Origin of the sequence: Pseudarthrobacter raffinosi (assembly GCF_023913835.1) — a bacterium.
Lineage (GTDB): Bacteria > Actinomycetota > Actinomycetes > Actinomycetales > Micrococcaceae > Arthrobacter > Arthrobacter raffinosi.
The window spans coordinates 1-47,388 of the sequence record NZ_JAMXBG010000029.1; the positions used below are offsets into that span (position 1 = coordinate 1).

45 protein-coding genes and 1 tRNA gene are annotated in these 47,388 nt (G+C 64.7%); 15 read left to right on the forward strand and 31 right to left on the reverse strand.

Features of this window, described 5'->3' with window-relative positions:
• Positions 1-211: 211 nt before the first annotated feature.
• Together NG697_RS19665 and glpX are read right to left on the reverse strand one after the other, a co-directional pair.
• The gene (locus tag NG697_RS19665) at positions 212-649 is read right to left on the reverse strand and encodes a putative endonuclease domain-containing protein (RefSeq protein ID WP_252614986.1); all 438 of its coding nucleotides are present in this window, start codon (positions 647-649) and stop codon (positions 212-214) included.
• A gap of 474 nt (positions 650-1,123) precedes the next feature.
• Entirely contained in the window at positions 1,124-2,146 is a 1,023-nt protein-coding gene (glpX, locus tag NG697_RS19670) for a class II fructose-bisphosphatase (RefSeq protein ID WP_252566698.1), read from the reverse strand.
• Between the two features lie 192 nt (positions 2,147-2,338).
• Here glpX and NG697_RS19675 point away from each other — a divergent pair, with 192 nt between their 5' ends.
• From NG697_RS19675 to NG697_RS19690, 4 genes are all read left to right on the forward strand, one after another.
• Positions 2,339-3,046, forward strand: a complete 708-nt coding sequence (locus NG697_RS19675; protein ID WP_252614987.1) for a DUF4245 domain-containing protein — start codon at positions 2,339-2,341, stop codon at positions 3,044-3,046.
• 9 nt (positions 3,047-3,055) lie between these two features.
• Positions 3,056-3,670 (forward strand): carbonic anhydrase, encoded by a 615-nt coding sequence (locus tag NG697_RS19680; RefSeq protein ID WP_104060993.1) that lies wholly within the window; start codon positions 3,056-3,058, stop codon positions 3,668-3,670.
• Positions 3,671-3,746: 76 nt separating this feature from the next.
• On the forward strand, positions 3,747-5,168 hold the full coding sequence (locus tag NG697_RS19685) for a class II fumarate hydratase (protein ID WP_252602357.1): 1,422 nt from the start codon (positions 3,747-3,749) through the stop codon (positions 5,166-5,168).
• A gap of 228 nt (positions 5,169-5,396) precedes the next feature.
• The gene (locus NG697_RS19690) at positions 5,397-6,056 is read left to right on the forward strand and encodes a TetR/AcrR family transcriptional regulator (RefSeq protein WP_252614988.1); all 660 of its coding nucleotides are present in this window, start codon (positions 5,397-5,399) and stop codon (positions 6,054-6,056) included.
• 112 nt (positions 6,057-6,168) lie between these two features.
• Here NG697_RS19690 and NG697_RS19695 read toward each other — a convergent pair whose 3' ends face one another.
• The gene (locus tag NG697_RS19695; RefSeq protein ID WP_252614989.1) at positions 6,169-6,726 is read right to left on the reverse strand and encodes a prepilin peptidase; all 558 of its coding nucleotides are present in this window, start codon (positions 6,724-6,726) and stop codon (positions 6,169-6,171) included.
• A 59-nt stretch (positions 6,727-6,785) separates the two neighbouring features.
• On the opposite strand from NG697_RS19695, the gene NG697_RS19700 reads away from it, so the two are divergent.
• Together NG697_RS19700 and NG697_RS19705 are read left to right on the forward strand one after the other, a co-directional pair.
• Positions 6,786-7,580, forward strand: a complete 795-nt coding sequence (locus tag NG697_RS19700; RefSeq protein WP_252614990.1) for a hypothetical protein — start codon at positions 6,786-6,788, stop codon at positions 7,578-7,580.
• Between the two features lie 72 nt (positions 7,581-7,652).
• The gene (locus NG697_RS19705) at positions 7,653-8,300 is read left to right on the forward strand and encodes a GNAT family N-acetyltransferase (protein WP_252607811.1); all 648 of its coding nucleotides are present in this window, start codon (positions 7,653-7,655) and stop codon (positions 8,298-8,300) included.
• A 317-nt stretch (positions 8,301-8,617) separates the two neighbouring features.
• Here the strand turns inward: NG697_RS19705 and phoH2 are convergent, their stop codons facing one another.
• Positions 8,618-10,048: an RNA 5'-3' helicase PhoH2 gene (gene phoH2, locus NG697_RS19710; protein ID WP_252614991.1), complete on the reverse strand. Its 1,431-nt coding sequence runs from the start codon at positions 10,046-10,048 to the stop codon at positions 8,618-8,620.
• Between the two features lie 240 nt (positions 10,049-10,288).
• Positions 10,289-11,050 carry an isoprenyl transferase gene (locus NG697_RS19715; RefSeq protein WP_252602442.1) on the reverse strand — a complete coding sequence of 254 codons (762 nt, stop codon included), beginning with the start codon at positions 11,048-11,050 and terminating at the stop codon, positions 10,289-10,291.
• Between the two features lie 154 nt (positions 11,051-11,204).
• Here NG697_RS19715 and trhA point away from each other — a divergent pair, with 154 nt between their 5' ends.
• Positions 11,205-11,927, forward strand: a complete 723-nt coding sequence (gene trhA, locus NG697_RS19720; protein ID WP_240484314.1) for a PAQR family membrane homeostasis protein TrhA — start codon at positions 11,205-11,207, stop codon at positions 11,925-11,927.
• A 39-nt stretch (positions 11,928-11,966) separates the two neighbouring features.
• On the opposite strand, the gene NG697_RS19725 is transcribed toward trhA, so the two are convergent.
• Positions 11,967-12,326, reverse strand: a complete 360-nt coding sequence (locus NG697_RS19725) for a hypothetical protein (protein ID WP_252602369.1) — start codon at positions 12,324-12,326, stop codon at positions 11,967-11,969.
• A gap of 114 nt (positions 12,327-12,440) precedes the next feature.
• Positions 12,441-13,346 carry a mycothiol conjugate amidase Mca gene (mca, locus tag NG697_RS19730; RefSeq protein WP_252602371.1) on the reverse strand — a complete coding sequence of 302 codons (906 nt, stop codon included), beginning with the start codon at positions 13,344-13,346 and terminating at the stop codon, positions 12,441-12,443.
• 143 nt (positions 13,347-13,489) lie between these two features.
• On the opposite strand from mca, the gene NG697_RS19735 reads away from it, so the two are divergent.
• Both NG697_RS19735 and greA read left to right on the forward strand, forming a co-directional pair.
• Positions 13,490-13,948, forward strand: coding sequence for a DUF4307 domain-containing protein (locus NG697_RS19735; protein WP_252602373.1), 459 nt, complete (start codon positions 13,490-13,492; stop codon positions 13,946-13,948).
• 152 nt (positions 13,949-14,100) lie between these two features.
• On the forward strand, positions 14,101-14,595 hold the full coding sequence (gene greA, locus NG697_RS19740) for a transcription elongation factor GreA (RefSeq protein ID WP_056343498.1): 495 nt from the start codon (positions 14,101-14,103) through the stop codon (positions 14,593-14,595).
• A gap of 53 nt (positions 14,596-14,648) precedes the next feature.
• Here the strand turns inward: greA and NG697_RS19745 are convergent, their stop codons facing one another.
• The 4 genes from NG697_RS19745 to NG697_RS19760 are packed head-to-tail and all read right to left on the reverse strand — an operon-like array spanning position 14,649 to position 18,876.
• Complete coding sequence (locus tag NG697_RS19745; RefSeq protein WP_252614992.1) at positions 14,649-15,266, reverse strand: rhomboid family intramembrane serine protease; 618 nt, start codon at positions 15,264-15,266, stop codon at positions 14,649-14,651.
• A gap of 8 nt (positions 15,267-15,274) precedes the next feature.
• Complete coding sequence (ilvA, locus tag NG697_RS19750) at positions 15,275-16,513, reverse strand: threonine ammonia-lyase (protein ID WP_104060985.1); 1,239 nt, start codon at positions 16,511-16,513, stop codon at positions 15,275-15,277.
• 49 nt (positions 16,514-16,562) lie between these two features.
• On the reverse strand, positions 16,563-17,876 hold the full coding sequence (locus NG697_RS19755; RefSeq protein WP_252614993.1) for an AI-2E family transporter: 1,314 nt from the start codon (positions 17,874-17,876) through the stop codon (positions 16,563-16,565).
• Positions 17,877-17,916: 40 nt separating this feature from the next.
• Entirely contained in the window at positions 17,917-18,876 is a 960-nt protein-coding gene (locus NG697_RS19760) for an aldose 1-epimerase family protein (RefSeq protein WP_252607808.1), read from the reverse strand.
• Between the two features lie 150 nt (positions 18,877-19,026).
• Here NG697_RS19760 and galT point away from each other — a divergent pair, with 150 nt between their 5' ends.
• Together galT and galK are read left to right on the forward strand one after the other, a co-directional pair.
• Complete coding sequence (gene galT, locus NG697_RS19765) at positions 19,027-20,199, forward strand: galactose-1-phosphate uridylyltransferase (protein WP_252602384.1); 1,173 nt, start codon at positions 19,027-19,029, stop codon at positions 20,197-20,199.
• Between the two features lie 68 nt (positions 20,200-20,267).
• Positions 20,268-21,431, forward strand: coding sequence for a galactokinase (galK, locus tag NG697_RS19770; RefSeq protein ID WP_252615000.1), 1,164 nt, complete (start codon positions 20,268-20,270; stop codon positions 21,429-21,431).
• A 101-nt stretch (positions 21,432-21,532) separates the two neighbouring features.
• Here the strand turns inward: galK and NG697_RS19775 are convergent, their stop codons facing one another.
• The gene (locus NG697_RS19775; protein WP_252602387.1) at positions 21,533-22,432 is read right to left on the reverse strand and encodes a Bax inhibitor-1/YccA family protein; all 900 of its coding nucleotides are present in this window, start codon (positions 22,430-22,432) and stop codon (positions 21,533-21,535) included.
• Positions 22,433-22,933: 501 nt separating this feature from the next.
• Between NG697_RS19775 and NG697_RS19780 the strand changes: the two genes are divergently transcribed.
• The 4 genes from NG697_RS19780 to NG697_RS19795 are packed head-to-tail and all read left to right on the forward strand — an operon-like array spanning position 22,934 to position 26,996.
• Positions 22,934-24,217, forward strand: a complete 1,284-nt coding sequence (locus tag NG697_RS19780; protein WP_374209956.1) for a branched-chain amino acid ABC transporter permease — start codon at positions 22,934-22,936, stop codon at positions 24,215-24,217.
• Positions 24,218-24,226: 9 nt separating this feature from the next.
• A complete protein-coding gene (locus tag NG697_RS19785) occupies positions 24,227-25,195 on the forward strand; it encodes a branched-chain amino acid ABC transporter permease (protein WP_056343518.1) in 969 nt (322 codons plus the stop codon).
• Positions 25,192-26,229 carry an ABC transporter ATP-binding protein gene (locus tag NG697_RS19790; RefSeq protein WP_252614995.1) on the forward strand — a complete coding sequence of 346 codons (1,038 nt, stop codon included), beginning with the start codon at positions 25,192-25,194 and terminating at the stop codon, positions 26,227-26,229. Before NG697_RS19785 ends, NG697_RS19790 begins: the two co-directional genes overlap by 4 nt.
• The gene (locus NG697_RS19795) at positions 26,226-26,996 is read left to right on the forward strand and encodes an ABC transporter ATP-binding protein (protein ID WP_252607804.1); all 771 of its coding nucleotides are present in this window, start codon (positions 26,226-26,228) and stop codon (positions 26,994-26,996) included. Before NG697_RS19790 ends, NG697_RS19795 begins: the two co-directional genes overlap by 4 nt.
• Positions 26,997-27,175: 179 nt before the next feature.
• On the opposite strand, the gene NG697_RS19800 is transcribed toward NG697_RS19795, so the two are convergent.
• The 19 genes from NG697_RS19800 to NG697_RS19890 form a co-directional block, all read right to left on the reverse strand.
• Positions 27,176-28,522 carry an ABC transporter substrate-binding protein gene (locus NG697_RS19800; protein WP_252602399.1) on the reverse strand — a complete coding sequence of 449 codons (1,347 nt, stop codon included), beginning with the start codon at positions 28,520-28,522 and terminating at the stop codon, positions 27,176-27,178.
• A 225-nt stretch (positions 28,523-28,747) separates the two neighbouring features.
• Positions 28,748-28,821, reverse strand: a tRNA-Leu gene (locus NG697_RS19805).
• Between the two features lie 20 nt (positions 28,822-28,841).
• Positions 28,842-29,786 carry an N-acetyltransferase gene (locus tag NG697_RS19810; RefSeq protein WP_252607802.1) on the reverse strand — a complete coding sequence of 315 codons (945 nt, stop codon included), beginning with the start codon at positions 29,784-29,786 and terminating at the stop codon, positions 28,842-28,844.
• Positions 29,787-29,893: 107 nt separating this feature from the next.
• Entirely contained in the window at positions 29,894-31,393 is a 1,500-nt protein-coding gene (locus NG697_RS19815) for an NAD(P)/FAD-dependent oxidoreductase (protein WP_252614996.1), read from the reverse strand.
• Positions 31,394-31,431: 38 nt separating this feature from the next.
• The gene (locus tag NG697_RS19820) at positions 31,432-32,808 is read right to left on the reverse strand and encodes a S8 family serine peptidase (protein ID WP_252602407.1); all 1,377 of its coding nucleotides are present in this window, start codon (positions 32,806-32,808) and stop codon (positions 31,432-31,434) included.
• A gap of 35 nt (positions 32,809-32,843) precedes the next feature.
• Positions 32,844-33,791 carry a Ppx/GppA phosphatase family protein gene (locus NG697_RS19825; protein WP_252614997.1) on the reverse strand — a complete coding sequence of 316 codons (948 nt, stop codon included), beginning with the start codon at positions 33,789-33,791 and terminating at the stop codon, positions 32,844-32,846.
• Complete coding sequence (locus NG697_RS19830) at positions 33,788-34,459, reverse strand: DUF501 domain-containing protein (protein WP_252614998.1); 672 nt, start codon at positions 34,457-34,459, stop codon at positions 33,788-33,790. The genes NG697_RS19825 and NG697_RS19830 overlap by 4 nt, the downstream gene beginning before the upstream one ends.
• 28 nt (positions 34,460-34,487) lie before the next feature.
• Complete coding sequence (locus NG697_RS19835) at positions 34,488-35,153, reverse strand: FtsB family cell division protein (protein WP_252614999.1); 666 nt, start codon at positions 35,151-35,153, stop codon at positions 34,488-34,490.
• A 134-nt stretch (positions 35,154-35,287) separates the two neighbouring features.
• The gene (gene eno / locus NG697_RS19840; RefSeq protein WP_056343550.1) at positions 35,288-36,568 is read right to left on the reverse strand and encodes a phosphopyruvate hydratase; all 1,281 of its coding nucleotides are present in this window, start codon (positions 36,566-36,568) and stop codon (positions 35,288-35,290) included.
• A gap of 131 nt (positions 36,569-36,699) precedes the next feature.
• The gene (locus NG697_RS19845) at positions 36,700-37,278 is read right to left on the reverse strand and encodes a MazG nucleotide pyrophosphohydrolase domain-containing protein (protein ID WP_252602444.1); all 579 of its coding nucleotides are present in this window, start codon (positions 37,276-37,278) and stop codon (positions 36,700-36,702) included.
• A gap of 61 nt (positions 37,279-37,339) precedes the next feature.
• A complete protein-coding gene (locus NG697_RS19850) occupies positions 37,340-38,491 on the reverse strand; it encodes an adenosine deaminase (RefSeq protein WP_252602415.1) in 1,152 nt (383 codons plus the stop codon).
• A 39-nt stretch (positions 38,492-38,530) separates the two neighbouring features.
• The gene (locus NG697_RS19855) at positions 38,531-39,259 is read right to left on the reverse strand and encodes a DedA family protein (RefSeq protein ID WP_252602417.1); all 729 of its coding nucleotides are present in this window, start codon (positions 39,257-39,259) and stop codon (positions 38,531-38,533) included.
• Between the two features lie 105 nt (positions 39,260-39,364).
• Positions 39,365-39,994 (reverse strand): DedA family protein, encoded by a 630-nt coding sequence (locus tag NG697_RS19860; protein ID WP_252607798.1) that lies wholly within the window; start codon positions 39,992-39,994, stop codon positions 39,365-39,367.
• Between the two features lie 5 nt (positions 39,995-39,999).
• Positions 40,000-41,313 carry a thymidine phosphorylase gene (locus NG697_RS19865; RefSeq protein WP_252607797.1) on the reverse strand — a complete coding sequence of 438 codons (1,314 nt, stop codon included), beginning with the start codon at positions 41,311-41,313 and terminating at the stop codon, positions 40,000-40,002.
• A complete protein-coding gene (locus NG697_RS19870; RefSeq protein WP_374209955.1) occupies positions 41,310-41,735 on the reverse strand; it encodes a cytidine deaminase in 426 nt (141 codons plus the stop codon). The genes NG697_RS19865 and NG697_RS19870 overlap by 4 nt, the downstream gene beginning before the upstream one ends.
• The gene (locus NG697_RS19875) at positions 41,732-43,057 is read right to left on the reverse strand and encodes an ABC transporter permease (protein WP_252602428.1); all 1,326 of its coding nucleotides are present in this window, start codon (positions 43,055-43,057) and stop codon (positions 41,732-41,734) included. Before NG697_RS19875 ends, NG697_RS19870 begins: the two co-directional genes overlap by 4 nt.
• A complete protein-coding gene (locus NG697_RS19880; protein ID WP_252607795.1) occupies positions 43,054-44,421 on the reverse strand; it encodes an ABC transporter permease in 1,368 nt (455 codons plus the stop codon). The genes NG697_RS19875 and NG697_RS19880 overlap by 4 nt, the downstream gene beginning before the upstream one ends.
• Positions 44,414-46,051 (reverse strand): ABC transporter ATP-binding protein, encoded by a 1,638-nt coding sequence (locus tag NG697_RS19885; RefSeq protein WP_252602434.1) that lies wholly within the window; start codon positions 46,049-46,051, stop codon positions 44,414-44,416. Before NG697_RS19885 ends, NG697_RS19880 begins: the two co-directional genes overlap by 8 nt.
• A 174-nt stretch (positions 46,052-46,225) precedes the next feature.
• A complete protein-coding gene (locus tag NG697_RS19890) occupies positions 46,226-47,275 on the reverse strand; it encodes a BMP family lipoprotein (protein ID WP_252607794.1) in 1,050 nt (349 codons plus the stop codon).
• Positions 47,276-47,388: the final 113 nt, after the last annotated feature.

The following is a 47,388-nucleotide window of genomic DNA, read 5'->3' on the forward strand; positions in this document are numbered from 1 at the left end:
CGACCCCGGCCCACCCTCAACCTCGAAACCCCAGCCAACCGGCTGAACCAGCTGCTACAAGCGGCATAACCACCCAGCGTTGCTTCCACCAGTTGACTTTGCCCGCTGTTTGGGGTCATCAACTGCCAGTCGTTCCCACCCGGTGCGGGCCGACGAACCGCTCAGGACCGCCCGCACTTTTTTGACGACGAAGGGCCGATCCCCTTCCAGATCACTCTTCTGGACACGGATTTCTCGCCAGCCCATCTTCAGTCAGGCCCTGCCGCTTGATATCGCGGCGGTACTGGTCAGGATCACGGTGGTGGGCGCCGTCATATTGCAGTGCGATCCGATACTCCGGGTAGGCAGCATCCGGCCAGACCACAGGGTGACCCAGCCCGTTGCGGAGCACAGCATTCAATGTCGGTTCGGGAAGTCCGGCCTGTACCAGTGCCAGCCGCATCAAGCTTTCGGGTGCCGAGTCCGCCCCCACCCTGATCAGATCCAAGGCTAACCTCGCCGTTTTCACCCCGCGCATTCCCGGATACTGACCCGCAATGTGCCTCAGGTCGGCAACAGTTGCCAGCGGCTTCCGTGGCATCGGGAAGTCATCTCCATGGCTGACGACAATGGAGTCACCGGCCGCGACAAGATCGTTGAGGTCCAGCATGGTGGCCAGGTACGAGCCGGTGACGTGAGCCGAACGCCGTCGAACGATATGACCTCGCCGGGTTTGAACGACAACTGGTGACCCACAACGTTCCTGCGGCGCGGCTTGCAGCCGTCTGCAGGACGGGCTATGTGGATCCTCCAGTCCTGCTCCAGCCAAGCCGGGAGGCATACTCCGCAAATTCGCGCGCTGGTGGAGTGCGTCAGGACGCAACTGGGGTCAAGGCGGCCTCAGCTGTCTCCGAGTGAGGCCCAGGACCTCTACATCGGCAACAAGAAATGATCCGTGCGGGAGCTGAGGAGGCATGGGCGTCCGGGTCATGCTCCATTGTGGACCGATTCCGGCCTGCGGTTTGCGTTATCCACAGGCTGGGTTACCTGCTGAAACGCGAACTGGCAGCTGATGACGCCAAATCAGAGGAATTTGGGGTCATTAGCTGCCAGTTCGCGCAGGGTACGCGGCGTGAAGAACCTGCTAGTTCTTGCGGGCGTAGCCTTCCCACTTGCTGGCCTGGTGCTCACCATCAACGAAGCGGATGGTGCCGGACTTTGAACGCATCACGATGGACTGCGTCAGGACCTTGTCCTTGGAGTAGCGAACGCCCCGGAGGAGGTCGCCGTCGGTGATGCCGGTGGCCGCGAAGTAGCAGTTGTCGCTGGACACGAGGTCGTTGGTGGACAGCACGCGGTCCAGGTCGTGGCCAGCGTCGATGGCCTTCTGCTTCTCGTCGTCGCTCGTGGGCCACAGGCGGCCCTGGATGACGCCGCCGAGTGACTTGATGGCGCAGGCAGCAACGATGCCTTCCGGCGTGCCGCCGATACCCATGAGGGCGTCGACGCCGGTGCCGGAGCGGGCTGCGGCGATTGCCCCGGCGACGTCACCGTCCATGATGAACTTGGTGCGCGCACCGGCTTCGCGGATCTCTTCGACCAGGGGGCGATGGCGGTCGCGGTCAAGGATCATGACGTTGAGCTGGTTGACCTTCACGCCCTTTGCCTTGGCGATCAGGTGCAGGTTCTGCTTGACCGGCAGGCGGAGGTCCACCATGTCGGCGGCTTCCGGCCCCGTGACGAGCTTTTCCATGTAGAACACCGCGGACGGATCGAACATGGAGCCGCGCTCAGCCACGGCGAGGACTGCCAGGGCGTTGTTGATGCCGAGGGCGGCCAGGCGGGTGCCGTCGATCGGGTCCACGGCAACGTCGCACTCAGGACCGGTGCCGTCGCCAACGTGTTCGCCGTTGAACAGCATGGGGGCTTCGTCTTTTTCGCCTTCGCCGATGACCACAACGCCGTTGAAGTGGACCGTGTGAAGGAAGGAGCGCATGGCGTCAACGGCCGCGCCGTCCGCCTTGTTCTTGTCGCCGAAACCAACCCAGTGGCCGCCGGCGATGGCCGCGGCCTCGGTGACGCGGACAAGCTCAAGGGCGAGGTTGCGGTCTGGCTCGTCGATGCCCACGGCCAGGGAGGGGGAAATCGTAGAGTACTGCTGGGTCATAGGCGCTGGTGACACGTGAACCTCTTCTTCGAGTGGCGATCATTGGACCCGCGCGGCCGGATTCAGCCGGTGCGGTGATTCCTCTGGTACTGATCATAGTCGTGGCGGCGCCGTCGGGGCGTGGCATGACGCAGTCCAGCAACATGGGCCCGGAGTCCCCCGCCCTCCCCCGACTGTGAGTTGCGCGTAAACATGGGCGACTATAGAGGGGTGAGTGAAAAGCAGGAAAAGACCAGCCCCGGGCCCGACCCCTCCGAATCCGGAGCAAACGGCGACGGCGCAGGCACTGCCGAAACAGCCCCCGTCCGCCCAGTAATCCCGGCCGCCGCGGCGAAGCGCGCCAATGCCTCCGTGATCGGCATGATCGTTGCCCTGGTGGTGAGCATCGCCGCCTTCCTGCCCATCATCCTGATGAACCCCCTCCCCAAGAGCGACGGATTCCGCCCGAACATCGACGTCGGCGCAGTGGCCCGGAACGCCACGGATGTGGCGGGATTCACACCCGTAACACCGGACACCGGCAAGTCGTTCACGTCCAACTACGCCCGATGGGAGTCGGGCAGCGGCAGCGGCGTTCCCACTTGGGAAGTTGGCTACCTGACACCGAACGAGTCCTTCATCGGCCTGGTCCAGACCCGCCAGTCCAACCCCACCTGGCTCGTCCAGCAGACCAAGAGCGCTCCCGTGACGGGAACGCGTGCGGCGGGCGGACAGGACTGGGAGCTGCGTGACACCGGCAAAGGCGAGAAGAGCATGGTGCTGACTTACCGCGGAACCACCGTTGTCCTGACGGGAAGCGCTCAGCTGGACGAATTCGCCGAACTCGCCACCGCCGTCGTACAGTCCATGGACGCCAACCCGGCCGTCACAGTTTCACCGTCAGCCAGCACCGCCCCGTAAAGTAAGCCCGTGGCTACCTACCTGACCCCTGCCCTTGCCTGGCGCCGCATGCGCGAAGGCAACGAACGCTTTGTTGCCGGCGAATCGTCGCACCCGAACCAGGACGCGTCCCGCCGGTCGTCGCTGGTGGAAAACCAGCACCCGTTTGCCGTGATCTTCGGCTGCTCGGACTCCCGGCTCGCCGCGGAGATTATCTTCGACCTCGGCCTGGGGGACGCCTTTGTGGTGCGCACCGCCGGCCAGGTGATTGACGACGCCGTCCTGGGCTCCCTCGAGTACAGCATCAGTGTGCTGGGGGTGCCGCTGATCGTGGTGCTGGGACATGACAGCTGCGGCGCCGTCAGTGCCACCAAGTCCGCAGTGGACACCGGCAACATGCCGGTGGGCTTTATGCGGGACCTGGTGGAACGCATCACGCCTTCTGTCTTGACGTCCATGCGGAACGGCGAGCACGAGATCAACGACATGGTGGTGGAGCACGTGAAGCAGACGTCCAAGCGCCTGGTGGACAGCTCCCGTGTGATTTCGGCCGCAATCGAGGACGGCCGCGCCGCGGTGATCGGCCTCTCGTACAGCCTCGCCGAGGGCCACGCCAACGTGGTTTCCGGGATCGGCGAGGTCTAGGCCCAGCCCGAATCAGTGCCCGTAGCATGCGGTTCACGGTTTTAGTCCGGGCCCCCGATCGCCCTAAGCTAGCCCCATGACTTCCACTGAAGAATTCCGCATTGAACACGACACGATGGGCGAAGTCCGCGTCCCCGTGAACGCCCTGTACCGTGCACAGACGCAGCGTGCAGTTGAAAACTTCCCCATCTCCGGCAAGACCCTGGAACGCGCGCACATCGAGGCGCTGGCCCGGGTCAAGAAGGCTGCCGCGCAGGCCAACGCAGAACTTGGGGTGCTCGACGGCGAGCTGGCCAAGGCGATCGCTGCGGCTGCCGATGAGGTAGCTGCCGGCAAGTACGACGGCGACTTCCCCATCGACGTCTTCCAGACCGGTTCCGGCACGTCCTCGAACATGAACATGAACGAGGTCCTCGCCGAGCTGGCCACGCGTGCCCTCAAAGCCGCCGGGAGTGACAAAGTTGTCCACCCGAACGACCACGTCAACGCCTCACAGTCCTCCAACGACGTCTTCCCCACCTCGGTCCACGTCGCCGCCACCTCGGCCCTGATCAACGACCTCATCCCGGCGTTCGTCTACCTGGCCGAGTCGCTGGAACGCAAGGCCGTGGAGTTCAAGGACGTCGTCAAGTCCGGCCGCACCCACCTCATGGACGCCACCCCGGTGACGCTCGGCCAGGAGTTCGGCGGCTACGCAGCCCAGGTCCGCTACGGCATCGAGCGCATCAACGCCGCCCTCCCCCGTGTTGCCGAAGTTCCGCTCGGCGGCACCGCGGTGGGCACCGGCATCAACACCCCTGCCGGCTTCCCGGAACGTGTCATCGAACTGCTCGCCACGGACACCGGCCTGCCGCTGACCGAGGCCCGCGACCACTTCGAGGCCCAGGCCAACCGCGACGGCCTCATCGAAGGCTCAAGCCAGCTGCGCAACATCGCGATCTCCTTCATGAAGATCAACAATGACCTCCGCTGGATGGGCTCCGGCCCCAACACCGGCCTCGGCGAAATCGCCATCCCGGACCTGCAGCCGGGCTCCTCGATCATGCCGGGCAAGGTCAACCCGGTCATCTGCGAGGCATCCATCATGGTCTGCGCCCAGGTCATCGGCAACGACACCGCCATCGCCTGGTCCGGCACCAACGGCGCCTTCGAGCTCAATGTCGGCATCCCCGTGATGGCCGCCAACCTGCTCGAGTCGATCCGCCTGCTGGCCAACACCAGCCGCGTCATGGCGGACAAGATGATCGACGGCATCACCGCCAACGTGGAGCGCGCCCGCTTCCTGGCCGAGGCCTCCCCCTCGATCGTGACTCCGCTGAACAAGTACATCGGCTACGAGAACGCTGCCAAAATCGCCAAGAAGGCAGTGGCCGAGGGCCTCACCATCCGTGAGACCGTCGTCGCCATGGGCTTCCTGGAGCGCGGCGAGGTCACCGAAGAGCAGCTGGACACCGCGCTGGACGTTATGTCCATGACGCGCCCGCCGCACAAGGCATAGGTCCCCACCGCCTCCCTTGCTTCGCTCCGCTCAGCCAGGGAACCCTCCCCGCTACCTCCCCAATCTCGCAAGCTCGATAGGGGCCCCTCGGTAGCGTGGGCCCAGACGGCGGTGGCCCCTTTACGAACGACGGCGGCCGGCACCTTCCCCACGGAAGGCGCCGGCCGCCGTCGTGCGTGGCGCTTGCCTTTTTTGCACTCTTAGTGGTTTAGTGCAAAACTTTACTTTGTGGAAAATAGTGCAAACATCGACGGCGGCCTCCGGGAACGCAAGCGCCAGCAGACGCGCCAGGCTGTCACTGCCGCCGCGCGCTCGTTGACCGCGGCCAAAGGGCTCATCGGCTTCACGGTCGAGGAAGTCTGCGAAGAGGCGGGCATCTCCCGCCGGACGTTCTTCAACTACTTCCCCACCAAGGAAGACGCCATCCTCGGCCATCACGACGACGAGCACCCCGGCGAACTCATGGCCGGCTTCCTGGCCGGCGGCGGCGAACCGGGAACCATCTCCGAATCCCTCCTGGCCGACCTCATCCAGCTCACCCTGGACATCTGGGCGGCGAAAGTGGACTCCGAGTCCGCCACCAATGTCCGCCAGCTCATCGCCGCGATCAAAAAAGAGCCGCAGCTGGTGGCAAAGATCGTCGGCATCAGCGCCGAACGCGAGGCCGCATCCCGCCAGCTCATCGCCCAACGTGAAGGCGTCCCCGCCGATCACCCGGTAGTGGTCATGGCCGTCACCGCGATCACCGCCGTAGCCCATCACGCGCACGGAACATACTTCTCGGCGTCGAACACCCGCAGTTTCCCGGAGCTGCTCCTCGAAGACGCCCGGGCCCTCAAGACCCTGTTCGCGCAGAACCTCCCCACCACCTCCAAAGGATCATCATGACCACCACCGTCGGTCCCAAAGCGGCAGCCGGCCCGCTGCTGCTGACCCAGAAACGCATCTGGATCATCTTCTCGGCGCGCCTGCGGACCGGGGCCGCAAGTGTCCTCTCGCGCTAAGCGGGCAGGAGCATGGCGGCAGTGGCGCCGGCGAGCATAAACGGGCCGAACGGGATGGAAGACTTCAAGGTGCCGCGGCGGGCCGCCAGCAGGGCCATGGACCAGAGGCCTCCCAGCAGGAAAGCTGCGAAGGTCCCGGCAAAAACGTGCCCCCAGCCGAGATAGCCAAGGTACATCCCCAGGACGCCGGCCAGCTTCACGTCGCCAAAGCCCATGCCGGGCGGGTAAACCATCCGCAGGACAAAATAGAAGGCCCACAGAACCGCTCCCCCCGCCAGGATGCGCAGCGCCGGGATCCCCAGGAGCTCGGCGGCACCGTCGGGTGACCCCACGAGCGCGGCAGGACCGGCGATCACGTGCACCAAGGCCGCCGCGAGCAACAGGACCCCCGCCACACCGTAGGACGGGAGGACAATCCGGTTGGGCAGCAGATGGTGGCGCACGTCAATCACCGTCAGCCGGGCCGCCATAACAATAAAGTAGGCACATGCGGCCAGCACCAGCCAGAACGCCAGCGGGGTGGCATCCCACAGTCCATCGAGTCGTCGGATCACCCCTCGGATGCTACTGGATTCGCGCGCCGCACCGCAGAGCCCACGCGTAAACTGTGGATATGTCGACATGGGACACCAGGCGCCGGCCGGATCCGGAGGGCATCGCCGACGCTGCGGACCTGAGCACCATGTTCCGGAACCTTTGCCGTTCTTCCCCCTGGAAGTGGCAGTCCCTGCGCTTTGAATACTGGGATGAACCGTTCACCGACGTACCGGACCCGTCCGCTCCCCTGGTCCGCGCCTGGCTGCGCCGGCCCGGGGCGCTGCGCCTGGAAACCGCCGACCGGCTTGTCCTCCACAGCACCACCGGCATCAACGATTCCAAGGACGGGTTGTACGTCAGCGCCACCCGGAAGTCCTGGCTGCTGCCGCCCCACCTGGTGGCGCCCGTTTACGACGACGGCGGCCTGGTCAGGCGCCGGCCGGAGGCAGCATACGGCGAGCCGGGCTTCGGGAACGGCCGCTTCTCGGCTGCCCTTGATCCCGTGGAACTCGCCGGGAGCGCCCCTGTCCCCATCGAGTTCCCGGGCACCAACGCCGTGGACGTCGACGCCGTGCGCCGGGTCGAACACGAGGGCCGGCCGGCGCTGGAGGCAACCGTGACGCCTACCGCGTCCTACCGGCCCGCGGATCCTGCCGCTCCGCTCTGCCTACCCGGCAGCAACCGGGTGCGGATCGACGTGGAAACCGGCGTCTGCGTGGCCAGCCAGTCACTCGAAGCGGCAACCCCGGATTATGGGCATTGGATCCGGATCCTCGCGGTGGACGAATACATGCTGGACGACCTGTTCGTGGCGGAGTCCATGAACCTTACGGACGTCCGCCGTCACATCGCATGGGACATCCGCACCTGAGCGCGGGTCCTGCTCCCGCCATCACCGGCGTTTGACAGACTCCCGTGGCCCGTCCTGGGCTAGGCTTCCCTGATGACCGCGCTGACTTCCATCTGGCCCCTCGTCGGCCTCGAGTTGACCACACCCCGACTGGTGCTGCGTCCCATCGCCGACGCCGACATTCCCGCCGCAGTTGCAGCGGCCGCCAGCGGAGTCCACGAACCCGGCCGGAGCCCCTTCAGCACTCCGTGGACGGAACTGCCGGCGGAGTCCTTAGGGCACAACATGGCGCAGTGGTACTGGCGTTGCCGCGGCCAGGCCACACCCGAGGACTGGACCCTGCTCCTTGGCATCTGGTACCAGGACGAATTCATCGGCTGCCAGGACATCGGTGCCAAGGACTTTGCCACCCTCAAGACCGTCAGCACCGGCTCCTGGCTCAAGCAGTCCCTCCACGGCCAAGGGCTCGGCACGGAGATGCGGGCCGCCGTCGCGCTTTACGCGTTCGACTGGCTCGGCGCCGAAGTGGCCGAATCCGAAGCCGCCGCCTGGAACGCCGCCTCCCTGGGCGTGTCCCGCTCCCTCGGCTACGAACTCAACGGCACCAACAGGCAATCCTGGGGCGGCAAGGCCGTCGAAGTCCAAAAAGTGCGCCTCACGCCCGCAACCTTCAAACGCCCCGACTGGACCCTCCAAGTGAAGGGCCACGAAGCGGCAGCCAAGTTCCTCGGCGTCGGCTGAGGGTGGTTGGGTCCGCCAGGTAGAGGTCCTTCGCCGTCGCTTAGACACGACGCATAGGGGCTCCGCCGGTCGCTAAGCGACCTCTGGGCCCGATGCGCCGCGATGCGCTCCTACGCGAAGAACCCCCACCTGACGTGTGCGCCGGTCACCGCCGTTCAAGGAGGGCCGCGGGCCTTCTCGTAGGAGCGCATCGCCGACCAAAGCGGCGCGAAGGTCGCCCAGCGACCGTAGCAAAGCGGCGGGAGGTGTCTAAGCGACGGAGAAGGGCCGTGGCCCGACGAACGGAACCACGGCCCCTCACCTAACGGAACGCAGGTCTAGACTTCGGCGCCTTCGAGGAGCTCTGTTACCAGGGCTGCGATCGGTGACCTTTCGGAACGGGTCAAGGTGATGTGGCCGAAGAGGGGGTGTCCTTTCAGGGTTTCGACGACGGCGGCGATACCGTCGTGCCGACCGACGCGCAGGTTGTCACGCTGGGCGACGTCGTGGGTGAGGACGATCTTGGAGTTCTGGCCGATGCGGCTCATCACGGTGAGGAGGACGTTCTTCTCGAGCGACTGGGCCTCGTCGACGATCACGAAGGCGTCGTGAAGGGAACGGCCGCGGATGTGGGTCAGCGGCATGACCTCGAGCATGCCTCGGTCCATAACTTCCTCCACGACTTCCTGGCTGACCAGGGCGCCGAGCGTATCAAAGACCGCCTGGGCCCAGGGGTTCATCTTTTCCGACTCGGAGCCGGGCAGGTAGCCAAGTTCCTGTCCACCCACGGCGTAGAGCGGACGGAAGACGATCACCTTGCGGTGCTCGCGGCGTTCCAGCACGGCTTCCAGACCGGCACACAGGGCCAGCGCGGATTTGCCGGTGCCGGCCCGTCCGCCAACCGAAACGATTCCGACGGCGGGGTCCATCAGCATGTCGATTGCGAGCCGCTGTTCCGCCGATCGTCCGTGGAGCCCGAATACGTCCCGGTCCCCCTTGACCAGCCGCACCTGCTTGTCAGCGCCCACCCGGCCCAGGGCTGAGCCCCGGTTGGAGAGGATCACCAGCCCGGTGTTGACCGGCATTTCCGCGGCCGCGGGAATGAAGACCGGCTCGTGGCCGTACAGGGTGGAAATTTCTTCCTCGCTGGCTTCCACCTCCGCGACGCCGGTCCAGCCCGTATCCTTCACGAGCTCGTTGCGGTATTCGTCGGCAGTAAGTCCCATGGCGGAGGCCTTGACCCGCATGGGGAGATCCTTCGACACCACGGTGACGTTCCGGCCTTCATTGGCCAGGTTCTTGGCCACAGCCAGGATGCGGCTGTCGTTGTCTCCGCTGCGGAAACCCAAGGGGAGCACGTCGGCGGAAATGTGGTTCAGCTCCACCAGGAGGGTGCCGCCCTCGTTTCCGATGGGGATGGGTTTGCTCAAGCCACCGTGTTTCACCCGGAGATCATCGAGCAGCCGGAGCGCCTTGCGGGCAAAATAGCCCAGTTCGGGGTCGTGCCGTTTCCCCTCAAGTTCCGTGATGACAACAATCGGAACAATGACTTCGTGCTCGGCGAAGCGCAGCAGCGCCCGTGGATCCGAGAGCAGGACGGAGGTGTCAATGACGAACGTGCTAATGGTGGCGTCCCTTCCGGAGACAGCAAAACCGGCCGCAGATGTTTCGTCTGCTGCACCGGTTTGTGAGGTGGCTCGCGTGGCGCGAGAGGTAGCTTTCTGTCCCTGGTCAAAAACGGCTTCGGGCAGTTGTTCAGAATTAGCCACATCGACTCCAGCCCCGGGCACGCCCGGAATTGTTATTGGTGAGGCGGCTCGGCCTGGAGGCCGGGTCCGGCCTCCCATACAACCGGTGCGAAATTCGCTCCATGTACTGGCCTCCCCGATCAGCCGGCGTATTTGCCTGCTGATGGATATAACGTAAATCCCTGCCCAGTAATTTCCGGTGCCATCCGTCGGCGATTCCTGTTACCGGCTTGTGAATTCCGGATGAACGGACCGGCCGGATCAGGTCCCGAAGCGCCGCTGCCTGCCGGCGTAGTCCCGAAGGGCGCGGAGGAAGTCCACTTTTCGGAAGGCGGGCCACAAGGCCTCGCAAAAGTAGAACTCGCTGTACGCGCTCTGCCACATCAGGAACCCGGACAGCCGCTGCTCCCCGGAGGTTCTGATCACCAGGTCCGGATCCGGCTGGCCGCGAGTGTAGAGGAAACGGGAAATATCGTCCACGGACAGGGTGTCAGCGAGCACCGAAATGTCAGAGCCCTTGGCGACGGCGTCGTGAAGCAGCTCCCGCACGGCGTCAACGATTTCGCGGCGTCCGCCGTAGCCCACCGCAACGTTGACGTGGATCTTTTCGCGTACCGGAGTGCGGGCAGTGAGCTTGTTGAGCCGTTCCGCCAGGTAGTCGGGCAAGAGCTCGGGGGCGCCCATGGCGTTGACCGAGATGTTGGCGTCATCGTCCAGGCGGTCCAGGGTGTTGGCAATGATCCCCATCAGAAGGTCCAGCTCCTCGCTGGACCGGCTCATGTTGTCCGTGGACAGCATGTAGAGCGTGACCACCTTGACCCCAAGCTCCTGGCACCATCCGAGGAATTCATGGATCTTGTCCGCGCCGGCCTGGTGGCCCTGGCTGGTGGGTGCGTTGAACTGTTTGGCCCAGCGGCGGTTGCCATCCACCATCACGCCGATGTGATTGGGAATGCGGCCGCCGGCCAACTCGCTGAGCAGCCGCCTCTCGTAGAAGCCATAAAGGAACCCGCGCAATTCCACGAGGAGACTCACCTGACTTCCGTTGCTGTTCGACGGCATTGCACATCCTAGGCTACCGTCCGGGACCGGGACCGGCGTGACGGGACGTTCCCGGATGACCTGCCATGATTGTTACCCATGAGTAACTTATCCAAAGAGAGGATATTCTGAAGCCATGAACAGCCAGACTCCTGACGGCCCCCGCGCGCCCTCGGCGGACCACGGCCACAGCCCCTTGAACGACGCCGCCGTCCGGCTGGCCGAGCTCCTGATGATCAAGCCCAAGTGGCGCGGCTGGATCCACACCGTCACGGCTCCGCTGGCCCTGGCAGCGGGCCTCGTCCTCGTGGTCCTCGCCCCCACGACGGACCGCAAGATCACCTCGGCCATCTACGCTGCCACCGGCGTCCTGCTTTTTGGCATCAGTGCCATCTACCACCGCGGCAACTGGTCTCCGGGCGTGAAGATTGTCCTCAAGCGTCTGGACCACACCAACATCATGCTGGTCATCGCCGGCAGCTATACTCCCCTGGCCTGGTCGCTGCTGGAACAGCCCAAGGCGGTCCTGCTGCTCTGGGTCATCTGGTCCGGGGCCATTCTGGGCGTGCTGTTCCGGCTGCTGTGGACGGACGCGCCGCGCTGGCTGTACGTGCCCATCTACATCGCCCTGGGCTGCGGGTCGCTGTTCTACCTGCCTGAGTTCTTCGCGGCCAGCGTCCCCGCCGCCGTCCTCATCTGTGTGGGCGGCGTACTGTACATCACCGGCGCCGTGTTCTACGCGCTGAAGAAACCCAACTTCAGCTACGAACACTTTGGCTTCCACGAACTGTTCCATGCCCTGACGGTTCTGGCCTTCGCAGCACATTTCACGGCGATCGCCATCGCAGTCCTCAGCTGAACTGTCGAGGCCGGTAGGAACGCGGGGGTCCGGCCCGCTTCAGTCGCGGGGCTGGGGCCGGTCGGCGGCCTGGCCGCGACCGTTGTCTTCGCGGCCTGCCTTGTCGCCGGACGCATCCGTGTCGCCGGCAACACCGAGGCCGTCGTGGCCGTCCGCAGCTTCAATGTCCGCGGCCTCGGCCGCTGCCTGGCGTTCCTCTTCCACCTGCGCCCGGTAGCGGACGCGGCGGATGCGGCGGACCATGTCCACAATCAGCAGCGTGGTGGCCAGCACAAAGAAAGCCGTCATGATAAAGCCCCACAGGCCCGGGGTGATCTGGTCCTCGGAGATGCCCTCACGCAGGCCGGGCGTCGGCAGCGGTGAGGGCGTGGTGGTCAGGGCGAGGAGCAAGTGGTGCACGGTTCAAACCTTCTGTGGAAACTGATGGGCAGCCAGCCGGGGATTCCGGAGGCGGGTCCGCGGGGTCCGGACCAGCCCACTGCTTTTCTACACGGCATAGAATATGCTGCCGCTCTATCTTAGCCCGGCGAAAAGGTCCTTTTCGGGCAATTCCGCGGGGACCCTGGACTCGATCAGGGAGTAGTCTTCCCACGGCCACACGCGGCGCTGCATCTCGGCCGACACGGCAAAGAAGAAGCCCAGCGGATCAACCTGCGTCCGGTGCGCGCGGAGTGCGTCGTCGCGGGCCTCAAAAAAGTCCCCGCAGTCGATCTGCGTGGTGGTGGCATGGGCACCCTGTGGCGGGGTGTGGCCTTCCGCGTCCGTTTCCAGCCACGCGGCCAGCCGCTGGGCGTACGGGGACTGCAGGCCTGCTTCCTCGAGGGCAAAATGCAGTGCGCGGAACCGGTCCGGGCTGAAGGCCCTGTCGTAATAGAGCTTGCTGGGTTCCCAGGCCGCTCCGGCGTCGGGATACCTGCTGGGGTCACCCGCAGCCGCAAATGCCTCCACTGCCACCCGGTGCGCCATGATGTGGTCCGGGTGCGGGTATCCCCCGTTTTCGTCATAGCTGACGATCACCTGCGGCTTGAAGTCCCGGACCAGCCGCACCAGCGGCGCCGCGGCGCGCTCCAGCGGCTGGACGGCGAAGGATCCGGCAGGCAGCGGCGGCAGCGGATCGCCCTCGGGCAGCCCGGAGTCCGTGAATCCCAACCAGCGCTGCTGGATGCCCAATACCTTGGCCGCCTGGTCCATTTCCAGCCGGCGCGCCCCGGCCATGTCCCGCTTGGGATGCGGCTCGGCTTCCACGGCAGGGTTCTGGATGTCTCCGCGGGATCCGTCGGTGCAGGTGGCCACCATGACTTCCACTCCGGCGGCGGCGTACATGGCCATGGTCGCGGCACCCTTGCTTGACTCGTCGTCCGGGTGAGCATGCACGGCTAGCAGCCTCAGCGTTGCCGGGGTATTGGTGGACGCTGTCATCGAGGACGGCTCCTTATTCTTCTGCGGCTGCTGTGACGGCCATTGGACTGAGGACTTGCATGACTGGACGGACGGGACAGCTGTGCCGGGGGTGCTGATCCGGCCCGGACGGCCACGGCCTGGAACCGAACTAAACTGGACTGGTGACTACCCAGGATCAGCCCGCCGCGTCCCCGCCTGCAGACACTAGCCTAGCCAATCGTTATGGCAGTAAAAAGCAGCCCCTCCCGCGTGCGGTCAAACGTGGCATTGCCGTAGCGGCGCTGGCGGCCGGAGTGGGGTTTATGGCCTGGGTCTCCACGTCCTCAGCCGGCTCTGACGTGACGTTCAAGGACATCGGTTTCAGCACCACCGATGCCACGGCGACCGAGGTTGATTTCCAGGTCACCCGGGAACCAGGGACGGCCGTCAAGTGCGCCGTCAAGGCCCTCGACTCCAAGTTCGCCGTGGTGGGCTGGAAAGTAGTGGACATCCCGCCCGGGAAAGCTGACGGAACGGCCGACGGCGGCAGGACAGTTTCGCAGCGCGTGACACTCCGGACGGAGTCCTTGTCAGTTTCCGGCGTGGTGGACGACTGCTGGATTCCGAGTGCCGGGACGTAGCGCCGTGTGATCTATGCCCCATCCCGGGTTGGGTATGTCCAGAGTTTTGACTACAATGGGTCAATACCTTTACCCCGCTGAGCTGGTTGCTGAGTTCCATACGTGGCCACCGTTGCGGGGTCTTTTGCATGTACGACCATTAGGAGAAGTCCGTGTCTACCACCAACAGCGCGCCTGCAGCCTGGCTCACCCAGGAAGCTTTTGACCGCCTGAAGGCAGAGCTGGACCACCTTTCCGGCCCTGGCCGTGCGGAGATCGTCCAGAAGATTGAAGCTGCCCGGCAAGAGGGCGACCTAAAGGAAAACGGCGGCTACCATGCAGCCAAAGAAGAGCAGGGCAAGATCGAAGCCCGGATCCGCCAGCTGACGGCCCTTCTGCGCGATGCCCACGTGGGCGAGTCCCCCGCTGACGACGGCATTGTGGAGCCAGGCATGCTCGTTGTTGCCCGGATCGCAGGCGACGAAGAGACATTCCTGCTGGGGTCCCGCGAAATCGCCGGCGATTCAGACCTGGACGTGTTCAGTGAGAAGTCACCCCTCGGCGCCGCAATCGTCGGCCACAAAGAGGGCGCGAAGCTCAGCTACACGGCTCCGAACGGCAAGGACATCACGGTGGAGATCCTCTCCGCCAAGCCTTACGCAGGCTGACGCTTCACACTGATCGTTTCAGGCCAACCAAGCCTGGCCAACGCCGGTCCCCGTCAGGGGGCCGGCGTTCTTGCGTGCTTGGGGCGCAGCAACAGGGCAGCGACAACTCCGCCTGCCGCGCCGCCGAGGTGCGCCTGCCAGGAGATGTAGCTGCCCATGATGGGCAGCACCCCCAGCAGGATGCCTCCGTAGACCATAAACAGCACCACGGCGAGCAGGATCTGGCGCCAGCTGTGGTTGAAGAAACCCCGCACCAGGAGGAAGGCGAACAATCCGAAAACCAGGCCGGAGGCGCCAACGGTAATGCCGCCGTCGCCAATCAGCCACACTGTCAGTCCGGAGCCCAGCCAGCTGAACCCGAGGGCCGTCAGGAACACCCTCACGCCGGAGAGGAACACCAGGAAGCCGAAGACGACCAGGGGCAGGGCATTGGACAGCAGGTGGTTCAGATTGGCGTGCAGCAGCGGGAACGTCAGGATGTCCAGAAGCCCGTCCGCGGACCGGGGGCGGAGCCCGAAAGTCCGGTTCAGGGCATGCAGGGTCAGCATGTTGAACAGTTCGATCACAAAGAGCACGGCCACAAAGCCGCCGGCCACCAACAGTCCGCCCTTCGCCCGCGAGGCTGTGGTTTCCCGGTTCCGCGGCTTTCCGTCCCCCATCGCGTCAAGCATGGCTGCTCCTAATGCACCACAATGGGCTGGAAACCCTCGGCACGAAGGGCGCCGAGGACCTGCTCACAATGTTCGTGGCCCTTGGTTTCGAGGTTCACGGTGATGGAAACGTCGCCCATGCTGATGGAGCCGCCAACACGCGTGTGATCCAGGCCCGTGACGTTCGCATCGTTTTCGGCGATGATGCGGGCGATGGTGGCCAGCGAGCCCGGCCGGTCATCCAGCATCATCCGGACTGTCATGTAGCGCCCGGCGGCGGACAGGCCCCGCTGGATGACTTTAAGCATCAGCATCGGATCGATATTGCCGCCGGACAGGATCACGGCCGTGGTCCCGGGGTTTTCGATTTTGCCGTCCATCAAGGCCGCAACTCCAACCGCCCCGGCGGGTTCCACCACCATCTTGGCCCGCTCCAGCAGGAAGATCAGGGCCCGCGCCAGGGAATCCTCGCTGACCGTGACAACATCATCCACCAGCTCGCGGATGATGCTGAAGGGCAGCTGTCCGGGCCGCCCCACCGCAATGCCGTCAGCCATGGTGGACACTTTCTTCAGCGGAACCAGTGCGTCGGCGGCGAGTGACGGCGGATAAGCCGCAGCATTTTCGGCCTGGACACCGATGATGCGGATTTCCCGGCCAAGTTCCCTGGCCCGGGCCTTGACGGCGACAGCAACTCCGGCCAGCAGCCCGCCGCCGCCCACACCCATCAGGATGGTGTCCACATTGGGGATCTGCTCGAGAATCTCCAGGCCGATGGTTCCCTGGCCGGACACCACATCAACATTGTCGAAAGGGTGCACAAAGACCATGCCGGACTCATCGGCGTAGCGCTGCGCCTCGGCGAGGGCCTCATCCACGTTGTGGCCGTGGAGGATCACCTCCGCACCGTGGCTGCGCGTGGCCGCCAGTTTCGGGAGGGCTACGCCCAGCGGCATGTAGATGCGGGCCTTGATGCCCAGGCTTTTGGCGGCTACGGCCACGCCCTGTGCGTGGTTTCCGGCTGACGCGGCCACAACACCGCGTTTTTTGTCCTCAGCCGAGAGCTTGGCCATGCGGACATAGGCACCGCGGACCTTGAACGATCCGGCCCGCTGCAGGTTTTCGCACTTGAAGAAGACGTCGCCGCCAACCATCCCGCCCAGGGCCCGTGACGATTCCACCGGGGTCCGCATAATAATCCCCTCGAGCAGCTTCTGCGCCTCCAGGACATCGTCCAGCGTGACGGGAAGGGTTTCAAGGGTGTTCACGGACTTATGCTCCTTGGGTGGATACGGCTCCGGCGCCTTGGCTCATGTTTCAGGCCTGGGCGTCCGGATTGGCTGCTTCTGTGCTGGCTGCGGCGTCCTTGCCGCGCTTGGGCTTGAAGCCCGGCAACCGGACGTCCCTGATGGAGTCATCATGGTCCGGACCTGGCGTCACCGGCCCTCCGGGGGTTGCCAGCACCTGTTCATGTTCCCACGTTCTGGCCGCGATGTAGCGAATTGCGGAGTTTGCTACGGCGAGGATGGGGACTGAGAACAGCGCGCCGGGGATGCCCGCAAGGTACGAACCCGCCGCCACAGAGAGGATGACCGCCACCGGGTGCAGGGCCACGGCCTTGCCCATCACGAGGGGTTGCAGGATGTGGCTCTCCAGCTGCTGGACCAGCAGGACGATAGCCAGCATGATCAGGGCGTTGACCGGCCCGTTGGCCACCAGGGCCAGGAGCACGGCGATGGCCCCGGTCACCAGGGCACCGACTACGGGGATAAAGGAACCGATGAACACAAGCACGCTCAGGGGCAGGGCAAGCGGCACCCCGATGATGGCCGCGCCGGCGCCGATGCCTACCGCGTCAACAAACGCAACAAACATCTGGATCCGTGCGTAGCTGACCATCGAAGCCCAGCCCTTGCGTCCGGCACCGAACGTTGCCGCACGCGCTTTCTTCGGGAGGAGGCGGACCAGGAAGGCCCAGATCCTGTCGCCTTCGAGCAGGAAGAAGATCAGGATGAACAGGGCCAGCACCATTCCCGCGGCGAAGTGGCCTGCGGTGCTGCCGAAGGACAACGCACCGCTGAGGATGCTGCTGCTGTTGTTCTGGAGTGCGGCGGATGCTTCCTTGAGGTACTGGTCGATCTGGTCGGCGGTGAGGTGCAGGGGTCCTTCGGCCAGCCAGTCCTGGACCTGCCTCACGCCCGCCAGCGCCTGGGACCACAGTTCCCCGAATCCTGCGGCCAGCTGGCGACCCACCAGGGCAAGGGCGCCAGCAATCACGCCGATGAACCCCAGCACCGTGATGGCCACCGCGGCGCCGTTCGGAAGGCGCCTGCTCCGCAGCCAGCGCACCACCGGGCTCAGCAGTCCGGCCAGGAGCGCGGCCACCATAACGGGGATAATCAGGAAGCTGATCCGGCTGAGCAGCCAAATCAGGGCGCCGGCCATCAACAGGATGAGACCAAGCCGCCAGGCCCACGAAGCAGCGATCCGGATACCGTAGGGAATGTCCTTCTCAAGCTCCCGGTCCGCCCGCACCCGGGCCGGACGGACGGGTTCCACAGGCCGGACCGTGTCCGGTACCGTGCCTGTGGGCGTTGAATCGGGTGGTGTGGCGTCCTCGGCTGGCGTCATAGCCTAATACTTCCTCAGCACAGGCCCTTATGCGAAACGGCTACCCGGCCCCGCCCAGGACAGCATCAATCCCCCAGGTCATCGTGAACGATTCTCCTGCCGGGAGCCAGCGCAGCCCGTCACCCGAGTTGAAGGCGTTGGCTGGACCGGTCATGGGTTCGATGGCCACCGCCCTGGGCCTGCCGGGCAGCTCACTTGTCACAAAGATGTGGACGTAGCCGCAGGATTCGTCCTGCCACAACGTGACACTGCGGCCGTCAGGTGCGCTGAGCACATGGCGGGCCGCACCGCCGTCGAACGTCAGGTCAGTGAGGGCGACATCGATCTCAAGGTCCCCCACCGTTTGGCCGCTGCGGAAGTCACTGTCCCCGCTGACGGGCTCCGAGCTCCGCGGAATCAGGCGCTGGTCCGCCACCAGTCGGGTGCCGGCGGCGACGGTCAGGGTCAGGTGGTCCACGTCCGCGTCGCCCAGCCGCAGGTAAGGGTGGGCGCCCAGGACGAACGGCGCTGACGTGTTGGAATCGTTGATCAGCGTCTGGCGGACTTCCAGGCCAAGGTCCTCACCGAGAAGGTACTGGACACGGTGCCGCACCAGGAAGGGGTAGCCATGCTGCGGGAAGACCGTCGCCTCGAGGGTCACGGAATATTGCTCTTCATCAACCAAGCTGTAGGCGGAGTTGCGGAGCAGTCCATGGCTGGCGTTGTTCCGTGAAACCTCCGTGATGTCCAGTTGCTGCTTCTTACCGTCCAGGTACCAGAGCCCGTCCTCCACCCTGTTTGCCCAGGGGGCGAGGGTGATCCCGGCGGCGCCGGGGGAAATCTCGGCGTCCCCATAGGTCTCGGTTAGCTGGACACCGGCGCGGCTGTAGAGCCGCAGGCCGGCCGCCAACTCAGTCACAACGGCCAACGCGTCACCCCTGCGGAGTTCGTACTGCCGGCCGGTGGCGTAGGTCTGGAATCCGACGGGAATGCTCGCGTCCGGGGTTGCACTCGAAGTCATGAGCACCACCGTAACAGTGGGCAAGGACAGCCTGCCATCACCGCGAAATGTTCTCTTTTGTGTGAAACTATTCATTTTTGAGCGAAATATGGGATGATCGAGGCAACGGACGCCCGGCACCTCCGGCACCAGCACGCAAAGGACCCCGCCATGACAGGTATCACCACCACCACGCTCGCCGATGGCCGGGAGCTGATTTATTTCGACGACGGCGCCACTGCCCAGCCCCGCACGGCGGCCACCACCACCGATCACCGGCCCTTGCCCGAGCGCGGCGAGCCTGGCGAAGTACGCTTCGATGCCCTCACCGACGAATGGGTGGCCGTCGCGGCGCACCGGCAGTCCCGCACCCACCTCCCGCCTGCCGACCAGTGCCCCATCTGCCCCACCACACTGAACAACCCCTCCGAGATCCCAGCACCCGACTACGACGTTGTGGTGTTTGAAAACCGCTTCCCGTCGCTGGGCCCGGCTGTGGGCCCAGTGCCGTCCACTCCGGCCTGGGGCACCACCGGACCCGCGTACGGACGCTGCGAAGTAGTGGCGTTCACTCCCGAGCACACGGGATCGTTCAGTGGCCTGGGTGAGGCCCGCGCCCGGACTGTAGTTGAGGCGTGGGCGCACCGCACCGAAGTCCTCAGCAAACTGCCGGGGATCAAGCAGGTGTTCCCGTTCGAAAACCGCGGGGCCGACATCGGCGTCACCCTCCACCACCCGCATGGCCAGATCTATGCGTACCCCTACGTCACGCCCCGGGCAGGGGTCATCGGAGCGGCCGCACGCAAGTTCTATGATGGGTCCGACGGGCGGCAGACGCTGACGGGCTCGCTTCTGCGGGCGGAACGCGAGGACGGGAGCCGAATGGTGATGGAGGGCGAGAATTTCAGCGCCTACGTGCCGTTCGCTGCCCGCTGGCCGCTGGAAATCCACCTGGTGCCGCACCGGCAGGTACCCGACCTGGCCGCCTTGAGCGGTGAGGAAAAGGATGAACTGGCCCATGTCTACCTTGACCTGCTCAAACGGCTCGATGCCCTGTATCCGACGCCGACGCCCTACATTTCCGCCTGGCACCAGGCCCCTCTTGACGACCTCCTGCGCCCCGCCAGCTACCTGCACCTCCAGCTGACGTCGCCCCGCCGGGCAGCGGACAAGCTCAAGTTCCTGGCCGGCTCCGAAGCCGCCATGGGCGCCTTTATCAATGACACCACCCCGGAAAGCGTGGCGGAGCGGCTCCGTGCCGTGGTGGTTCCGGAGTCCAGCCCCGTCCCTGCAGCAACCGTCCCTGCTGCTCTGGGGGCCCTGCCTGAAGGAGTACACGCGTGAGCGCCTCCCCTGACGCGTCGACTGCCCGGACCCCTCTGACCAACCCGGCGGAACCGGGCACTGAGGACCTGGATACAGCGCAGCCCGGCACGGCGGACCTGGCCGCCCGCTTTGGGCAGGAGTTCGGCAGGCTTCCCGACGGCGTCTGGCAGGCACCGGGACGCGTTAACCTCATCGGCGAGCACACCGACTACAACGAGGGTTTTGTGCTCCCGTTCGCGATCGATCGGACCGCCCGGGTGGCTGTTGCAGTCCGTCCGGACTCCATGGTCAGGCTCCTCTCCACTTATGGTGACCACGGCATGGTCACCGCTGACCTCGGCTCTTTGGACGCGGCTTCCGCCAAGGGCTGGACGAAGTATCCGCTCGGTGTGATGTGGGCGTTGCAGCAGCAGGGCATCACCGTTCCGGGGGTGGACCTGCTGCTGGATTCCAACGTCCCCCTGGGCGCCGGCCTGTCCTCATCGCACGCCATCGAATGCGCGGTCATCTCAGCCCTGAATGATCTGACGGGAGCGGGGCTTGAACCCGAGGAGATGGTCCTCGCCACCCAGCGCGCAGAGAACGACTTTGTCGGCGCCCCCACGGGCATCATGGACCAGTCAGCGTCGTTGCGCGGATCCAAGGGGCACGCAGTCTTCCTGGACTGCCGCGACCAGAGCGTTCAGCTGGTTCCCTTCGAAACAGAACCTGCAGGGCTGGTGATGCTGGTGATCGATACCAACGTCTCCCACTCCCATGCCGACGGCGGGTACGCTTCCCGTCGCGCGTCCTGCGAACTGGGCGCCGAGGTCCTGGGCGTCAAGGCACTGCGTGACGTCCGGATGGAGGACCTGGAAGAAGCCGCCGGCCTCCTGGACGAGGTCACCTACCGGCGCGTGCGCCATATCGTGACCGAAAACAACCGCGTGCTGCAGACCGTGGAGCTGCTGGCCAGTGCGGGCCCCATTTCCATCGGCGCGCTGCTGGACGCCAGTCACATTTCCATGCGGGACGACTTTGAAATCTCCTGCCCGGAGCTGGATCTGGCGGTGGCCACCTCCCGCGCCAACGGCGCAATCGGCGCCCGGATGACCGGCGGTGGCTTCGGCGGGGCCGCCATCGCGCTCACCCCGGTGACGTCGGAGCAGCAGGTGCGGGCCGCCGTCGTGCGTGCCTTCGAAGAAGCCGGCTACAGGGCCCCTGACATCTTCACGGTGACCCCTGCAGAGGGAGCCATGCGCATTTCGTAGCGCTGATACCGCAAAAAGAGGGCCCCGCCTGATGCGAAATGCATCGGTGGGGCCCTCTTCTTGTGAGTGCGAATTACGACGGCGGATGCCGGGTTTTGTTGTCAGTCCTCGCCGCGGAGGATGGCCAGGACGCGGATGATCTCCACGTACAGCCAGACCAGGGTGACCGTCAGGCCGAAGGCCGCGGTCCAGGAGAAGCGCTGCGGCGCACCGCTCTGAACGCCGGCCTCGATGCTGGTGAAGTCCATGACCAGGGAGAACGCGGCCAGGCCAATGGCCAGGATGCCGATGACAACACCAATGATGCCGCTGCGCAGGCCGAACGGTTCCGTCGTCATACCCGTCATCATCATGACTAGGTTGACCACGGAGAACAGGCCGTAACCCACCAGGGCGATCATAAAGAACTTCATGGCCTTGGGAGAGGCGCGCACCTTGCCGCTCTTGAACAGGAGCAGCGTCACGGTGAACACGGACAGCGTGCCGATGACGGCCTGCAGGCCGACTCCCGGGTACATCAGGTCAAGCACGCGGGTGAGGCCGCCGAGGAACAGGCCTTCGAGCCCGGCATAGGCCAGGATCAGGGCCGGCGAAGGCTGCTTCTTGAACGTGTTGACCAGTGCCAGGACGAAGCCGCCCAGCGCACCGACGATCATCAGGATGCTGGCCAGCCCCATGCTGACGAACAGGGTCACCGCGGCACCGGCCAGCAGGACTCCGAGGCAGGCAGCAGTCTTGACGATGACGTCGTCGTACGTCATCCGGCCGGTGTCCGCGGGACCTGCGGCCGGCTGGTTGTACATCTGGCGCAACTGCTCATCGGTCATGTTCTGCTGCTGGCCCCAGCCGTTCTGGGGATCCATGACCTGGCCGGGAGCCCGCTGGCCGTAAGGCTGCTGGCCGTACTGGGTCTGTCCGTAGGGCGCCTGCGGGACAGGCGGTGCCTGGGTGGCTCCACGGAAATTTTTTCCGTTGAAGATCGGGTTTCCGCCAAGTGCCATTGCTGGTGTCCTCCAAGTAAGGGGGTGGGTTGCTGAACTTAAGGTTCACGTTACCAACTTCCACGTGCCCGCGCTTCAATAAGTTCCCCATCCATGGCGCCGAAACGCAACCGTGATGCATCCGAGTGGACGGTCGCTCGCGCCCCCGGGCCGCGCGTAGGCCAGACCGCCCCCTGAGGAATACTGCTGATCAACAGAAGTTTCTTTGCGAACACTTTGCCAATGCGCCATGGCTGTAGCGCAGTTGTTATGCGATCGCTACCCGACGGCCTCCCCCCCAGCCTAAAATTTGCCTCTGACGAGCTGTAACATAAACCACACACGGTGACGGATATCACAATCAGGCCCCCAACCTGCAGAAAGCACCACTATCCGTCCCGTGACGTTTGCAGTGGTTGCAATGGCGCATCCCTGGCCACCCCACCCAAGTGGAGGATTTTAATTTTGAGAAGTACACCCAAAGGCTCGCCGCACAGACGGCCGGGCGGATTGCTGAAAGTGATAGGGGCCGTCTTTGCCTCTGTCGTGGCGATACTGCTCGTCGTCGCCCCGGCATCACAAGCCACTTCGCCGTCTCCGACACCATCCCCGTCGCTTACGACCTTCCAGAACAACATCAGCGGCTTCCTTCGGGATGACGCGCGCGCCCCCATCGCCGATGTGACCATAACCGCTAGGAGCGGGGACTTCGAAGGGACCGCCACATCCGCGGCCAACGGGTCCTGGAGCATCGGTGTCCCTGTCCAGGGCACCTATGAGATCGAGCTGGACGAATCGACCCTGCCAGAGGGCATCAGGCTCGCAGAAGGCCAGGAAAACCCCCGCAGTGTCACGTTTAGCCAGACCTCCAACCTCTCGGTGATTTTCGCCTTCGGTGAGGGCATCGTGGTGCAACAGCAGGACTTCGGCCAGAATCTCCTCAACCGGCTCGTTGCTGGGCTGAGCTTCGGTCTCCTGCTGGCACTGGCCTCCGTGGGACTTTCCCTGATCTTCGGAACCACGGGGCTGACTAACTTCGCCCATGGGGAAATGGTCACCCTGGGCGCCGTACTGGTCTTCGCCTTTAACGCCATAGGCCTCCCCTTCTGGCTTGCCTTGATCCTTTCGCTCCTCGGCGGCGGCCTCTTCGGCTACGTCCAGGACGCCGGACTCTGGAAGCCACTTCGCCGCCGCGGAACGGGCCTGGTGCCCATGATGATCGTCAGCATCGGACTCGCCCTCGCCGTCCGGTACGTCATCCAGTTCTACTTTGGCGGCGCCACGCAGCAACTGCCCTTTGCCCAGAGCGCCGAGATCCAACTGGGTCCGGTATCCATCTCTCCCAACAACCTGTGGTCGCTCATCATCAGTGCAGTGGTGATCGCCCTGATCGGAATCGTCCTCTTGAAAACCCGGCTGGGCAAGGCCACCCGCGCGGTGGCTGACAACCCGGCGTTGGCGGCCGCCTCCGGCATCGACGTCGACTCGGTCATCCGGATCGTCTGGGTCACCGGCGGCATGCTCGCCTCCCTCGGCGGAATCCTGTGGGCCTACTACCGGCCGGGCGTGACCTTCGACATGGGTTCGCAGATCCTGCTGCTCATCTTCGCCGGCGTGACCCTGGGCGGCCTCGGCACCGTCTTCGGCGCCCTCATCGGGTCCATCATCGTCGGCATCTTCGTAGAGCTGACCACCGTTTTCGGCCTCGCTGCCGACCTCAAGTATGTGGGAGCACTGTTCATCATGATTGTTGTCCTCTTGTTCCGGCCCCAGGGCATCCTGGGCCGTCGCGAGCGCGTGGGTTAGGAGACAGCCATGGATTTCGGATTCATTTTCTCCAGCGCTGCCAGCGAACTCTTCAGCCCGACCACCGCGGCCTATGCTCTTGCGGCCCTCGGACTGGCAGTCCACTTCGGCTACTCCGGCCTGCTGAACTTTGGCCAGGCCGGCTTTATGGCGGTGGGCGCCTACGGCTTCGCCATCTCGACGCTCACCTTTGGTGTGCCCTTCTTTGTGGGACTGGTCATCGCCGTGATCTGCTCGGCTATCTTCGCGATGCTCCTGGGCATACCGACCCTGCGGCTGCGCGCGGACTACCTGGCTATCGTCACGATCGCAGCCGCGGAAATCGTCCGCTATATTGTCACGACCAACCAGCTGACCGCCGTGACCGGTTCGGCCAACGGCCTGGCCGCCTTCGAAGGCGGGTTCTACGCAATGAACCCGTTTCCGGCGGGTTCGTACATGGGCATGAATAACCGGGACTTCTTCATCCGGATCGTCGGCTGGGGCCTCGTCATCATCTGCTGCACCCTGGTGTGGCTGCTGATGAGGAGCCCCTGGGGCCGCGTACTCAAGGGCATCCGCGAGGACGAAAACGCGGTCCGGTCCCTCGGCAAGAACGTGTACGCCTACAAAATGCAGGCCCTCATCATCGGTGGCGTGCTCGGCGCCCTGGCGGGCATGATCTTTACGCTCCCCCGCGGCGCAGTCCAGCCGGCCAACTACGGCACCGAACTGACGTTCTTCCTGTACACCTGCCTGTTGCTCGGCGGCCTCGGCACGGTGCTGGGACCCGTCATCGGCGCGATGATCTTCTGGGTGGTGCTGTCCCTCACACAGGGCATCCTGTACGGCCTGATCGAATCCGGCGCCGTCACCTGGCTGAACACAGTCCAGGCCGGCCAGCTGCGTTACATCCTTGTGGGTGTCGCACTGATGCTGCTGATGATCTTCAGGCCCCAGGGCGTCTTCGGTAACAAGAAGGAGCTGGCGTTCGCATGAGCACGCATAGCGAAGAACCCCGTCCGTCGGAGAAAATTGACTACATGACGGACACGCGTCCGATTGCCGCCGGGGACACTGCTCCCGGCTGCAAGAAGCGCGATCCGATCGTGGTGGCGGCAAACGTCACCCGCAGCTTCGGCGGCATCAACGCCGTCGACGTCGAATACCTGGAGATCCCGCGGCACAAGATCACAGCGCTGATCGGCCCGAACGGTGCAGGTAAGACCACCCTCTTCAACCTGCTGACCGGATTCGATATGCCGAACTCCGGCAAATGGGAGTTCGAAGGCAATAGCCTTGCCGGGGTTTCACCCTACAAAGTGGCACGAATGGGGATGGTGAGGACCTTCCAGCTGACCAAGGTCATGGGCAAGCTCACCGTCATGGAGAACATGCGGCTCGGTGGCTCGGAACAGCCCGGTGAGCGCCTCTCCAAGGCCCTGTTCAAGGGCCTCTGGGGCGGCCGGGAAAAGGAGATCACTGCCCAGGCGAACGTCCTGCTTGAGAAGTTCAAGCTGGACGCCAAGAAGGACGACTACGCTGCCTCGCTTTCCGGAGGCCAGCGGAAACTCCTGGAAATGGCACGTTCGCTGATGGTCAGGCCCAAGCTGGTCATGCTGGACGAGCCCATGGCAGGCGTCAACCCGGCGCTGACCCAGTCCCTCCTGGACCACATCAAGAACCTCAAGGCTGAAGGCATGACCGTGCTTTTCGTGGAGCACGACATGAACATGGTGCGCCATATTGCCGATTGGGTGGTGGTGATGGCGGAAGGAAAGATCGTCGCCGAGGGCCCTCCTGGCGAAGTCATGAAGAATCCCGCCGTCATCGACGCTTACCTGGGAGCCCATCACGACGTGGACCTTGGCGACACCGAGGGCATCAAGGAACTTGCAGCCGAGCTGGAAGCCGATGAGGAGTCGATTGTCGGTACTGAGAACGCGGGCATCATCGCCATCGATGTGCTCGAGCAGGAGCTCGAGGAGAATCGTGCGGAAGAACAACGTCGCAGAGAAAAGGACACAGAATGAGCGCCACGAGTGCGGCTCCCGCTGCCGGTAGCGCAGCAACCGACGATTCGGTCGTCAAGGTAACAAACCTCGTTGCCGGCTACCTTCCCGGTGTGAATATCCTCAACGGTTGCAATATCGAGGCTCGCAAGGGCGAACTGATCGGCATTATTGGTCCTAACGGCGCCGGCAAATCGACGCTTCTCAAGGCCATGTTCGGTCTGGTGAAAGTCCATTCGGGCACCGTTGTGGTTCGTGGCCAGGACATCACCGGACTCAAAGCCAACAAGTTGGTGACCAAGGGCGTGGGATTCGTCCCGCAGAACAACAACGTGTTCGCCACGCTGACTATCGAAGAGAACATGCAGATGGGCATGTTCCAGCGCCCCAAAGACTTCGCCGAGCGCTTTGATTTTGTGACCAGCCTGTTCCCCGAGCTCGGCAAGCGCCGGGCCCAGCGGGCCGGGTCGCTCTCCGGCGGCGAACGTCAGATGGTGGCCATGGGACGCGCGCTGATGATGGAGCCCGCCGTCCTGCTCCTTGATGAGCCCTCCGCCGGCCTCTCCCCTGTCAAGCAGGACGAAACCTTCCTGCGGGTGCACGAGATCAACCGGGCAGGGGTTTCGGTGATCATGGTGGAACAGAATGCCCGCCGTTGCCTCCAGATCTGCGACCGCGCCTACGTGCTGGACCAAGGAAGGGACGCCTACACGGGAACCGGGCGGGAACTGATGAAGGACCCCAAGGTGATCCAGCTGTACCTCGGCACCTTGGCGGACGAGGTCTAAGCCATCTCCGTCCAGCCGCCGCCAGGAGCTGCAGAAGGGCCGTCACCGTCCGGTGGCGGCCCTTCTGCAGGCCTGCCGTGGTTCCCCGGTGCCGTCTGGGTGCCTCACCCCCTCGCGCACACAAAGAGAACCCCCGCCCGGTGCAACCCGGGCGGGGGTTCTTTGTGGAGGAAGCGGCTTTACAGCTTGCCGAATTCTTCCTTGGACGGTGCGTACTTGTTATCGTCCTGGTACTCGTAGATGCCGATGTAGGCTTCCGTCGGGTCGCCGGCGTCAGAGAACGTCACCGGACCTGACTGGCCGTCGTAGTCGATGTCCTTGCCGTTGCGGAGCAGCGTGACACAGGAGGCGAAGTCGGTGCACTTCTCACCCGACTCCGAGACCGCCTTGAGCTGCTTGGCAATCTCAACGCCGCTGGTGCTCTTGGCGGCTTCAGTGGCAAGGGCGATCAGGTTCACAGCATCGTAGGATTCACCTGCGTAGCTGTAGTCCTTCAGTGCCGGATCAATGGCGAGCAGTTTCTGCTTGAACGCCTCCTTGGCGAACGTGCCAGGGATGGTTCCCTGGGCGCCCTTCAGGGTCCCGGCCTGGAAGTCCTTGCTGTAGTCGGAGGTGTTGCCGTCCACAAGGAACATCTGGGTGGGCTTGACACCCTTGCCCGTCATCAGCGGCACGATGCTCTTGGCCTGGTCAAAAGTGATCAGGGCGATCGCGTCAGGCTTGGCCGCGATGACCTTGTCCACCTGGCTGCTGAACTGGGAGTCACCCTCGTTGAACAGCTCTTCCGCAACCACTTTGCCACCAGCTGCCTCGAAGGAGGACTTGACGTTGCTGGCAAGGCCGGTTCCGTAGGCGTCGTTGAGTACGATCATGCCCACAGTCTGTGCACCACAGGTGGCCATGTAGTTGCCCAGGACCTTACCCTGCAGCACATCTGAAGGCGCAGTACGCCAGTAGAGGCCCTTGTCATCCCAGGTAGTGAAATCCGGGGAAGTATTGGCGGGCGAGAACTGGATAACACCGGCACCGGTGATCTGGTTGATGACCGTCTTGGAGACACCGGAAGACGCGGCACCAATGATGGCGCTGACGCCCTGGCCGAGGAGCGCACTGGTGGACTGCGTGGCGATGTCTGTCTTAGTGTCGCCGGAGTCACGGTGGATCACTTCCACAGGCTTGCCCAGGACACCCCCGGCATCATTAACTTCCTTGACGCCAAGATTCACACCCGCGATTTCGGGCGGCCCGAGGAAGGCCAGGGAGCCGGTGGTGGGGAGCAGGGAACCCAGCTTGAGCGGCGTTTCCGTGACGGTGGTTGCAGGCGGAACAGCGCCTCCAGCGCCTGCCTTTGCTGTGCTTCCGGGGGCCGCGCCGGGAGCGGGGCAGGAGATCCCAGTTGCTGACGTGGTGGTTTCTGTCGAGCTCGGGGTGGAGGTACCACCACAGGCTGTAACCAGAAAGGCGACGCCGACGCTAAGCGCTGTGAGCTTAGCAAGACGGGGTGCCGCCGGGGAAAGTGAAATCATTGACAATCTCCTGGATCGAAAGGTGCGAACGGCCTTTGACGCGGATGATCAGGTGTTCCTGATTTAACTTCAAGCTAATGCATATCTTCGGCGGATATAAGTGACTGAGGTCACATCCTTATAACAGTCGTTGCATATGCGAAATCAATGAACGGGAGAGGACTGTTGAGATCACGCGGGAGGCGCGGAAGGGCGCATCAGGAGGAACTCCCTAGGGAGAATTTGTACCCCAGGTGGGACTCGAACCCACAACACGCGGATTTTAAGTCCGCTGCCTCTGCCAATTGGGCTACTGGGGCGCCCGGTCAATGGTATCCCGTCATTCGCCCGCAAGCGGTGCGGCGTACCGGAACGTCCCGTGGACCCCGCCGGGCCAGGCCGCCAGCGGGAGCAGCTGGAAGTGGTCGCCCCACGTTTCGTCGGGCGGCAGGACGCCGAAACTTGTAGCCGGCACGAAGCCGAAGCGTGGGTAGTATTCGGTGCTGCCCAGCAACGCAATCCCGCCCTCCCCCGCCGCATTGGCCCGGGCGATGGTGTCATTCATGAGGGCGCTGCCGATCCCATGGCGCTGCAGCCTGGGCGTCACCCCGATGGGCCCGAGCCCCAGCAACCCGTAGTCGCCCACCCAGCCGCGGGTGCTGATCACATGGCCGACTATTTCGTCGTCGAGCACCGCCACCACGCTGAACCCGGGCAGGTAGTCCTCGCACTCGAAGAGTCGGCGGAGCACGTCCACCTCCTCGGGCTCCCCCTCCACCGGCAGGCCCGTGACCGGGGAGACCGCGAACGCCTCGCCCGTCAACGCGAGGATCTTGTCCCTGTCCGCGGCCGTCTCGTTCCTGAGCAGCAGCTCGGGCCGCGGCACGTGCCGGCTGGCCGCTGACAGCTCAGCTAGGGCTTCGACGGCGCGTGGTGCGTCCGCCACCGGCACCAGCAGGTGGTCGTGGTGGAAGCCGGCCAGCACGTTGCAGCTGATCCTGGCGTCGGTCAGGGCCTTCCCGACGGCGGCGGTCAGGCCAACAGCCTCCAGCGCAGAGTGCACTTCCAGGGTGATCCAGGCCGCCACAAAGTCGTAGTGCAGCCCCAGGCTGTCTGCCCTTTCCCGCGGCAGGACGACCGTCAGGCCCTCGGCCTCACGGACGGCAGCTTCGATGCCGGGCTCTAGCGGCCTGCCATGCGGCCACAGGACGTAGACGTACTCCCCCTCCCGCAGTACCGGTTTCAGGGTTGCCAGCAGGGTCTGGAGGTTCTTTTCGCCAGTCATGCTGCCAGTCTAGAAGGGACACCAGGCGGGAAACGCCAAAACGGCGGCTATCCCTCAAGGGGACAGCCGCCGTCGGGCGTTACAAATGCTGGTTCGAGATGCCGGTGTTACTTGGCGTCCGCGGTGACCGACTGCTTGGGGTCCACGCGGGTGGCCTCGGCGGAGCCGGGCTTTGCCGCTCCGGCGGATGCCTCGGGCGCGCTGGCCGCCGGGGCAGGAGCAGCCGCAGCCGGCTTGGGAGCCGGTGTGGCAGCGGCCACGAAGGCACCGCGCGGGTTGTCGAGGTCGATCAGCTGGGTGGTGTCGCGGCCCATAAAGAACGCGAGGATCCAACCCATGATGACGCGGACCTTGCGCTCCATGGTGGGCATGGCCATACCGTGGTAGCCGCGGTGTGCCAGCCACGCGAGCGGGCCCTTGAGGCCGATGCGGCCCAGGATGTTGATGTTGGCAACGCCCTTCCACTCGCCGAAGCCGGCCACAGCACCCAGGTTCTTGTGCTTGTAGTCCTTCAGCGGCTTGTCCCAGCGCGAAGCCCACAGGTTCTTGGCGAGACGCTTGGCCTGGCGAAGTGCGTGCTGGGCGTTCGGGACGCAGGTGCCGTCCGGCAGGCCGCTGCCCGTGAGGTCCGGCACGGCGGCGATGTCGCCGGCGGCCCAGGCGTTGTCAATGATGCCTTCATCACCGGCGATGCGGAGGTCCGGCAGAACGCGGACGCGGCCGCGGGGTTCCAGCGGGAAGTCGGAGGAGCGGATCATCGGGTTGGCCTGCACGCCGGCAGTCCAGACGAGGGTATCGGCTTCGAATTCCTGGGCGAGGGACTTGTCCGGGAGGTTGATGAGCTTCAGGGAGCCCTCAGCGCTGTCCAGGGAGGTGTTCAGCAGAACCTCGATGCCGCGGCTGCGGAGGTGCTCCACAACCCATTCGGCCTGCGGTGCCGTGACCTCCGGCATGATGCGGCCCATGGCTTCAACCAGGACGAAGCGTACTTCTTCCTGGCGGATGCGGGGGTTGTTCTTGACCGCGGCGCGGGCCAGGTCTTCCATTTCGGTGATGCACTCGATGCCGGCGAAGCCGCCACCGACAACCACGAATGTCAGTGCCTTGGCGCGGGCAGCGGGGTCCGCGATGGTGGACGCGGCCTCGAGGCGCTCCAGCACCTTGTTTCGAAGGGCCACAGCCTCTTCGATGGTCTTCAGGCCGATGCCCTTGTCCGCCAGGCCCTTGATGGGGAACGTGCGGGTGATGGCGCCTGCGGCCACCACGATGTCGAAGTAGGGGATCTCGATGTGCTCTCCGCCGTCCGCGGGCGCCACGACGGCGGTGCGGTTGGCGTGGTCGATCGAGGTGACGCTGCCCTGGATGAGTTCAGTCTGCTTCAGGTGCTGGCGGTGCGAGACCACCGCGTGGCGGGCCTCGATGTTGCCGCCGGCCACTTCGGGCAGGAAGGGCTGGTAAGTCATGTAGGGCAGTGGATCCACGAGGGTGACGATGCCACCGGCATTCGCGATCTTCTTCTGCAGTTTGAGTGCTACGTACAGGCCGACGTACCCGCCGCCGACGACGAGTACCCTGGGACGGTCCTGGAGCTCTGGGGTGGTTGCCATGATTTAAGGATACAACAGTTTGTGAAAATCTTCACTAACTACGATTTGCCGCCTGAATCAACGGTTTGGAACGCGCCGGTATCGGGTTCCTCGCGCGCCGCTCCGGGGTTTCGGGCAGCCCTCCGCAGCTGGAGGACTGCTGCCCCGATGATCACCACAAAGAGGATCACTGAACCGATCACGACGGCGGCGCCAACGGCACTGTCACGCTGTGAGGGCGCCTCCGCCGCGGGCACAGTGGGCTCGGGCAGCGTGGGAACGGCACTGGCCACTTCGTCGGTGGGCACCGGTGCCGGCGCACCAAGGTTGCCGCGGCGGTGCACGCGGATCCAGTCCGAGATGGAGCCGAGCGGGTTGGCGGCGGCTTCCGGGACGGAGTCCTTCAGGGCGGCCTCGGCGTTCAGCACGCCAAAGCCGTACAGCGGGTCTTTTCCGGCAGGACCGGCATCCTTGGCCGTGCTGACGATCCGGTTGATGACCTGCTTGGCGCTCATCTCCGGCCACTTGGAACGGATGAGTGCGGCCACACCGGCAACGATCGGGGCAGCTCCGGATGTTCCCGCCCATTCTGCGTAGCCGCCGCCCGGCAGCCCGCCCAGCAGGTTTTCAGCCGGGGCCGCCACACCGATGCTGATCCCCTGGGAGGACGAGTCGACGCTCGCTGTACCCTTGCGGTCCAGGCCGGCGACGGTGAGGACGCCGGGGATGGTGGCGGGAGCCCCGACCTGGAGGTTGCCGCCTATCCGGTTTCCGGCGGCGGCCACGATCACCACATCCTTCTGCTCGGCATAGAGGAAGGCAGCGTCCCAGCTCTGGGGCCACTGCGGCGTGGCGCTGCCCAGCGAAATGTTAATGACTTTGGCCCCGTTGTCCACGGCCCAACGGACCGCTTCCGGGATCTGGTCCTGATCGCTCTTGCCCGCGGGGTTGGCCGATCCCAGCCACGTTGACACGGACAGGATCTCAGCTTCAGGAGCCACGCCAATCATGCCGTCCGGTCCGCCTGCGGCAGCGGGGCCGGGACTGGGCGAAGCGGTGGCGCCGGCGGGCTGGTGGCCGCGGCCGGCCAGGATGGTGGCTACCAGGGTCCCGTGTTCCGGCTTGACCCCCAGGCTTTTCTGCCCGTTGGGGCTGCCGGCCCCGGACGCGTCGAAGCCTCCGGTGACGGCGCCCTTCAGGTCAGGGTGCTGGGCATCCACGCCGCTGTCGATCACCGCGATCTTGACTCCGGCGCCCTTGGAAACTTCCCAGGCCTTCGTAATTCCGGCTTCGCCAAGCCAGTACTGCTTGTCCCGTTCAGCGTCGGCCATGGCCGCGGGCGCCAGGGTCAGTCCTGCGGCCACGCTGACGCCTGCAAGGGTCATCGCCAGGAGAGCTGACGCGGCCCGGCGGAACCGTGCTGTTGCTCTGGTCATGTGGGTTCCCATGCTTTGGTTGGCTGAAGGCCTGGTTAGTGGATGCTCAGGGCAATTCCGTCAAGAATATCGTGTTCACTGGCCGTGGCCGTGACGATCCGGCCCGCGGTGAGTTCATTCAGCCGCTCCAGGATGCGCCGCCACACCAGCCCGCCGGCGCCCATTACGTCGATGCGGCCGGGGTGCATGTACGCCAGTTCGGCACGTTCTCGCCTGGTCATGTGGAGGAGGTCAGTAGCGGCTTCGGTGATGGTGCCGATGGACAATTCCGTCCCGTGGATCGCCGCCGGCGAGTACTCCGTAAGCCGCAGGGCATGGGCGGTGATGGTGGTGATCGAGCCGGCCACCCCGACGACGGCTGTGGCGCGTTCCAGCGGAACGTCCAGCCCCGCCCGGGCGATGGCGGCGTCGATGTCGGCTTCCGCGGCGGCGATCTGCTCCGCCATGGGCGGATCGTCCTGCAGGTGCCGTTCGGTCAGGCGGACGCAGCCGACATCCACGGACTTGGCGGCCGTGACGCCGTCGGAGGTTCCGAGGACGAACTCCGTGCTGCCGCCGCCGAGGTCCACCACCAGCACCTGCTCGCCGTCAAGGATGGGCAGCACGCTGCTGGCCCCGGCGAACGACAGGGCAGCTTCTTCATCGCCCGAGATAACCTCCGGCTCAACGCCCAGCAGTTCCCGGATTCCGTCCACAAAAACCTGGCGGTTGCGCGCGTCCCGGCTGGCCGAGGTTGCCACAAAACGGATGGACTCGGCGCCATACTCACGGATCATGGCTGCGTAATCCCCTGTGGCCGCGAAGGTGCGCTCCAGTGCCTCAGGGGCAAGTTCGCCGGTGGCGTCCACGCCCTGGCCCAGCCGGACAACCCGCATTTCGCGGACAACGTCGGTGAGCTTCGCTGTCCCGTTGCTGCGGTCGATGTCGGCGATGAGCAGGCGGAGCGAGTTCGTGCCGCAGTCGATGGCGGCGACGCGGGTCATGCCCCTGCCCCGTCAGCGCTTGCTGTCTTGAGGACCGGAGCGGGCCGGCCCACGATCTCCGGCAGGCCCTGGGGTCCGTGGCGGCTGAGATCCTTTGACGGGGCCTCCCCTGCGGTGTCCCAGGCGCCGTCGCAGTAGCAGCGGTCCGTTGTCCACCATTCACTGATGCCGGCAATGGCCTCATCCCCCAGCGGGTTCACGCCGGGACCTGCCGCGAGGGAGTGGCCCACCAGGACGTGGAGGCATTTGACCCGGGTGGGCATGCCGCCGGCGGAGATGCCGTCAATCTCCGGGACGGCGCCGATGCCGGAACGCTCGCCGATGGCCGCGCGGGCTCCGAGATAGTCCTCGTGCGCCGCACGGTAGGCGGCCGCGAGGGGCTCATCGGCGCTCAGGCGCTCATTCATGTCGTTCATCAGCCCGGCAGCTTCCAGCCTGGAAACCGCCGACGTGATGACGGGGTGCGTCAGATAAAACGTGGTGGGAAACGGCGTCCCGCTGCTCAGCCGCGGTGCGGTGGCGGCGACGAGGGGGTTGCCACAGACGCAGCGCGCCGGGATTTCCACCACATCGCGCACCGGCCGTCCCAACTGCCTGCTGAGTACTTCAAGATCGTGTGCTGATGGCTGGCGGGACTTCTCCGGCGCAGTCGCCGTGTTTTCTTCCACTGGCGCGGGCCATCCTTCCTCTAGCTGTTCAGTCTGTGGCCGCACGCCTGATGGACTCCCACAGGGAATCCACCCACGGCAGATCGGCGGGGTCTTGTGCTGCTGTGGCGGTCAGGCTACTGCTTGTTCCGGCCGGCAGATCGCCACCGAAGACCCAGTAGCCGGATTCACCCGGCATAACCATGTTAATGCGGTCGCGGGCCTGCTGTTTCACGTAGTTCGGATCCTGCCACCGTGAGATCTGCTGCCGCAGGCCGTCCTGCTCGGCCTGGCGGGCGGCAATATCGGCGCTGAGGGCGGCGAGCTCGGCCCGTTTGTCGAAGAAGATCTTCACGGTGGGTGCCAGCATGATGGTGATGGCAATCATGACCACCGCCAGTGCCAGCATGCGGCCGGAGAACGCCTTGGCGGGCACCGGCTGGCTGTCATCCTGCGTGGTGTCAGGCTTCGGTGTCTTGCCGGCGGCGTCACCGCTGTGGCCGCTCCCCTGCCCTTTGCTTGCCGGGAGCCTGGTGTCCGATGCGGATGTTCCGGCGCTGAACGCCGGGCCGGTTTTGCCCTTGTTCCCGCCCTTTGCGCTGCTGGCTGTACCGCCAAAATCGGCGCGGATGACGCCGGCGTCTTCCGTGGCTGGGTCCGTGGTGGCCTGATGCCTCGAAGCGGCTTTGGGAACTTTGGGACGGCGGGTGGCCATGACACTCCTGAAACGTGCGGCCTGCCTCTGGCCGCAACTCTGCGCTTGATGCCGGCTCAATCAATGCCGGCTAAACAAAAACCGGTGGCTATGGTCTTTCAACCATAGCCACCGGTCAGAGGTTTACGCGGCTACTAGCCCTTGAAACGCGGGAAAGCGCTGCGGCCGGCGTAGCGTGCGGCGTCGTCGAGTTCCTCTTCGATGCGCAGGAGCTGGTTGTACTTGGCGACCCGCTCGGAGCGTGCCGGGGCACCGGTCTTGATCTGGCCGGCGTTGGTGGCCACCGAGATGTCGGCGATGGTGGTGTCCTCGGTCTCGCCGGAGCGGTGCGAGGTGATGGTGGTGTAACCGGCGCGCTGTGCCAGGCTGACGGCGTCCAGCGTTTCGGTCAGTGAACCGATCTGGTTGACCTTGACCAGGAGCGAGTTGGCGGTCTTGGTGTCGATGCCGCGCTGCAGGATGGCCGGGTTGGTGACGAAGAGGTCATCGCCGACGAGCTGGACCTTGTCACCGATGCTGTCGGTGAGGGTCTTCCAGCCGTCCCAGTCGTTCTCATCCAGGGGATCCTCGATGGAAACCAGCGGGTAGTCGGCCACGAGCTCGGCGTAGTAGGCGCTCATCTCGGTGGCGGACAGTGCCTTGCCCTCGAACTGGTAGGCGCCGTCCTTGAAGAACTCGGAGGAGGCGACGTCCAGTGCCAGTGCGATGTCCTTGCCCGGGGTGTAGCCGGCGTTCGTGATGGCTTCCTGGATCAGGTCCAGCGCAGCACGGTTGGACGGCAGGTTAGGCGCGAAGCCGCCTTCGTCACCCAGGCCGGTGGACAGGCCCTTGGCCTGCAGGACGGACTTGAGGTTGTGGTAGACCTCGACGCCCCAGCGGAGGCCCTCGGAGAAGGTCTCGGCGCCGATCGGGACGATCATGAATTCCTGGATGTCCACGTCGGAGTCGGCGTGCGAACCACCGTTGAGGATGTTCATCAGCGGAACCGGCAGGACGTGCGCGTTGGGGCCGCCCAGGTACTTGTACAGCGGCAGGTCTGCTGAGGCGGCAGCGGCGTTGGCAACGGCCAGCGAAACGCCCAGGATGGCGTTGGCGCCGAGCTTGGCCTTGTTGGGCGTGCCGTCCAGGTCAATCATGGCCTGATCGATGCTGCGCTGGTCGGTGGCGTCGAAGCCGGTCAGTGCCGGAGCGATCTGGTCGATGACAGCGTCAACGGCCTTCTGGACACCCTTGCCGAGGTAACGTCCCTTGTCTCCGTCACGGAGCTCAACAGCCTCGTGCTCACCGGTGGAGGCACCGGAGGGTACTGCCGCGCGGCCGATCTGGCCATCGGAGAGCAGTACTTCAACTTCTACGGTCGGGTTTCCGCGGGAATCGAGGATTTCGCGGGCGTGGATGGCATCGATAAGCGCCATGGATGTGCTCCTTATGGGCGATTTTGGGGGAACGAACAGCTGGAAAAAGCGTTAAGTCTGGGACGTCCTCGTCAGGACCAAGCCTAGTCGAGAGTGGTGCACGTTACGGAACCCTATCCATCACCCGGACGTCATGATGGCGACGCGAACTGGCGCCGAATGGCGCCCCGAAGGGCACGTTCGGCGTCGAATCCCTTGGCACGGGCAGAGCCGACGACGGCGAGCAGCAGGTCGCCGAGCTCCTCCTCCGTCGTTGCGGTTTCGACTTCCGGGGTTTCCGCAAGCTCAACCACAGTTCCGGCCCGCTCGGCCCGGTCAAGGAACTTCTGCGCCTTCGCCAGGGCCGGCAGCGCGTCCGGGATCCCTTCAAAGGGCCCCGTTCGCTCCGGACGTTCCGCAGTCTTCACGGCGTCCCACTTCCGGACAATCTCGGCCACCGAGGCAGGGAAGGTGTCCTGCAGCGTGCCGTCAGGCCGGAAGACATGGGGATTGCGGCGGACCATTTTGGCACTCAGCCCGCGGGCGACGTCGTCGAACGTGAACGTGCCGCACTCCTCGGCGAGCCGGGCGTGCAGCACTACCTGAAGCAGCACATCGCCCAGTTCGCCGCGAAGCTCGGCGTCATCCGCGCCGGTCTCGATGGTCTCGGCAACCTCAAAGGCCTCCTCTAGGAGGTACTCCACCAGCGAGGCATGAGTGAGGGCGCCCATCCACGGGCAGTGCTCCCGCAGCTGGGCTACGACAGCGACCAGCCTGTCGATGGGAGCCTGCTCAGCCAAGGTTGTCGTAGGCGTCGTTGATGTACTCCACCAACGCTTCCTTCTCTTCAAGCGGCAGGAAGGAGGCCTCGGCAGCGTTCAGCGTGAGCTCCAGCAGATCGTCGAGGTCGTAGTCGAAGGTTTCCACGAGGAGTTCGAACTCGTCCGTCAGGGTGACGCCGCTCATCAGCCGGTTGTCGGTGTTGATGGTGACGTTGAAGCCCAGCTGGTACAGCATGTCCAGCGGGTGGCTCTCGATGCCCTCGCCGAAACCGGCGATCGCTCCGGTCTGGAGGTTCGATGACGGGCAGATCTCCAGGGCGATGCCGCGGTCGCGGATCCAGCTGGACAGGTCGCCCAAGGTGACCAGGCCGATGCTGTCCTCGTCGCTCACCGTGCTGTCGTCGTCTTCGTCGTCGAACTCCACCATGATGTCCTCGGCGATGCGGACGCCGTGGCCCAAGCGCAGTGCCCGGCCGTCAACGAGGGCGGACTGGATGCTTTCGAGTCCGGCGGCCTCGCCGGCGTGTACCGTCGCGGGGAAGTTGTGCTGGGCGAGGTACGTGAAGGCGTCCTTGAACCGGGACGGGAGGAAGCCGTCTTCAGCCCCGGCGATGTCAAAGCCCACAGCGCCCTTGTTGCGGTGGCGGACAGCCAGTTCCGCGATTTCCTGGCCACGGTCTGCGTGGCGCATGGCGGTGATCAGCTGACCCACCTGGATTTCGCGGCCGCTTTCGGTCACGGCGTCCACGCCGGCTTCGAGGCCATCCTGGACTGCTTCAACAACCTCGTCCAGGGACAGGCCCTTCTGGAGGTGCTGCTCCGGTGCCCAGCGCACTTCGCCGTACACCACGCCGTCGTCCGCGAGGTCCTCCACGAATTCCTTGGCGACGCGGATGAGGCCTTCCTTGGTCTGCATCACGGCGACTGTGTGGTCGAACGTCTCCAGGTAGCGGACCAGCGAGCCGGAGTCCGCGGACTCGCGGAACCACTCGCCCAGGGCCACCGGATCGGTAGAGGGCAACGTGTGGCCAACGGCCTCGGCCAGTTCGATGATGGTGGCTGGACGGAGACCACCGTCCAGGTGGTCGTGGAGCGAAACCTTAGGCAGGCTCTTCAGGTCGAAATCGATGGCAGGGGCAGCGTCAACAATAGGCTCAGTCACCTTCCAACCTTAGGGTCGGGAAGCGGCTTATGCCAGCCGCTACTGTCCGCGCTGCTCAGCCTCAGCCGGGGAGGACGCCAGCAGCGGCGAAGCCGCGGTGTGCGCGGGCAGGGCACCTTCCGGGCCGCCGTCGAGCCATTCATCCACAGTTTCGGCGTCATTGCGGGCCAGGTGCTTGTGCCACCAGCGCAGGAGGTGGTCGATCAGGATGCCCAGCACGATCGCGAACACCACGGCAATGCCTGCGCTGAGCAGCGGGTTGTGGTGGAGCCAGGGGAACGAACTGGCCAGGATCCCGATGCCGATGGAGTACCCCACCCACGTGATGCAGGCGAAGGCATCCAGCAGGAAGAACCGGCGGTGCGCGAAGCCGGTACTGCCGGCCACATAGTTGACCGCCACCCGGCCCCAGGGAATATAGCGCGCCGTGAAGATCAGGACGGCGCCGCGTTTTTCGAGTTCATACCGTGCCCAGCCGAAGGCCTTCTGCACTTTGGGACGCCGCATCCACTTCCAGCGGTTGAGGCCGATCCTGCGGCCGAGCATAAAGGCCATGTTGTCGCCGGCGATGGCACCGACCAGTGCTGTCGCGCCCAGGATCCAGAGATTCGGTTCACCGCTGTGCCGGGAAAACGCGGCCAACGCCACAATCAGCGTCTCACTGGGGACCACCATGGCAAAGCCGTCGATGAAGAAGAACACCAGAAGGACCGGGTAGATCCACCATTGGCCCGCTGCATGGAGCACGGCCTCATTAATAAACTCCACGCGGGTCTTGCTCCTAGACGAAATGATGCAGCCGGAAGTGACGTAAGTCGCTCTTCAGTGTCCCATGCCCGGGACCCTGCCCGCTACGCACGGACGCCGCAAACCCTAGGGTTCCGGATCCTTCAGGCGCTCCACCACAGGAACCTTTCCCCGGATGCGGTTAATGATCAGATCCACCACGATTCCAAGGCCCACGGCGCAGACGATTGCGATGGCCGCGCCGAGCAGATGGTTGTTCTCGAACCACTGGCCGAAGAACAACCCGATACCCACCGAGTAGGAGGCCCAGAGCGTGGCGGAAAGGACCGTCAGGCCGACGAAACGCAAGTGGTGATAGTGGGTCACGCCCGCGGTGAGGTTAACGGCAACCCTTCCGATAGGGATGAACCGCGCCACCAGGATGAGCGACGCCGGCCGCTTCCTCAGCTCGTCTCCTGCCCATCGGAAGGCACTTTGCATCCGCGGTCCGCGCATCCAGTGCCAGCGCCGGGTACCCACCCGGCGGCCAATGACATACGCGATGTTGTCGCCTGAGAAGGCGCCCAGGCCCGCGACGGCCATCAGCAGCCAGGGATTGGGGACGTCCGCGGTGGCGGCCACTGCGGCCAGCCCCACCACCACGGATTCACTGGGGATAGGCGGGAAAAACCCGTCGATCAGGCAGCAGGCCAGCACAAGGAGGAGCACCCACGGCTGCCCGGCGGCGGCAAGGATGAATTCATTGATGGCCTGCATTGTCCCTATGCTATTCGGTCGATGATGAGCTGCTGGGCCGGGCGCGACCCTTCCGGGGCAACCGTGACGGCGTGTTCAAGAGATTCCTTGGCGCGTGCGAACTTTTCCGGCGTGTCCGTGAGCAGCGTCATCAGCGGCTCGCCGGCACGGACCGTGGCACCAGGCTTTGCATGCATGCGGATCCCTGCACCGGCCTGGACGGCGTCTTCCTTGCGGGCACGTCCCGCGCCGAGGCGCCACGCCGCAACGCCCACTGCCAAGGCATCGAGCCCTACCAGGACACCGTCGGCCGGGGCGTAGATGACCTCGGATTCCTTGGCGACCGGCAGCTTGGCGCGCGGATCTCCGCCCTGCGCTTCGATCATCCGGTTCCAGACGTCCATGGCCCGGCCGTCCTTCAACGCGGCGCGCGGATCGGCGTCGTGTACGCCAGCGCAGGCCAGCATTTCTTCGGCCAGCCGGACGGTGAGTTCGACGACGTCTTCCGGGCCGCCGCCGGCCAGGACCTCCACGGATTCCTCCACTTCGATCGCGTTGCCTGCGGTGAGGCCGAGCGGGGTGTTCATGTTGGTCAGCAGCGCCACGGTGTTCACTCCCGCGTCCTTGCCGAGGGCCACCATGGTTTCGGCCAGTTCGCGTGCCCGGACCTCGTCCTTCATAAAGGCTCCACTACCCACCTTCACGTCCAGGACCAGGGACCCCGTGCCTTCGGCGATCTTCTTGCTCATGATCGAGGAGGCGATCAGCGGGATCGCCTCGACCGTGCCGGTGACGTCCCGCAGTGCGTAGAGCTTCCTGTCCGCCGGCGCCAGCCCCGCCCCTGCAGCGCAGATCACGGCGCCCACGTCCTGAAGCTGCGCCATCATTTCGTCGTTGCTCAGGGCCGCCCGCCAGCCGGGGATCGATTCCAGCTTGTCCAGGGTGCCGCCGGTGTGGCCCAGCCCGCGGCCGGACAGCTGCGGCACGGCCACGCCGAACACTGCCACCAGCGGTGCCAGCGGCAGCGTGATCTTGTCCCCCACTCCCCCGGTGGAATGCTTGTCGCTGGTAGCCTTCACACCGCCGTCGGGCCGCCGGAGGCCGCCGAAGTCCATCCGTTCGCCCGAGGCGATCATCGCCGCCGTCCAGCGCGAAATTTCGGCGCGGTCCATGCCGTTGAGCAGGATGGCCATGTTCAACGCGGCCATCTGTTCGTCGGCGATGACCCCGCGGGTGTACGCGTCAATGGTCCAGTCGATCTGCTCCGGGCTCAGGGCGCCCCGGTCCCGCTTGGTGCGGATGATGTCGACGGCGTCGAATGCCTCAGTTGCCTGTGTCACCTTGGATCCTCCAGGTTTTGGGGACCAAATGCGTCGGGCAGCACCTGGTCCATGGTTTTGATGCCTTGGGTGGTCATAAGCTCCATGTCAGGCGCGCGGAATTCATAGAGAAGCTGCCGGCAGCGGCCGCACGGCATCAGCACGTTGCCCGCAGCGTCTACGCAGTAGAAGGCGCGCAACAACCCGCCGCCGGTCATGTGCAGGTTTCCCACCAGGGCACATTCAGCACACAGGGAGAGCCCGTAGCTGGCGTTCTCCACGTTGCAGCCGCTGACCAGCCGCCCGTCCTCGGTGAAGGCCGCGGCCCCCACCGGGAACTTCGAATACGGGGTGTAGGCGTTTTTCATGGCGTCCACGGCCGCGGCCTCCAAGGCCTGCCAGTCGATGGGAAGCGAAACCCGATCCTGTTCCACGGCCGTCAACCCTTGACATACGGGATGCCGCTGGCTGCCGGTGGCCGGGACCTGCCCACCAGCCCGGCCACGGCCAGCACCGTCACCAGGTAGGGCAGCATGGCCATGAACTGGCTCGGCACCGGGGTTCCGATGATGGTCACAATGCTCTGCAGGTTGTCTGCAAAGCCGAACAGCAGGGCGGCGAAGAACGCGCCGATCGGGTTCCAGCGTCCGAAGATCAGCGCGGCGAGTGCGATGAAGCCTCGTCCGCCGGAGATCTCCTTCGTGAAGCTGTCGATCGCCACGAGCGTGAAGAACGAGCCACCGATTCCTGCAATGGCACCACCCAGGGTCACGTTCCAGAAGCGCGTGGCGTTGACCTTGATGCCCATCGTGTCGGCTGCCTGCGGGTGTTCACCCACAGCGCGGACCCGAAGGCCCCACTTGGTTTTGAACAGCCCAACCCAGACAACGATGACGGCGACGTACATCAGATAGCCAACCAGCGACTGCTTGAACAGGATGGGGCCGAGGATCGGGATTCCGGAGAGGATGGGAATCTGGACGATGTCCAGGCCGGGCGGTGAGTTGAACTTGGCTTTGTCCGCCTGCATAACAGTGCTGAACAGGAAGCCGGTGACGCCGGAAATCAGGACGTTGAGCACCACGCCGACGATGATTTGGTTGACCAGGTACTTGATGCTGAACACCGCAAGCACCATGGACACCGCCGCGCCGGCCACAGCGGCCGCAAGCAGGCCCACGAAGGGGTTCTGCGTAATGCTGGCCACGATTGCCGCGGTGAAGGCGCCGCCCAGGAGTTGGCCTTCGATGGCGATGTTGACTACCCCGACCCGCTCGCACAGCACGCCGGACAAAGAGCCGAACACCAGCGGGACGGCCAGGGTGACCGAACCGGCGATGAGTCCGGCCAGCGAAATGCTGGGCGTCCGGGCACCGCCCACCACCCAGATGAGGAAGGCTGCCACAAACAGCACCGTAAAAGTGACGGTCAGCCAGGCCGGAGTGGGCCGGGCCTTGGTCTTCAGATAGACGGCATAGGCCGCCAGCCCAAGCATCAGGACCGAGAGGACGATGCCGCCCGGCATTGCAGGAACCTCCAGCGTGGGCAGCTGGAAGAAATCCCCGCCGGTGGAAATTCCGAACCTTGCGGTCTGCGCTGATCCCATCAGGCCGAAGAAAACAAAAGCGACGAGTCCCAGCGCCGAGAGCAGGACGGGGGTTTTCCAGAGCACAGGTTTGCCGGATGTTGGCTGGGCCTCGTCGGCCTGGGGCGATGTTCCGGGCGTTCCGCGTCCCGGCAGGGGCGATGTTGCTGTTGCGCTCATGCTGCGCCTCCGGTGGTTGCTGCCTGCTGGGATTTGCCGGCCTTGGCCGGCTTCTTGCGGCGGGGGTTCAGCCCGAAGACTGCCCGCACCAGCGGCGGGGCCGCGATAAAGAGGACAATCAGCGACTGGACCACCAGAACGATGTCGATGGGCGTTCCGGTCTGGATCTGCATCTGCACGGCACCGGCGCGGAAGGCGCCGAACAGCAGGCCGGCAGCGAAGGTGCCCCACGGCGTCGAACGTCCCAGCAGCGCCACCGTGATGGCGTCAAACCCGTACGTTGCAGCGACGCCGTCTGTCAGGACCTTTTCCGTGCCCGCCACCTGGGCCACTCCGGACATTCCGGCGAGTGCGCCGGCTATTGCCATGACCAGGATGGTGGATCGCGAGACGTTGATGCCGGCGGTCAGCGAGGCCTTGGGGTTGGCCCCGACTGCCCGGAATTCAAAGCCGACGGTGGAGCGGTTCAGCAGCCACCACACCAGGACGGTGGCCGCGATGGCCAGGACAAAGCCAAGGTGCAGGCGGTACTGCGAGCCGAAAATCTGGGGGTAGATCGCGGTGGGATCCAGGATGGGCGAGATCGGGTTCGACTCCCCCGGGCGCTGGAACGCCGGCGTGTTCAGCAGGTACCGCAGGAAGTAAAGGGCGATGTAGTTGAACATGATGGTCACGATGACTTCGTGGGCACCTGTCCTGGCTTTGAGAAGGCCAACCAGGCCACCCCAGAGAGCGCCGCCCATGATGCCCGCAACCAGCACCAGCAACAGGTGCAGGCCCAGGGGAAGGTGCAGGGCAAAACCAACCCAGGCCGCCAGGATGCCTGCCATGATGATCTGGCCCTGGGCACCAATGTTGAACAGGCCTGCCCGGAACGCGAGGGCAACGCCCAGGCCAGCCGTGATGAGCGGTGTGGCGATGGTGAGAGTCTCCATCATGGGTGCGAACCGGGCGGCCAGGCTGGAACCCCTCGGGTTGAAGACGGACCCCTGGAACAACGCCACATAGGACCGGGTGGCAGCGTCCCAGACCGCGGAAAGGAAATCGGTGGGCCGGGCGAAAATGTACGACGACGTGGCACCGACGCGTTCGTCCGTGGCGGCAATGAGCAGTCCGCCGATCACGAGTGCCAGCAGCACCGCCAGGACTGAGACCATGCCGCTGCCGGTGAAGATCTTCCGGAGCAGCGTGTCCGGCCCGCCGGGCAGCTTTCCGCTTTGGGCACTGGCTGGTAAGGCTGAAGGGCTGATGGTGCCGCCGGCCGTGTCCACGGCCACCCCTGCGGCGGTTTCGTCCGCCGCCGGGGTCGGCTGGTGCGGTTTCGGGTGCTGGTCAGCATGTTTAGGGGGATGCTTTTCAGACATGATCGCCTCCTTCGGGGCTGGAGGCTGCACGGCGTTCTGCGGTAGCGGCATCCTTCGTGTCGGCCGGGGGCGTTTCAGTGGCCGGTGTGTCAGCTTTCACCGGGCCGGCATGGTCTGCGCTGGCCGCGTCTTCCGCGGAGATCCCTGCCATCATCAGGCCCAGGACATCGCGTCCGGTGCCTGCGGGGACGATTCCCACAAGTTTGCCCTTGTAGAGCACGGCGATACGGTCGGCGAGTTCCATGACCTCATCCAGTTCGGTGGAGATGATCATGACCGGTGTGCCCTGGTCACGTTCGGACACGATCCGCTTGTGCAGGAACTCGATGGACCCGACGTCCACGCCGCGGGTGGGCTGGGAGGCGATAAAGAGGCGCAGCGGCCGGGACAGTTCCCGCGCCATGACCACCTTTTGCTGGTTGCCGCCCGAGAGGGTGCCGGCGGCCAGCAGGCCCGAGGGCGTCCGGACATCGAACTCATCGATCCGCGATTTCGCGTTCTCCAGGACCTTTGCCGGGCTCATGCTGATGCCCTTGGCAAACGGTGGCTGATCGTAACGGTCAAGGATCAGGTTTTCGGCGATCGAGAACGTGCCGATCAGGCCATCGACAGACCTATCTTCCGGGACGAAGCCGACACCGGCGTTGAGGACGTCCTTCACGCTGCGGCCCACGAGCTCCACGTTGTCCAGGAGAATGGAGCCCTGCACGCGGTCCTGCAGCCCGAGGATGGCTTCGGTCAGTTCGGTCTGCCCGTTGCCTTGGACGCCCGCAACCGCCAGGATCTCTCCGCGCGCAATGTCGAAACTGATGCCGTCCACGGTGTGCTGACCGTTCGGAGCAATGACTGTGAGGTCCTTGACCTGGAAAGTCTTCTCCTTGGGGCTGGCGGGGGCTTTGTCGAGCGTGAGGCTGACGGCGCGGCCCACCATCATGGAGGCCAGCTCTGCTGTGGAGTCACCAGGACTGGCCGAACCCACAACTTTGCCGCGGCGGATCACGGTGATGGTGTCCGAGACGGCTTTCACTTCACGCAGCTTGTGCGAGATGAAGACAATCGAGGTTCCGCTGGACTTGAGCTGGCGCATGATGTCCAGCAGTTCGTCCGTTTCCTGGGGCGTCAGCACTGCCGTGGGCTCATCCAGGATCAGTACCCTGGCGTCGCGGACCAGTGCCTTGATGATTTCCACACGCTGCTGGACACCCACGGGGAGGTCCTCCACCAGCGCGTCGGGATCGACGTCGAACCCGTAGCGGTCGGAAATCTGCTTGATCTTGCGGCGGGTGTCCTCCAGATTGAGGAAGCCGCCGGCCTTGGTGGTCTCGGCTCCAAGGGCCACGTTCTCCGCGACGGTGAAGACGGGGACCAGCATGAAGTGCTGGTGCACCATGCCGATCCCGGCGGCCATGGCGTCGCCGGGCCCGCGGAACGAAACCGGTTTGTCGTCGATGAGGATCTCGCCCTCGGAGGGCTCGTAGAGCCCATACAGCACATTCATCAGGGTGGACTTGCCGGCCCCGTTCTCGCCCAGCAGACAGTGGATCTGTCCGGGTTCAACCACCACGTCAATGTGGTCGTTGGCGAGCAGGGAGCCGAAGCGTTTGGTGATCCCTCTGAGTTCAAGTTTCAAAACTCTGACCAATCTCGAAGCGTCCGTACAGGAACCGGACGGGATAGGAGGCTGCAGCACCAGCCTAGTGCCTGCAGCCTCGGGTGGGCGGTAGCGCGGAGGCCTGCATTGCAACGCAAAGCGCCACCTCCGGGCAGTCGAAGACCATCCGGGGGCGGCGCTTGGCGAGGATGCCTATACCTTGGGACTTGCTGCTGACTCGACCTTCAGCTTGCCGTCGACGATGTCTTTCTTGAGCTGGTCCAGCTCGGACTTCAGATCGGCAGAGACCTGGGAGTCGAAGCTGTGGAACGGTGCCAGCTGGACGCCGTCGTTCGCCAATGTGCCCACGTAGGGCGTGTTGGTGAACTTGCCTTCCTTGTCTTCCTTCACTACGGTCTCAACGGCCTCGCCCATGAGCTTCATGACCGAGGACAGCATGATGTCCTTGTATTCCGGTGCAGTGAGGAAGCCATCGGAGTCCACCCAGATCATCTTGACGTCCTTGCCTGCCGCCTTCGCTTCGTTCAGGGCTGCGCCGGCGCCCTTGCCCACCGGACCGGCTACGGGCATCACGATGTCCGCGCCCTGGTCCAGGAAGTTCTGGGTGAGCTGCTTGCCAACGTCCTGCTTTTCGAAGTCACCGGTAAAGCTGCCGTCCTGTGAGGCTTTGTCCCAGCCAAGGACTTTGACGCTGGTGCCCTTCTTCTCGTTGTAGTACTTCACGCCGTCGGCATAGCCGTCCATGAAGATGGTGACCGTGGGGATCTTGATGCCGCCAAAGGTGGCCACGGTTCCGGTCTTGGTGGTGCCTGCAGCGAGGTAACCGGCCAGGAACGCAGCCTGGGAGGTGTCGTAGATGATGGGCTTGACGTTGCTGATGGGCGTGTCGTAGCCGAAGTCGATGATGGCGAAGTGGCTCTCCGGGTTTGCCGCGGCCTGGGTCTTCGTGGCGTCACCCAACAGGAAGCCGATGGTCAGGGTGAGGTCGCAGTTAGCGGCAACCATGGCACGGAGGTTTGGCTCATAGTCGTTGTTGGTCTTGGACTCGACCTGGTTGACCTTGATGCCCAGGTCCTTCTCAGCCTTCTTCAGTCCATCGTAGGAGGACTGGTTGAACGACTGGTCATCGAATCCGCCGGAGTCGGAAACGATGCAACCGGTGTAGTCTGTGGCCGTCGCGGTGGGGCTGCCGGCTTCGGGCGGCGCACCGCAACTGGTCAGCAGGAGTGCGGTAGCACCCATGGTGGCCACGCTAGTGTTCCGTGTTAATGGTTTGTTTGCGTTTCATCTTGCCCAGGAGATAGTCCGCTGATTTGGTCCAGGTGAATGGTTTGGCGTCCTGGTTGTAGTTCTCG

Excerpts from the sequence above, each read along its gene's own strand:
- NG697_RS19665 (WP_252614986.1), bottom strand. The coding sequence starts at position 649 with ATGCTGGACCTCAACGATCTTGTCGCGGCCGGTGACTCCATTGTCGTC.
- glpX (WP_252566698.1), bottom strand. The coding sequence starts at position 2,146 with ATGACCCAGCAGTACTCTACGATTTCCCCCTCCCTGGCCGTGGGCATC.
- NG697_RS19675 (WP_252614987.1), top strand. The coding sequence starts at position 2,339 with ATGGGCGACTATAGAGGGGTGAGTGAAAAGCAGGAAAAGACCAGCCCC.
- NG697_RS19685 (WP_252602357.1), top strand. The coding sequence starts at position 3,747 with ATGACTTCCACTGAAGAATTCCGCATTGAACACGACACGATGGGCGAA.
- NG697_RS19700 (WP_252614990.1), top strand. The coding sequence starts at position 6,786 with ATGTCGACATGGGACACCAGGCGCCGGCCGGATCCGGAGGGCATCGCC.
- NG697_RS19705 (WP_252607811.1), top strand. The coding sequence starts at position 7,653 with ATGACCGCGCTGACTTCCATCTGGCCCCTCGTCGGCCTCGAGTTGACC.
- trhA (WP_240484314.1), top strand. The coding sequence starts at position 11,205 with ATGAACAGCCAGACTCCTGACGGCCCCCGCGCGCCCTCGGCGGACCAC.
- mca (WP_252602371.1), bottom strand. The coding sequence starts at position 13,346 with ATGACAGCGTCCACCAATACCCCGGCAACGCTGAGGCTGCTAGCCGTG.
- NG697_RS19745 (WP_252614992.1), bottom strand. The coding sequence starts at position 15,266 with ATGCTTGACGCGATGGGGGACGGAAAGCCGCGGAACCGGGAAACCACA.
- NG697_RS19755 (WP_252614993.1), bottom strand. The coding sequence starts at position 17,876 with ATGACGCCAGCCGAGGACGCCACACCACCCGATTCAACGCCCACAGGC.
- NG697_RS19760 (WP_252607808.1), bottom strand. The coding sequence starts at position 18,876 with ATGACTTCGAGTGCAACCCCGGACGCGAGCATTCCCGTCGGATTCCAG.
- galT (WP_252602384.1), top strand. The coding sequence starts at position 19,027 with ATGACAGGTATCACCACCACCACGCTCGCCGATGGCCGGGAGCTGATT.
- NG697_RS19775 (WP_252602387.1), bottom strand. The coding sequence starts at position 22,432 with ATGGCACTTGGCGGAAACCCGATCTTCAACGGAAAAAATTTCCGTGGA.
- NG697_RS19785 (WP_056343518.1), top strand. The coding sequence starts at position 24,227 with ATGGATTTCGGATTCATTTTCTCCAGCGCTGCCAGCGAACTCTTCAGC.
- NG697_RS19790 (WP_252614995.1), top strand. The coding sequence starts at position 25,192 with ATGAGCACGCATAGCGAAGAACCCCGTCCGTCGGAGAAAATTGACTAC.
- NG697_RS19795 (WP_252607804.1), top strand. The coding sequence starts at position 26,226 with ATGAGCGCCACGAGTGCGGCTCCCGCTGCCGGTAGCGCAGCAACCGAC.
- NG697_RS19800 (WP_252602399.1), bottom strand. The coding sequence starts at position 28,522 with ATGATTTCACTTTCCCCGGCGGCACCCCGTCTTGCTAAGCTCACAGCG.
- NG697_RS19810 (WP_252607802.1), bottom strand. The coding sequence starts at position 29,786 with ATGACTGGCGAAAAGAACCTCCAGACCCTGCTGGCAACCCTGAAACCG.
- NG697_RS19815 (WP_252614996.1), bottom strand. The coding sequence starts at position 31,393 with ATGGCAACCACCCCAGAGCTCCAGGACCGTCCCAGGGTACTCGTCGTC.
- NG697_RS19820 (WP_252602407.1), bottom strand. The coding sequence starts at position 32,808 with ATGACCAGAGCAACAGCACGGTTCCGCCGGGCCGCGTCAGCTCTCCTG.
- NG697_RS19825 (WP_252614997.1), bottom strand. The coding sequence starts at position 33,791 with ATGACCCGCGTCGCCGCCATCGACTGCGGCACGAACTCGCTCCGCCTG.
- NG697_RS19835 (WP_252614999.1), bottom strand. The coding sequence starts at position 35,153 with ATGGCCACCCGCCGTCCCAAAGTTCCCAAAGCCGCTTCGAGGCATCAG.
- eno (WP_056343550.1), bottom strand. The coding sequence starts at position 36,568 with ATGGCGCTTATCGATGCCATCCACGCCCGCGAAATCCTCGATTCCCGC.
- NG697_RS19845 (WP_252602444.1), bottom strand. The coding sequence starts at position 37,278 with ATGGGCGCCCTCACTCATGCCTCGCTGGTGGAGTACCTCCTAGAGGAG.
- NG697_RS19860 (WP_252607798.1), bottom strand. The coding sequence starts at position 39,994 with ATGCAGGCCATCAATGAATTCATCCTTGCCGCCGCCGGGCAGCCGTGG.
- NG697_RS19875 (WP_252602428.1), bottom strand. The coding sequence starts at position 43,057 with ATGAGCGCAACAGCAACATCGCCCCTGCCGGGACGCGGAACGCCCGGA.
- NG697_RS19880 (WP_252607795.1), bottom strand. The coding sequence starts at position 44,421 with ATGTCTGAAAAGCATCCCCCTAAACATGCTGACCAGCACCCGAAACCG.
- NG697_RS19890 (WP_252607794.1), bottom strand. The coding sequence starts at position 47,275 with ATGGGTGCTACCGCACTCCTGCTGACCAGTTGCGGTGCGCCGCCCGAA.